Source organism: Falsiroseomonas sp. E2-1-a20 (assembly GCF_051433195.1).
Taxonomy (GTDB): domain Bacteria; phylum Pseudomonadota; class Alphaproteobacteria; order Acetobacterales; family Acetobacteraceae; genus Falsiroseomonas.
The window spans coordinates 1-53,866 of record NZ_JBHMFT010000014.1 but is presented as its reverse complement, the minus strand read 5'-3'; the positions used below and the strand labels follow the sequence as shown (position 1 = coordinate 53,866).

Annotated in this window: 57 protein-coding genes (1 of these 57 cut by a window edge); 28 read left to right on the top strand and 29 right to left on the bottom strand. The window is 70.5% G+C overall.

Translation table 11 applies throughout. From position 1 onward, the window contains the following. The 4 genes in view from ACFHPP_RS17590 to ACFHPP_RS17575 are tightly spaced (each overlapping or abutting the next) and all read right to left on the bottom strand, a layout consistent with a single transcriptional unit that may run on beyond the window. Positions 1–854, bottom strand: the 5' portion of a protein-coding gene (locus ACFHPP_RS17590; RefSeq protein WP_437164544.1) for a dihydrodipicolinate synthase family protein. Its footprint begins 70 nt before the window's first position; 854 of the gene's 924 nt are visible here — the first part of the coding sequence; it begins with the start codon at positions 852–854; its stop codon lies beyond the left edge, outside the window. Then, positions 851–1,954, bottom strand: a complete 1,104-nt coding sequence (locus ACFHPP_RS17585; RefSeq protein ID WP_437164543.1) for an NAD(P)/FAD-dependent oxidoreductase — start codon at positions 1,952–1,954, stop codon at positions 851–853. Before ACFHPP_RS17585 ends, ACFHPP_RS17590 begins: the two co-directional genes overlap by 4 nt. Further along, positions 1,954–3,369 (bottom strand): NAD(P)/FAD-dependent oxidoreductase, encoded by a 1,416-nt coding sequence (locus ACFHPP_RS17580; RefSeq protein WP_437164542.1) that lies wholly within the window; start codon positions 3,367–3,369, stop codon positions 1,954–1,956. Before ACFHPP_RS17580 ends, ACFHPP_RS17585 begins: the two co-directional genes overlap by 1 nt. After that, complete coding sequence (locus ACFHPP_RS17575; RefSeq protein ID WP_437164541.1) at positions 3,366–3,644, bottom strand: (2Fe-2S)-binding protein; 279 nt, start codon at positions 3,642–3,644, stop codon at positions 3,366–3,368. The genes ACFHPP_RS17580 and ACFHPP_RS17575 overlap by 4 nt, the downstream gene beginning before the upstream one ends. Before the next feature lie 111 nt (positions 3,645–3,755). Here ACFHPP_RS17575 and ACFHPP_RS17570 point away from each other — a divergent pair, with 111 nt between their 5' ends. The 10 genes from ACFHPP_RS17570 (at position 3,756) to ACFHPP_RS17525 (ending at position 11,553) form a co-directional block, all read left to right on the top strand. Next, positions 3,756–4,496, top strand: a complete 741-nt coding sequence (locus ACFHPP_RS17570; protein ID WP_437164540.1) for an amino acid ABC transporter ATP-binding protein — start codon at positions 3,756–3,758, stop codon at positions 4,494–4,496. Positions 4,497–4,506: 10 nt separating this feature from the next. Beyond that, positions 4,507–5,331, top strand: coding sequence for a transporter substrate-binding domain-containing protein (locus ACFHPP_RS17565; protein ID WP_437164539.1), 825 nt, complete (start codon positions 4,507–4,509; stop codon positions 5,329–5,331). Positions 5,332–5,463: 132 nt separating this feature from the next. Continuing rightward, a complete protein-coding gene (locus ACFHPP_RS17560) occupies positions 5,464–6,138 on the top strand; it encodes an amino acid ABC transporter permease (protein WP_430669160.1) in 675 nt (224 codons plus the stop codon). A gap of 3 nt (positions 6,139–6,141) precedes the next feature. After that, positions 6,142–6,822 (top strand): amino acid ABC transporter permease, encoded by a 681-nt coding sequence (locus tag ACFHPP_RS17555; RefSeq protein WP_437164538.1) that lies wholly within the window; start codon positions 6,142–6,144, stop codon positions 6,820–6,822. A 12-nt stretch (positions 6,823–6,834) separates the two neighbouring features. Beyond that, positions 6,835–7,743 carry a DUF6282 family protein gene (locus tag ACFHPP_RS17550; protein WP_437164537.1) on the top strand — a complete coding sequence of 303 codons (909 nt, stop codon included), beginning with the start codon at positions 6,835–6,837 and terminating at the stop codon, positions 7,741–7,743. An 8-nt stretch (positions 7,744–7,751) separates the two neighbouring features. Then, positions 7,752–8,129: an oxalurate catabolism protein HpxZ gene (gene hpxZ, locus ACFHPP_RS17545; protein WP_437164536.1), complete on the top strand. Its 378-nt coding sequence runs from the start codon at positions 7,752–7,754 to the stop codon at positions 8,127–8,129. A 127-nt stretch (positions 8,130–8,256) separates the two neighbouring features. Beyond that, on the top strand, positions 8,257–9,819 hold the full coding sequence (locus ACFHPP_RS17540) for a sensor histidine kinase (RefSeq protein WP_437164535.1): 1,563 nt from the start codon (positions 8,257–8,259) through the stop codon (positions 9,817–9,819). Beyond that, the gene (locus ACFHPP_RS17535) at positions 9,819–10,190 is read left to right on the top strand and encodes a response regulator (RefSeq protein ID WP_437164534.1); all 372 of its coding nucleotides are present in this window, start codon (positions 9,819–9,821) and stop codon (positions 10,188–10,190) included. The genes ACFHPP_RS17540 and ACFHPP_RS17535 overlap by 1 nt, the downstream gene beginning before the upstream one ends. Positions 10,191–10,195: 5 nt before the next feature. Continuing rightward, positions 10,196–11,200, top strand: a complete 1,005-nt coding sequence (locus tag ACFHPP_RS17530; protein WP_437164533.1) for a phosphotransferase family protein — start codon at positions 10,196–10,198, stop codon at positions 11,198–11,200. Next, positions 11,200–11,553 carry a DUF6285 domain-containing protein gene (locus ACFHPP_RS17525; RefSeq protein ID WP_437164532.1) on the top strand — a complete coding sequence of 118 codons (354 nt, stop codon included), beginning with the start codon at positions 11,200–11,202 and terminating at the stop codon, positions 11,551–11,553. The genes ACFHPP_RS17530 and ACFHPP_RS17525 overlap by 1 nt, the downstream gene beginning before the upstream one ends. On the opposite strand, the gene ACFHPP_RS17520 is transcribed toward ACFHPP_RS17525, so the two are convergent. From ACFHPP_RS17520 to hmgA, 4 genes are read right to left on the bottom strand one after another with little or no spacing between them, the layout of a single operon-like run. Further along, a complete protein-coding gene (locus ACFHPP_RS17520; protein WP_437164531.1) occupies positions 11,528–12,667 on the bottom strand; it encodes a CaiB/BaiF CoA transferase family protein in 1,140 nt (379 codons plus the stop codon). The genes ACFHPP_RS17525 and ACFHPP_RS17520 overlap by 26 nt on opposite strands. Further along, complete coding sequence (locus ACFHPP_RS17515) at positions 12,664–13,635, bottom strand: hydroxymethylglutaryl-CoA lyase (RefSeq protein WP_437164530.1); 972 nt, start codon at positions 13,633–13,635, stop codon at positions 12,664–12,666. Before ACFHPP_RS17515 ends, ACFHPP_RS17520 begins: the two co-directional genes overlap by 4 nt. Positions 13,636–13,649: 14 nt before the next feature. Beyond that, complete coding sequence (gene fahA, locus ACFHPP_RS17510; RefSeq protein ID WP_437164529.1) at positions 13,650–14,921, bottom strand: fumarylacetoacetase; 1,272 nt, start codon at positions 14,919–14,921, stop codon at positions 13,650–13,652. A 2-nt stretch (positions 14,922–14,923) separates the two neighbouring features. Then, complete coding sequence (hmgA, locus tag ACFHPP_RS17505; RefSeq protein WP_437164528.1) at positions 14,924–16,267, bottom strand: homogentisate 1,2-dioxygenase; 1,344 nt, start codon at positions 16,265–16,267, stop codon at positions 14,924–14,926. A 113-nt stretch (positions 16,268–16,380) separates the two neighbouring features. Here hmgA and ACFHPP_RS17500 point away from each other — a divergent pair, with 113 nt between their 5' ends. The 3 genes from ACFHPP_RS17500 (at position 16,381) to ACFHPP_RS17490 (ending at position 20,067) form a co-directional block, all read left to right on the top strand. Next, the gene (locus tag ACFHPP_RS17500; RefSeq protein ID WP_437164527.1) at positions 16,381–17,553 is read left to right on the top strand and encodes a thiolase domain-containing protein; all 1,173 of its coding nucleotides are present in this window, start codon (positions 16,381–16,383) and stop codon (positions 17,551–17,553) included. Between the two features lie 5 nt (positions 17,554–17,558). Beyond that, the gene (locus ACFHPP_RS17495) at positions 17,559–17,957 is read left to right on the top strand and encodes a Zn-ribbon domain-containing OB-fold protein (RefSeq protein WP_437164526.1); all 399 of its coding nucleotides are present in this window, start codon (positions 17,559–17,561) and stop codon (positions 17,955–17,957) included. Positions 17,958–18,243: 286 nt separating this feature from the next. Continuing rightward, positions 18,244–20,067 (top strand): ATP-binding protein, encoded by a 1,824-nt coding sequence (locus ACFHPP_RS17490; RefSeq protein WP_437164638.1) that lies wholly within the window; start codon positions 18,244–18,246, stop codon positions 20,065–20,067. Between the two features lie 30 nt (positions 20,068–20,097). Here ACFHPP_RS17490 and ACFHPP_RS17485 read toward each other — a convergent pair whose 3' ends face one another. The 7 genes from ACFHPP_RS17485 to rfaD all read right to left on the bottom strand — a co-directional run bounded on the left by ACFHPP_RS17485 (position 20,098) and on the right by rfaD (position 26,117). Next, complete coding sequence (locus tag ACFHPP_RS17485) at positions 20,098–20,400, bottom strand: hypothetical protein (RefSeq protein ID WP_437164525.1); 303 nt, start codon at positions 20,398–20,400, stop codon at positions 20,098–20,100. Between the two features lie 98 nt (positions 20,401–20,498). Continuing rightward, complete coding sequence (locus ACFHPP_RS17480) at positions 20,499–21,431, bottom strand: ribose-phosphate pyrophosphokinase (protein WP_430669144.1); 933 nt, start codon at positions 21,429–21,431, stop codon at positions 20,499–20,501. A 131-nt stretch (positions 21,432–21,562) separates the two neighbouring features. Further along, positions 21,563–22,480 (bottom strand): hypothetical protein, encoded by a 918-nt coding sequence (locus ACFHPP_RS17475; protein ID WP_437164524.1) that lies wholly within the window; start codon positions 22,478–22,480, stop codon positions 21,563–21,565. 59 nt (positions 22,481–22,539) lie between these two features. Next, positions 22,540–23,316, bottom strand: coding sequence for a peptidoglycan editing factor PgeF (gene pgeF / locus ACFHPP_RS17470; protein ID WP_437164523.1), 777 nt, complete (start codon positions 23,314–23,316; stop codon positions 22,540–22,542). Further along, positions 23,313–24,317, bottom strand: a complete 1,005-nt coding sequence (locus ACFHPP_RS17465) for a class I SAM-dependent methyltransferase (protein WP_437164522.1) — start codon at positions 24,315–24,317, stop codon at positions 23,313–23,315. The genes pgeF and ACFHPP_RS17465 overlap by 4 nt, the downstream gene beginning before the upstream one ends. 18 nt (positions 24,318–24,335) lie before the next feature. Beyond that, positions 24,336–25,127 (bottom strand): prolipoprotein diacylglyceryl transferase, encoded by a 792-nt coding sequence (gene lgt / locus ACFHPP_RS17460; protein ID WP_437164521.1) that lies wholly within the window; start codon positions 25,125–25,127, stop codon positions 24,336–24,338. 9 nt (positions 25,128–25,136) lie between these two features. Next, entirely contained in the window at positions 25,137–26,117 is a 981-nt protein-coding gene (gene rfaD, locus ACFHPP_RS17455; RefSeq protein WP_437164520.1) for an ADP-glyceromanno-heptose 6-epimerase, read from the bottom strand. 124 nt (positions 26,118–26,241) lie between these two features. Between rfaD and ACFHPP_RS17450 the strand changes: the two genes are divergently transcribed. The 5 genes from ACFHPP_RS17450 to ACFHPP_RS17430 all read left to right on the top strand — a co-directional run bounded on the left by ACFHPP_RS17450 (position 26,242) and on the right by ACFHPP_RS17430 (position 29,342). Further along, the gene (locus ACFHPP_RS17450; protein ID WP_437164519.1) at positions 26,242–26,637 is read left to right on the top strand and encodes an accessory factor UbiK family protein; all 396 of its coding nucleotides are present in this window, start codon (positions 26,242–26,244) and stop codon (positions 26,635–26,637) included. Positions 26,638–26,801: 164 nt separating this feature from the next. Continuing rightward, the gene (locus ACFHPP_RS17445) at positions 26,802–27,308 is read left to right on the top strand and encodes a YbjN domain-containing protein (protein WP_430669137.1); all 507 of its coding nucleotides are present in this window, start codon (positions 26,802–26,804) and stop codon (positions 27,306–27,308) included. A 43-nt stretch (positions 27,309–27,351) separates the two neighbouring features. Then, positions 27,352–28,152: a pyrroline-5-carboxylate reductase gene (proC, locus tag ACFHPP_RS17440; protein WP_437164518.1), complete on the top strand. Its 801-nt coding sequence runs from the start codon at positions 27,352–27,354 to the stop codon at positions 28,150–28,152. Positions 28,153–28,196: 44 nt separating this feature from the next. After that, on the top strand, positions 28,197–28,793 hold the full coding sequence (locus ACFHPP_RS17435) for a TetR family transcriptional regulator (protein ID WP_437164517.1): 597 nt from the start codon (positions 28,197–28,199) through the stop codon (positions 28,791–28,793). Between the two features lie 117 nt (positions 28,794–28,910). Then, positions 28,911–29,342 (top strand): phasin family protein, encoded by a 432-nt coding sequence (locus ACFHPP_RS17430; RefSeq protein WP_430669134.1) that lies wholly within the window; start codon positions 28,911–28,913, stop codon positions 29,340–29,342. 16 nt (positions 29,343–29,358) lie between these two features. On the opposite strand, the gene ACFHPP_RS17425 is transcribed toward ACFHPP_RS17430, so the two are convergent. From ACFHPP_RS17425 to ACFHPP_RS17415, 3 genes are read right to left on the bottom strand one after another with little or no spacing between them, the layout of a single operon-like run. Then, positions 29,359–30,708 (bottom strand): ATP-binding protein, encoded by a 1,350-nt coding sequence (locus ACFHPP_RS17425; protein ID WP_437164516.1) that lies wholly within the window; start codon positions 30,706–30,708, stop codon positions 29,359–29,361. A 22-nt stretch (positions 30,709–30,730) separates the two neighbouring features. After that, positions 30,731–31,438, bottom strand: a complete 708-nt coding sequence (locus ACFHPP_RS17420; RefSeq protein ID WP_437164515.1) for a response regulator — start codon at positions 31,436–31,438, stop codon at positions 30,731–30,733. Beyond that, complete coding sequence (locus tag ACFHPP_RS17415) at positions 31,435–31,989, bottom strand: MarR family winged helix-turn-helix transcriptional regulator (protein ID WP_437164514.1); 555 nt, start codon at positions 31,987–31,989, stop codon at positions 31,435–31,437. The genes ACFHPP_RS17420 and ACFHPP_RS17415 overlap by 4 nt, the downstream gene beginning before the upstream one ends. 180 nt (positions 31,990–32,169) lie before the next feature. On the opposite strand from ACFHPP_RS17415, the gene ACFHPP_RS17410 reads away from it, so the two are divergent. The 3 genes from ACFHPP_RS17410 to ACFHPP_RS17400 all read left to right on the top strand — a co-directional run bounded on the left by ACFHPP_RS17410 (position 32,170) and on the right by ACFHPP_RS17400 (position 34,010). Next, on the top strand, positions 32,170–33,069 hold the full coding sequence (locus ACFHPP_RS17410) for a branched-chain amino acid aminotransferase (protein ID WP_437164513.1): 900 nt from the start codon (positions 32,170–32,172) through the stop codon (positions 33,067–33,069). After that, positions 33,069–33,593, top strand: coding sequence for an N-acetyltransferase family protein (locus ACFHPP_RS17405; RefSeq protein WP_437164512.1), 525 nt, complete (start codon positions 33,069–33,071; stop codon positions 33,591–33,593). The genes ACFHPP_RS17410 and ACFHPP_RS17405 overlap by 1 nt, the downstream gene beginning before the upstream one ends. A gap of 63 nt (positions 33,594–33,656) precedes the next feature. Continuing rightward, positions 33,657–34,010, top strand: coding sequence for a SnoaL-like domain-containing protein (locus tag ACFHPP_RS17400; RefSeq protein WP_437164511.1), 354 nt, complete (start codon positions 33,657–33,659; stop codon positions 34,008–34,010). Between the two features lie 4 nt (positions 34,011–34,014). On the opposite strand, the gene ACFHPP_RS17395 is transcribed toward ACFHPP_RS17400, so the two are convergent. From ACFHPP_RS17395 to ACFHPP_RS17355, 9 genes are all read right to left on the bottom strand, one after another. Further along, positions 34,015–35,394, bottom strand: a complete 1,380-nt coding sequence (locus tag ACFHPP_RS17395) for a hypothetical protein (RefSeq protein WP_437164510.1) — start codon at positions 35,392–35,394, stop codon at positions 34,015–34,017. A gap of 57 nt (positions 35,395–35,451) precedes the next feature. Beyond that, positions 35,452–36,786: a hypothetical protein gene (locus ACFHPP_RS17390; protein WP_437164509.1), complete on the bottom strand. Its 1,335-nt coding sequence runs from the start codon at positions 36,784–36,786 to the stop codon at positions 35,452–35,454. Further along, positions 36,783–37,238: a molybdenum cofactor biosynthesis protein MoaE gene (locus tag ACFHPP_RS17385; protein WP_437164508.1), complete on the bottom strand. Its 456-nt coding sequence runs from the start codon at positions 37,236–37,238 to the stop codon at positions 36,783–36,785. The genes ACFHPP_RS17390 and ACFHPP_RS17385 overlap by 4 nt, the downstream gene beginning before the upstream one ends. 2 nt (positions 37,239–37,240) lie before the next feature. After that, a complete protein-coding gene (moaD, locus tag ACFHPP_RS17380) occupies positions 37,241–37,492 on the bottom strand; it encodes a molybdopterin converting factor subunit 1 (RefSeq protein ID WP_437164507.1) in 252 nt (83 codons plus the stop codon). Positions 37,493–37,508: 16 nt separating this feature from the next. Further along, positions 37,509–38,165, bottom strand: coding sequence for a hypothetical protein (locus tag ACFHPP_RS17375; RefSeq protein ID WP_437164506.1), 657 nt, complete (start codon positions 38,163–38,165; stop codon positions 37,509–37,511). Positions 38,166–38,221: 56 nt separating this feature from the next. Continuing rightward, on the bottom strand, positions 38,222–38,845 hold the full coding sequence (gene pgsA, locus ACFHPP_RS17370) for a CDP-diacylglycerol--glycerol-3-phosphate 3-phosphatidyltransferase (RefSeq protein WP_437164505.1): 624 nt from the start codon (positions 38,843–38,845) through the stop codon (positions 38,222–38,224). A gap of 25 nt (positions 38,846–38,870) precedes the next feature. Further along, positions 38,871–40,808 carry an excinuclease ABC subunit UvrC gene (uvrC, locus tag ACFHPP_RS17365; protein WP_437164504.1) on the bottom strand — a complete coding sequence of 646 codons (1,938 nt, stop codon included), beginning with the start codon at positions 40,806–40,808 and terminating at the stop codon, positions 38,871–38,873. Between the two features lie 314 nt (positions 40,809–41,122). Next, a complete protein-coding gene (gene folB / locus ACFHPP_RS17360) occupies positions 41,123–41,533 on the bottom strand; it encodes a dihydroneopterin aldolase (RefSeq protein ID WP_437164503.1) in 411 nt (136 codons plus the stop codon). Further along, a complete protein-coding gene (locus tag ACFHPP_RS17355; RefSeq protein WP_437164502.1) occupies positions 41,530–42,306 on the bottom strand; it encodes an SDR family oxidoreductase in 777 nt (258 codons plus the stop codon). The genes folB and ACFHPP_RS17355 overlap by 4 nt, the downstream gene beginning before the upstream one ends. 87 nt (positions 42,307–42,393) lie before the next feature. Between ACFHPP_RS17355 and ACFHPP_RS17350 the strand changes: the two genes are divergently transcribed. Continuing rightward, positions 42,394–42,744 (top strand): hypothetical protein, encoded by a 351-nt coding sequence (locus ACFHPP_RS17350; protein ID WP_437164501.1) that lies wholly within the window; start codon positions 42,394–42,396, stop codon positions 42,742–42,744. 4 nt (positions 42,745–42,748) lie between these two features. Here the strand turns inward: ACFHPP_RS17350 and uvrB are convergent, their stop codons facing one another. After that, positions 42,749–44,941 (bottom strand): excinuclease ABC subunit UvrB, encoded by a 2,193-nt coding sequence (uvrB, locus tag ACFHPP_RS17345; protein ID WP_437164500.1) that lies wholly within the window; start codon positions 44,939–44,941, stop codon positions 42,749–42,751. Positions 44,942–45,005: 64 nt separating this feature from the next. Between uvrB and ACFHPP_RS17340 the strand changes: the two genes are divergently transcribed. The 6 genes from ACFHPP_RS17340 (at position 45,006) to mdoH (ending at position 53,333) form a co-directional block, all read left to right on the top strand. Beyond that, positions 45,006–45,467: a CYTH domain-containing protein gene (locus ACFHPP_RS17340; RefSeq protein ID WP_437164499.1), complete on the top strand. Its 462-nt coding sequence runs from the start codon at positions 45,006–45,008 to the stop codon at positions 45,465–45,467. 196 nt (positions 45,468–45,663) lie between these two features. After that, positions 45,664–46,566, top strand: coding sequence for a hypothetical protein (locus ACFHPP_RS17335; RefSeq protein WP_437164498.1), 903 nt, complete (start codon positions 45,664–45,666; stop codon positions 46,564–46,566). 25 nt (positions 46,567–46,591) lie between these two features. Next, entirely contained in the window at positions 46,592–47,350 is a 759-nt protein-coding gene (locus tag ACFHPP_RS17330; protein ID WP_437164497.1) for a hypothetical protein, read from the top strand. A 175-nt stretch (positions 47,351–47,525) separates the two neighbouring features. Beyond that, positions 47,526–49,559, top strand: a complete 2,034-nt coding sequence (locus ACFHPP_RS17325; protein WP_437164496.1) for a sensor histidine kinase — start codon at positions 47,526–47,528, stop codon at positions 49,557–49,559. Between the two features lie 115 nt (positions 49,560–49,674). Then, positions 49,675–51,180, top strand: coding sequence for a glucan biosynthesis protein (locus ACFHPP_RS17320; RefSeq protein ID WP_437164495.1), 1,506 nt, complete (start codon positions 49,675–49,677; stop codon positions 51,178–51,180). After that, the gene (gene mdoH, locus ACFHPP_RS17315; RefSeq protein WP_437164494.1) at positions 51,168–53,333 is read left to right on the top strand and encodes a glucans biosynthesis glucosyltransferase MdoH; all 2,166 of its coding nucleotides are present in this window, start codon (positions 51,168–51,170) and stop codon (positions 53,331–53,333) included. The genes ACFHPP_RS17320 and mdoH overlap by 13 nt, the downstream gene beginning before the upstream one ends. Positions 53,334–53,391: 58 nt before the next feature. On the opposite strand, the gene ACFHPP_RS17310 is transcribed toward mdoH, so the two are convergent. Beyond that, a complete protein-coding gene (locus tag ACFHPP_RS17310; RefSeq protein WP_437164493.1) occupies positions 53,392–53,559 on the bottom strand; it encodes a hypothetical protein in 168 nt (55 codons plus the stop codon). Positions 53,560–53,866: the final 307 nt, after the last annotated feature.

Genomic DNA, 53,866 nt, shown 5'->3' with positions numbered 1-53,866 from the left:
GGGCGCACCGCGGGGCAGGGGATGACGCCCATCTCCGCCAGGCAGAATTTCAGCCGGGCCGTCGCGCGCCCGGCCGGTGGCGCGCCGTAGATCGCATCCGCCAGCGGCTCCAGCCGTTCGTGCAATGCGCGGGAAGCGGGCAGGTCGTTGGCACGCACCGCCGCGTCCAGCGCCACGATCTCATCCGGCAGGATGTCGGCGAGCGAGACCAGGCTGCCGTCGGAGCCATGCACGTAGCAGGCCAGCAGATGCTCGTCCCCGCTGGCACACACTGCCACATCCGGCCGTTTCGCCCGCACCTGGCGGCGCAGCGCGTCGTAGCCATTCACCTCCCAGCCGCCTTCCTTGATGCCGACGACCTCCGGAATGTCCAGCAGCGTGTCCAGGGTTTCCGCCGTGAAGCCCATGCGGCCGGCGGCGTGGTGCGCCCGGAACAGCCACATCGGCAGGCCCGGCACCGCATCGGCGATGATGCGATGGTGCAGAACGGACTGCGCGGTGGAATGCGCGAGGGCGAAGCTGTTCGGCAGGAACACCATGATGGCATCCGCGCCCGCCTCCCGCGCCTCCCGCGCCTCCTCCGCCGCCTCCAGGCTGCTCTCGGCGTTGATGCCCGCAACGACGATTCGTGTGGCGCCGACGGTCGCGACGGTGACCTCCACCGCGCGCCGCTTCTCCTGCCGCGACATGACGAAGTTCTCGCCGGCATGGCCGTTCATCAGCACGCCGGCGATCCCCTCCCGCAGCACGCAATGCGTCGTGTGCCGCGCGTAGCTTTCCCAATCCGGCGCGAAGTCGGGAAACATCGGCAGCACGGTGGAGGGGTAGATGCCGTGGAAGGAGGCTGGTTTCACGCGGCTTTCTCCTGCGCCAGCAGACGGTCGATGGGAAACAGCGGCAGCTCGGTGGCTTGCCCGCAGATCGCCTGCGCCAGCAGCTTCCCGAGATAGGGCCCGCTGGTGTAGCCGGAATGCACGCTGCCGATGATCCAGGCGTCGCCGATGCCCGGCATCGGTCCGATCGCCGGCAGCGCATCCGCCGTCTCCGCCTCCAGCCCCAGCCAGGCGCGCACCACCCGCGCATCGCGCAGCGCCGGCACGGTATGCGCGGCCAGTCGCACATTGCCGAGGAAGCTCTCGGGCTTCACGGCCAGGCCGCCGCGCGCCCGGTCGCCGATGCCCTGCCAGCCGCCGCCGATCAGCACCGTGCCGTTCGCATACTGCTTCAGCGACAGCAGGCCGGAGGCGACGCCGAGCACCGTCCGCATCACCGGCGCCATGCGTTCGGTGACCACCAACTGGTTGACCAGCACCTTGATCGGCAGCGTCACGCCGAGCCAGCCCGCCATGTCCTGCAGCCAGACCCCGCCCGCCAGCACGATGCGCTTCGCGCGCAGCGGCCCGGCCGCCGTGTCCAGCTCGAAGCCGGGCATCACGCCGCGCACTGCGCAATTCTCGCGCAGATCAACCCCCGCGTTGAGCAGCGCCGGCCGGAAGGCGCGACCCGTGAGATAGGCGCTGGTGAAGCCATCGATCGGGCAATGCCCGGCGGCGATGACGCGCTCCGAAAGCCCCGGCTCGATCTCCCGCGCCCGCGCCGGGCTCACCAGCTCGATCGGTGCGCCGGCCTGGCGGCGGAAATGCGCGCGCTCCTCCAGCATCGCCGCCTCATGCTCCGTGAAGGCGACCGACAGGCCGGGGCAGCCGGTCGCCAGCACATGGCCGCCGTCGCACCACTCCGGCATGCGCAGCCACATCTCATGCGCGCGCAGCGCGTAGGGGATCAGCGCGGCGCGGGTCATCTGCATGGTCAGCGTGCCGGCATTCACGCCGGAGGCTTCGCGGCAGATGGCGCCACGATCCAGCAGCGCCACCTTCATCCCCGCACGCGCCAGGAACAGCGCGGTTGAGCAGCCCATCACGCCCGCGCCGATCACCGCGACATCGAAGCGCATCAGATCGGCGCCGCGGCCGGCACGGGAATATCGGCGTAGTCGAATTCGCCGAGCAGCGCGTCCATCGCCACCGGCCGCAACGGCAGCCGGCCGGTCGCGAAGCCCACCTTCTCGCGCCCACCTCCCCGCATCGCGACCAATTCCGCCGCCGCCTCGCCGCACAGGCGCCCCTGGCAGGGGCCCATGCCGCAGCGGGTGAACTGCTTGAGCTGGTTCATGTCCGTCGCGCCATCGGTGCAGGCGGCCTCGATCTCGGCGCGCGTGACGCCTTCGCAGCGGCAGACCACCGTCTCCGGTGGTATCGCCGCAACCAGGGCCGGGCGCATCGCCATCATGCGCGCCATCGCGGCACCCGCGCGCGCCGCGCGCGCATGCGCCCGAGCCGGGATGGCACGCGCGGCCGCATGCGACGGAGCATCCAGCAGCCTGAGGTCGTGCAGTGCCGCGAGGGCTGCGAGCCGCCCCGCGGCCGGCGCCGCCGCGGCACCGCGGACCCCCGCGCCATCGCCCGCCGCATACAGGAAGGGCACGGAACAACGGCCATCCCGATCCAGCACCGGTACCCAGCCGCCATCCTCCGCGGCGTAGCGATGCGTGGCGCGGAAGGTCCGCGTTGCCTCCGTCGCCGGCACCAGCCCATGGCCGATGCACAGCGCGTCGCAGTCGAAGATGCGCTCCGACACCCGCACCCGTTCCAGAACCGCGCCGCCTTCCGCCGCCGCGATGCGCGCCCCGGACAGCACCGGCACACCCCGCGCCCGCAGCCCCGCCCGCCAGGCCATTCCGCGCGCCAGTAGGTCCGGCCGCGCCGCCAGTGCCGGCATCGCGCGCGCCCATTCGCCGGTGGTCGCGAGGTCCACCACCGCCGCAACCTCCGCCCCGGCCTTCACCAGCTTCCACGCCACCGCGAACAGCAGCGGTCCGGCGCCAGCCACCACCACGCGGCGCCCCGGCAATACGCCCTGCGCCTTCGTCAGGATGGTCGCCGCCGCCAGGCCCATCACGCCGGGCAGGGTCCAGCCGGGGAAGGGGATGATGCGCTCATGGGTGCCGGCGCACACCACCAGCGCGCGCGACTCGACATGGAAGCTGCGGCCATCCGGGGCCAGCGCATCCAGCCGGAACGGCGCCGGCGCCACGCCGGCCGCCACCAGCACGCCGCCGCCCACACCCCAGACGCGGCAACCTGTCCGCACCTCCGCGCCACTGGCGGCCAGGGCGGCGCGCAGCGCGTTGCCGGCACGTGCATCCGAATCGGGCCTGATGACGAAACCCCGCGGCGGTGCACGATACACCTGGCCGCCCGGCGCCGGACTTTCCTCCAGCAGCACCACGCGTGCACCGCGCTGCGCCGCTTCCGTCGCCGCCGCCATGCCGGCCGGCCCGCCACCCAGCACCGCGACATCGAAGCTCATGCGCGTGTCACCGCAATCCCTTCCTGCACCGGCGTGATGCAGGCCTGCACCAGGCGGCCATCGACGCGCACCAGGCATTGCTGGCAGACGCCCATCAGGCACAGCGCGACGCGTGGCCGCGCCGAATCCAGGCCTTCGCCAAGCCGCCGTATACCGCTGGCCAGCAACGCAACGGCCAGCGCCTCGCCCGCCGGCGCCATCAGCGCCTGGCCGTCGAAGGTGAAGGACACCCGGGCGGGGCGCTGAATGCCTGCGATGCGGAGATCATCTGCCACATCTTTCATCCTATCGCACCACGGCGCCGCGTCCATGACCTCTATTGCCGCTTGACGAGTCCACCTTTCCGCAAAGACACTTTCGGGAATGGAAAGGAAGGAGAACCGGGCTTGGCCTTCCTCGCGCTGAACGGGTTGACCGCGAGCTATGGCGGCAAGGCGGACGTGCTGAACGACGTCACGCTGAACTTCGCCAAGGGCGAGGTGGTGGGGCTGATCGGGCCATCGGGCTCCGGCAAATCCTCGCTGCTGCGCGCCCTTGTCGGCCTGCTGAAGCCGCATGCCGGCAGCGTCGCGCTGGGCGGCAAACCCATCGACTACACCAATGCGGCCTCGCTGCGCGCCGCCCGCGACCGCTTCGCCATCGTCTTCCAGCAGTACAACCTGTTCCAGAACATGACGGCGCTGCGCAACGTCGCCATCGCGCCGACGCTGGTGAAGAAGCGTCCGGCGAAGGAGGTGGAGGCGGAGGCGCGTGCCTTGCTCGCCAAGGTCGGCCTCGGCGAGAAGTTTGACGCCTATCCGGACGAATTGTCCGGAGGCCAGCAGCAGCGCGTCGCCATCGCCCGCGCCTTGGCCCTGCATCCCGACATCCTGCTGCTGGACGAGGTGACCAGCGCGCTCGACCCCGAACTGGTGGGGGAGGTGCTGGACACCATCCGCGCCCTGCACGCCGATGGCATGACCATGCTCATCGTCAGCCACGAGATGTCCTTCATCCGCGAAGTCGCAACCACCGTCGTCTTCATGGACCAGGGCCGCGTGGTGGAGGTCGGCCCCCCCGCGCAGATCTTCGACACGCCCCAAAGCGCCCGCCTGCGCGACTTCACCGCCCGAATCCTGCGTCATTGAGGAGAGACACATGACCGACCGTCGCAAGCTGTTCGTCGGTGGCGCGGCCGCGGCCGCCGCCGGCGCCGCGCTGCTCACGCCCAACCAGGCCTCCGCCCGCCCGCTGGAGGACGTGCTGCGCGCCGGAGAACTCCGCGTCGGCGTGAACCCGACCCTGCCGCCGCGCGCCCTGTTCAACGACCGCAACGTGATCGATGGCTTCGAGCCGGAGGTCGCCGCCGCCATCGCCGCCAAGCTCGGCGTGCGCCTGGCGTTGCAGGCGGTGGGCTCGCCGGACCGCATCCCGATGGTCGCTTCCGGCCGCATCGACTTCGTCATGGGTGCGATGAGCCGCACCAGCGAACGGGCCAAGGTCATCGACTACACGGTGCCCGTGCATTCCGAAAACTACGGCATCGTCGCCATCGCCGGCCGCGGCCACACGACGCTGGAGGCGCTGAACAAGCCGGACGTTACCCTGGCCCAGGTGCGCGGCACCACCGCCATCCCCTACATCGCCCGCGCGATTCCCAACGCGCAGGTCCTGCTGCTGGACAACTACCCGGACCGCAACCGGGCCATCGCGCAGGGCCGCGCCCAGGCGAGCTTCGACGGCGTCGATTCCGTGCGCTTCGCGCTGCGCCCCTTCCGCCAGGTGGAGTGGGAAGTAACGGGCGTGCCGTCCTTCGGCGTCACTTATTCCGGCCTCGGCGTCGCCAAGAACAACCACTCGCTGCGCAACTGGCTGAACATTGCGCTGTACGAGTTGCATGTGGACGGCACGATCGAGCGCGCCTGGGAGAAGTGGTTCGACGGGCCGATGTTCACCAAGGTACCGCACAGCCCGTTCTTCTGAGGCGCGCGGCAATGCGTACCTCTCAACCTGGGGCCTGCAACTACTGCAGGCCGAGCGGCCGAATGGCCGCCGCCGCAAGTGCGGCGAAGCCAAGCCGGCGAATGCCGGCGCCCGGCGCCTGAGGGCTGATATTTGTCCTACACGCTCATCTACTCGCAGGTCACCGGCCACATTCCCTATCTGCTGGCCGGGGCCTGGCTGACGCTGCAACTCGCCTGCATCTCCTTCTTCATCGGCTGGGGCATCGGGCTGGTGAATGCGACGGTGCTCAGCTACGGGCCGCGCCCCGCGCGGCTCGCGGTGCAGGCCTACGTCACCTTCTTCATCAATACGCCGCTGCTGGTGCAGATCTTCTTCATCTTCTTCGTGTTGCCGGACATGGGCATCCTGCTGTCGCCCTATGCTGCGGTGGCCATCGGCATGTCGCTGAACGCCGGCGCCTACCTCACCGAAATCCAGCGCGCCGGCTTCGCCAGCCTGCGACGGACGGAGCTGGATGCGGCCTCCGTCATGGGCTTCTCGCTGTTCCAGACGGTCTGGTACGTGATCCTGCCGCACATCGCCAAGGTGCTGTACCCGCCGCTGGCGAACCAGTTCATCATCCAGGTGATGACCACCTCCATCGCCGCCATCTTCGCGGTCGAGGAGCTCACCGGCCGCGCCTACAACGTCAATTCGCTGACCTTCCGGGCGCTGGAGGTCTTCTCGATCACGGCGGTGATCTACATCGTGCTGACGCTGGTCTGTTCGCTGGCGCTCGCGCTGCTCGGGCGCTGGCTGTTCCGCGTCGACGCCAAGGTGTTCTGAGCGATGTGGGCACAGGTCATCGAGGAATCACCCCGCTTCTTCGGCTACTGGAACCTGATGTTCATCGGGGAGGCGCTGGTCAACACGCTGCTGCTTTCGTGGCTCGGCGCCTGTGTCGGCTTCGGCTTCGGCTTCCTGTTCGCCATCTGCCGCCACCCGCGCCTGTTCGGCATCTGGCCGCTGCGCCTGGCCGCCACGCTGTATGTCGAGGTCTTCCGTCGCATCCCCTTCCTCGTGAAGCTGATGTGCGTGTTCTTCGCCTTCCAGTTCTCCGGCACCGAGGCCAGCCTGTTCACCATCGCGCTGGTCACCGTCATCCTCTCCGCCGCCGCCTTCGCCGCGGAAATTGCCCGGGCCGGCATCGAGGCGATTCCCGGCCCGCAATGGGATGCGGCGGAGGCGATGAATTTCGGCCGCTGGCGCACCCTGTTCCGCATCGTCGCGCCGCAGAGTTTTCGGGTCGTTCTGCCGCCACTGTTCGGCTACACCGTCGGCTTCATCAAGAGCACGTCCATCGCCAGCCAGATCGGCGTGATGGAGCTGACCTACGCCGCCAAGATCCTGAACACCCGCGGCTTTTCAGCCTTGCTCTGCTTCGGCACCATCCTGGTGCTTTACTTCCTGATCTGCTGGCCCACGAAACATTTCGGCGAACGGCTCGAAGCCCGTCTCGCGCGACGCTGAGGAGAATCAGGAATGGCCTACACGATGCCCGGCATGAACCTGCTGCGGGGCGCCATCGACTGCCACGTGCACTGCGCCCCGCACCTCAACGGCCGTTCCGTGAACGTGTTCGAGGCGGTGCGCCAGGCCGCCGCCGCGGGCATGAAGGCCATCGGCATCATGTGCAACTTCCAGAACACCTCGGGCTTCGCCGCCCTGGCCAATGACGAACTCGGCCATCTCGGCTGCCACGCCTTCGGCGGTGTCATCATGCAGCCAACCGCGGGCGGCGTGACGCTGGAGGTGGCCAAGGCCGCGATCGGCTATGGCTATGGGCCCGGCACGGGAGCACGCTTCGTGTCGCTGCCGACCCACCACACCCGCTACATCGCGGAGCGCGAGGGCCGCGGCCCCGCCTTCCTGGAAACCACCTTCCAGGTTCCCGAATCCGGCCAGGTGCCGGACGTCGTCTGCGCCATCATGGACCTGTGTGCCGAAAAGGACGTGGTCTTCGACTGCGGCCACGTCTCGGGGCGGGAGGCCGTGGCCCTGGCCGAGGAGTGCCGGCGCCGTGGCGTCACCCGCATCCGCACCCACGGCTCGCGCTACACCATCGACCAGATCCAGGCGATCACCGCACTCGGCGGCTATGTGGAACTGTCCTTCTTCATCCTGACCCATGCGACCCAGGTCGGCCTGACGCATGTGGATGAGGAAAAGCACAAGATATCCTCGGCCAGCACCATCCAGGATTTCACCCCGCGCATCCGCGCCGCCGGCGACCGCTGCATCCTGTCCTCCGATGGCGGGGTCTTCCTGCTGCCGCCGCCCGTCGAGTGCTTCCGGGAATACCTGCTGCTGGTACAGTCGGAGGGCTTCACCGAGGCGGAGATCCGCCGCATGACCTCGACCAACCCCGCCGCCCTGTTCGGCCTGGACTGAGAGACCCGATGCAGACCGACCTCCCCGAGATCCTCGCCGAAGTCACCGCGGCCTTCAAGCGATACGAGCAGGCCCTGGTTGCCAACGACGTGGCGGTGCTGGACGAGTTGTTCTGGAACGATCCGCGCACCATCCGCTATGGCGCCGGGGAAAACCTGCATGGCTATGCCGAGATCATGGCGTTCCGCGCCGCCCGGCCGTCGGTCGGTCTCGAGCGGGAATTGCTGCACACGGTCATCACGACCCATGGCCAGGACTTCGCGACCGCGAACACGACCTTCGCCCGCAACGGCCGCATTGGCCGGCAGAGCCAGACCTGGGTGCGGCGGCCGGAAGGTTGGCGCGTCGTGGCAGCCCATGTCAGCCTGATGCCGCCCGCACCGTGAGGCCAGGCCCCAGGACCAGTTCAAGGAACCGTGATTGGGCGGCGAGAGGCTCGGTGCGCCGCAGCGCCCGGGCGCGTACACTGCTATGGTCAAAATCTAAATGTATTAAGTCCCACATATAATCCTGATGCCGTTCGATCTACCTTCTCTGCAAGGACCTCAGCTGCGGTCCACGGGACTCTGCACGCTGACCGACCCTGATCTGGTCTGGCTGCATATAATATCCGATATCGCAACCGGGCTTGCCTACTTCTCGATCCCAATCGTTCTGGTCGTCTTCGTGCTGCGGCGGCGCGACCTGGCCTATCCGTGGGTCTTCGGGCTCTTCGCCCTGTTCATCATCGCCTGCGGCACAACCCACCTGATGCATGCCTGGACGATGTTCTACCCGGACGATGTGACGGAGGGCCTGATCAAGGCGATCACCGCCGCCATCTCCGTCGCCACCGCCATCGTGCTGTGGCCGCTGCTGCCCCGCCTGCTCGCCCTGCCGAGCCATGAAGCGCTGGCGCGGGAGGTGGAGGAGCGCCGGCTGGCCGAAGCCCGTGCCGTGGCCAGCGAAGCACGGATCGCCGCCTTCATCGAGAACCTGGCGGAGGCGCTGTTCGTGGTCCGCGTGGAGGCGGGCGGCTTCGTCCTGGAGACCGTGAACCCGGCCTTCGAGCGCCTGTTCGGGCTGCGCGCCACGAACATCCTCGGATACCCGGTCGCGGAGGTGATCCCCTCCGCCATGCTCGCCGCCGCCCTGCCGCACTGGCACAAGGCGGCCTCATCCCGGCAACCGGTCGACTACGTTGTCGAAGCGGAAACCCCGCTGGGGCTCCGTGTCTGGCAGACGGTGCTGGTGCCGATGATGGACCAGGATGGCCGTACGGATCGCCTGCTCGGTTCGGCGCGCGACATCACCATGACCCGCCGCCTGCAGGCGGACCTGTTGCAGAGCGCGCGGCTCGCGACCGTGGGCACCATGTGCGCCGGCCTGGCGCATGAGACCAGCCAGCCGCTGAACGCTGCGATGCTGTGGCTGCGCAGCGCGCGCGCCGCGACCGCCGGGCTTGAACCACCGCGGCAGACGGAAAAGCTTCACAACGCGCTGGGCGTCGTGGAGGGTCAGCTTCGGCGCGCCGGGGATCTGGTCGCCCGCATCCGCGCCCTGCCGGGCGAGGAGGCGGGCGTCACGCAGGTGTTCGACGCCGCGCGCGCCGCCGCAGCGGCTGTCCGTACAGCATCCGGTCAGTACGCCGCGGAGGGTATCACGGTCCGCCTGCACCAGCAGGCCGCGCTCCTGCCTGTCCGCGGTGCGTCGGCGCGCCTCGAACAGGCGCTGATGCAGCTTCTGGCCAATGCACGTGACGCGGTTCTGGACAAGCGCCGGGTTGATCCGGGTTCCGACGCCTCGATCCTCGTCACGCTCCGCGCGGAGGCGGGCGAGGCGGTGATCGAGGTGCAGGATGCCGGTCCCGGCTTCCCGGACAGCCTTCGCGATGCGATCTTCGACCCGTTCTTCACCACCCGCGATCCGGGCCACGGCAGCGGCCTCGGCCTGCCGCTCGCAGCCGCCGTCGCGCGTGGCATGGGCGGTCGGATCGAGGCCCGCAACCTGCCTGATGGCGGCGCGCTGTTCACCATGCGCATGGCATTGGCACCCGAATCCTGCCTGCAATCCGCAACGGAGGCGGCACCCACCTGATGGCATGGACGATTCTGGTTGCGGAGGATGAGGGCCTCGCCGCCATGGCGATCGAGGACGAATTGCTGCGGGAGGGCTATGAGGTCGTGCTGGCCCCCGACGGCCAGGCCGCCCTCGAAGCCGCGGAGTTGCACCCGCCAGACCTGCTGCTGACCGACCTGCGGATGCCGCGGCTGGATGGCTCGGCGCTGATCCGCGCCCTCCGGGCCGGGCGACCCGACCTGCCGGTGGTGGTGATGACGGGCTATGCGCCGTCCGGCGGTGCCGCATCCTTTGGCCGTGACGGCGAAGCGCCGGTGAGCCTTTTCCCCAAGCCGCTCGACATGGATGCGGTGCTGGCGGAACTTCGCAAGCTGCTGCCCGGACGCTAGGTCTGATGGACGAAGCCGAACTGCGCTACTGGCTGGTGCGGACCACCGGCGACCCCGGGCTCCAGATCACCGGGCTGAAGCGCCTGTCAGGCGGGGCTATCCAGCAGAACTGGTCGCTCGACGTCCTGCTGCGTGGCGAGCCCCAGGCCTGGGTGCTGCGCACGGATGCCCCGGCGGTGCTGGCGGTCAGCCATTCCCGCGCCCAGGAATTCGCCCTGCTGCGGGCCGCACGCGCGGCCGGGGTCACGGCGCCAAAGCCGATCTATCTCTGCAACGACATCGCCGTCATCGGTCGCCCCTTCTTCATCATGGCGCGGGTCGAGGGACTGGCCGCGCCACATCGCATCGTGCGGGAGTTTGCCGACAGGGCCGGACGCGACATGCTGGTGGCGGCACTGGGGCGCGAGCTTGCGCGCATCCACACCATCCGCCCGCCATGCCCTGGCCTGGAGTTCCTCGGCGCGCCGCCGGCAGACCCGGCGCTCGCGGCCATTGCGGCGATGCGCGAAAGGCTGGACGCCGCCGGCACCCCGCGACCGGTGCTGGAATGGGGACTTCGCGCGCTGGAGCGCAATGCGCCGCCGCCGCTGCCCGCCGTGCTGTGCCACCATGATTTCCGCACCGGCAACGTCATGCTGACGGAGTCCGGCGTCGCCGCCGTGCTGGATTGGGAATTTGCCGGCTGGGGCGATCCACATGCCGATCTCGGGTGGTTCTGCGCGAAGTGCTGGCGCTTCGGCAATGTGGCGCAGGAGGCGGGTGGCATCGGCCCTCGCACCGCGTTCGAGGCCGCCTATGAGGCCAAATCCGGCCGGAGCATCGACAGGTCGCGGCTGCCCTGGTGGGAGTTGCTGGCCACCATCCGCTGGGCCGTCATCGCCGCGGACCAGGCGGCACGGCATCTCTCCGGCCAGGAACGCAGCCTGGAACTGGCCCTGACCGGGCATATCGTGCCGGAGTTGGAGTGGGATATCCTGGCCCAGGTGGACCGGATGCCAGGGAGGCTCTGATGCTGGAGAAACCCGATGCCGCCAACCTGCTGGCCACCGCCCGAAGCCTGCTGATGGAGGAGATCCTGCCGGCCCTGCCGCCGGACAAGGTGATCGCCGCCCGCATGGTCGCCGCCGCCATCGGCCTGGCGCTGCGCGAGGCGACGGCCGGCCAGGAATGGCAGGAAGCCCTTCAACATCGCCTCCGCGCCCTGGTCGCCGCGCCTGATTCGCGGCTGCTGCAACGCCTGTCGGAGGAAATCCGGGATGGCCTGCACGACCCGGGCGCGGCCAGCCACGCGGATATCGCGCACTGGCTGCACGACTACGCCCGGCTGCGGGCGACCGTCAGCGCGCCGAAGGCGTTGCTCTGAACCGGGCGTCCCGGTGCTGGTCCAGCCGCGGCGCGCCGGAGGCCGGGGCAGGGCGGGTGCCGTCGAAGCTGATTGGCAGGGCGACGACCCGGAAGTCCTCGCCCGGCGGCGTCGCCAGCATGGCCATCGCCGCCGCCTGTGGCTCGGCCAGCATCTCGGGGATGGTATTGATCGGCGCGCAGGGCACGCCCGCCTCGACCAGCAGGCCGAGCCATTCCACCCGCCGCCGGGTAGGCAGGATATCGCGGATCATCGGCAGCAGCGCCTCCTTGTGCGCCAGCCGGTCCCGGTTCGTTGCGAAGCGCGCGTCGGATAGCCACTCGACGTGCCCCAGCACGCGGGCGAATTTCGCGAACAGCCGGTCATTGCCGCAGCAGACCAGCAGCGGCGCATCGGCGGCGTCGAACGCCTCATAGGGCACGAAGCCGGGATGGCCGGAGGCATGGCGCACCGGCTGCTCCCCCTGGTTCACATAGGCGGAGACCTTCTGGTTCGCCCAGGTGAAGGCGGTCTCGAACAGGGATGTGTTGATGACGCAGCCGCGCCCGGTCCGCGCCCGCTGCTGCAGGGCCGCCAGCGCGCCGATCACCGTCCACATGCCGGTGCCCTGGTCCACCACGCTGGCGCCCATCCGCACCGGCGGACCATCCGGCTCCCCGGTGATGGAGGACAGCCCACCAAAGGCCTGCAGCAGCGGCTCGTAGCCCGGCTGGTCGCGCATCGGTCCGAGATGCCCGAAGGCGCCCATCTCGCAATAGATCAGCCGCGGGTGCCGCGCCGTGGTCTCCGCCGCCCCGAGACCCAGCGCTTCCGGCACCCCCGGCCGCATGTTGTGCACCAGGATATCCGCCTGCCCGAGCAGCCCATGCAGCGCCGCCACGCCCTCCGGCGCCTTCAGGTCGAGTGCGATGCTGCGCTTGCCGCGGTTGAATTCGTGGAAGACCAGCGCGTCGCCGTGCCGGAAGGCACGCCCCATCTGGCGAGCATCATCGCCGCCCTCCGGCTTCTCCACCTTGATCACGTCGGCGCCGAGGTCGGCCAGGATCGCACCGGCGAAGGGACCGGCGAAGACCTGGCCGATCTCGACGACCCTGATGCCCTCCAGCGGCCTCACGCCGCCAGCCCCTGCTTCGCACGATACTTCGCCAGCGACCCGGCATGCATCACCCGGCCGTTGAGCCGGCGGCCGATGAGGCGCTCCGCCAAGCGGGCGCATTCCACCAGCGCCTCCAGGTCGATGCCGGTCTCGATGCCCAATTCGTGGCACAGGAAGACCAGGTCCTCGGTGCACACATTCCCTGCCGCGCCGGCATCGCCATGGGCGGCGAAGGGGCAGCCGCCGAGGCCGGCGACGCTGCTGTCGAACAGATCGACCCCCATCTCCAGCGCCGCCATGACATTGGCGGCGCCGAGCCCGCGCGTGTCGTGCAGGTGCAGGCCGAGCCGCACCTCCGGCAGCGCCTCCCGCACCAGGCCGACCAGCCGGCGGGTCTGCTCCGGATTGCCCCAGCCCATCGTGTCGGCGAGGAAAATCTTCGGCAGCTTCTCGCCACGCTCGGCACAGATGTCGCGGGCGTAGCGGGCCAGGGCGACCACGCGCTCGGGCGGGATATCGCCCTCGTAGTTGCAGCCGAAGGCAGCCATGATGATGGCGAAGTCCGGCTTCAGCCCGGCCTCGGCGTAAAATTCCAGCCAGCGCTTCTGCCGCTCCGCCATCTCCTCCGCCGAGCAGCCATTGTTCTTCCGGGCGAAGGCGTCCGAGGCATACAGGGATATCTTGCCGGCCAGATCCACGCCCGGCGTCGCGAGCGCGCGGCGAAAACCCTGCTCGTTCAGCCACAGCCCGGCGTAGTGCACCCCTGGCCTGCGGCGGATCGCGGCGAAGAAGGCCTCGCTGTCGGCCATCTGCGGCACGTGCTTCGGGCTGACGAAGCTGGCCACCTGGATGTGGTGCAAGCCGGTCTCGGCCAGCGCCTCCACCAGCTTCACGCGATCGGCCAGCGGGAAGATGGTCTTCTCGATCTGGAAGCCCTCGCGCGGGCCTTCCTCGCGAAACTCCACCCGTTTTGGCAGGTCTGGCATGCGGTAGTCCCCTCTCAGGTCATTGCCAGGATGGTGCCGGTGCAGTCGCCGAAGCCGATGCCGGCGAAGCCCTCGCGCCGCGCCCGCGCCCGCAGCGTGATGGTGTCGCCATCCTCCAGGAAACGCCGCGTGGCGCCGGATGGCAACGCCAGCGGCTTCCGCCCGCCCTGCGTGATCTCCAGCAGCGATCCGTAGCCGGTGGCGGTGGAGATGGTACCGGTGCCGAACAGGTCGCCCGGCTGCAGGTTGCAGCCGCCGCAGGCGTGGTGCGCCACCATCTGCGCCGGCGTCCAGTACAGCCCCTGCGCATCGCCCTGCGACAGGCGGAACGGCTCCGCGCCCGGCACGGTCAGCCAGACTTCCAGTTCCAGACCGAGCGCCCCGCCGGCCTGATCCGCCTCGTCCCACAGATAGTCCATCGGCTTCGGATCACCCTCCGGCCGCGCCGGCTGTGCCACCCGGAAGGGCGCCATCGCTTCCGGCGTGATCACCCAGGGGCTGAGGGTCGAGCCGAAATTCTTCGCCAGGAACGGCCCGAGCGGCTGGTACTCCCAGCCCTGGATGTCGCGCGCCGACCAGTCGTTCAGCAGCCCGTAGCCGGCGATGTGGCCGGCCGCCTGCCCAATCGGGATTGGCTCACCCAGGGCATTGCCCGGGCCGATCCAGATGCCGAGCTCCAGCTCGTAGTCCAGGTTCCGGCTCGGCCCGAAGCTCGGCTCCGCCTCCGCCGCCGGCTTGCGCTGCCCGTTCGGCCGGCGCAGCGCGGTGCCGGAGGGCACGATGGAGCTGGCGCGGCCGTGATAGCCGATCGGCACGTGCTTGTAGTTCGGCAGCAGCGGATTGTCCGGCCGGAACAGCGCGCCGACATTCGTGGCGTGCTGGATGCCGGCAAAGAAATCCGTGTAGTCGCCGATCCGCGCCGGCAGATGCAGCGTGCAGTTTCCCGAGTTGTGCAGCAGCGGGGCCTGGGCGTCCGCACCCTCCGCCAGCAGATCCGCAACCTGCGCCCGCAGCGCCTGTCGCGGCGCGGCGCCGAGCGCGAACAGCCCGTTCAGCGTGCCGTCCCCGGTCGCCGCCACCGCCTCCGCCGCCACGCCGCTCAGCAGCCCGGCCTCCAGCGCCGCGGCCAGGTCCAGGATCATGTCGCCGATCGCGACCCCGGCCCGACGCGCCCCGCCGGCGGCCGAAAAGATGCCCAGCGGCAGGTTCTGGATCGGGAAGTCGGCATGCCCGGTGGCCGAGGCGACGAAGCTGCGCCGCCCCGCATCATGGGTCCGGTCGATCACGCTCAGCCCCGCCTGGTCGGATCGAAGGTCTTCACCAGGCCGGACCAGCAGGCCTCGTAATCCTGCTGCCGCTGCGGCAGGCCGGCGGCATAGGCGGTGACGCGCTGCGGCAACCGGGTCTCCAGCATGAAGGCCATGGTATTGGTCAGCTTGTGTGGCGCCAGCTCCACGGTGCTGGCCTTCTGGAAGGCTTCCGCATCCGGCCCGTGCGGCAGCATGCAGTTGTGCAGGCTGAACCCGCCGGGCACGAAGCCCTGCGGCTTGGCGTCGTACTGCCCCAGGATCAGCCCCATGAACTCGCTCATCAGGTTCATGTGGTACCAGGGCGGCCGGAAGGTGTTCTCGGCCACCATCCAGCGCTCCGGGAACAGCACGAAGTCGATATTGGCCGTGCCCGGCGTCTCGGAAGGTGCCGTCAGCGTGGTGAAGATCGACGGGTCCGCATGGTCGAACAGCAGCGGCCCGACCGGGGAGAACCGGGAAAGGTCGTATTTGTACGGCGCGTAGTTGCCATGCCAGGCGACCACATCGAGCGGCGAATGCCCGATCTCCGCCTGCCAGAGCTGGCCGCCCCACTTCACCACGACAAGCTGCGGCCGCTCGACATCCTCATAGGCGGCGATGGGGGACAGGAAGTCGCGCTGGTTCGCCAGGCAGTTGGCGCCGATCGGGCCGCGTTCCGGCAGGGTGAAGGCGCCGCCGTAATTCTCGCAGACATAGGCGCGGGCCGGCTCCTCCTCGAACAGCTCGACCCGGAACTTCACCCCGCGCGGCATCACGGCGATCTCGCCGGGCGCCACGTCGACCACGCCGAACTCGGTCCGAAACCGCAGGCGGCCCTGCTGCGGCACCACCATCATCTCGGCGTCGGAATTCCAGAAGGTCTCGTCCACCATGCTGCGCGTCACCAGCGCGATGCTGGCCGCCATGCCGGTCTGAGCCGAGACGTCGCCGCAGGTGGTGATGGTGCGCATGCCGATCAGGAAGGTCTCGCCCGAATCGGGGATCGGCAGCGGGTCCCAGCGTAGCGGCTGGATCGGCAGGCCGCTTTCCTCCGCGCAGGGCGCGCTGCGCCATAGGCCGGGATCGCGCGGCGCGAAGCGGCCGATATGGGAGACGGTCGGGCGGATGCGATACAGCCAGGACCGCGCGTTGCTGGCCCGCGGCGCCGTGAAGGGGCTGCCGGACAGTTGCTCGGCATACAGGCCATAGGCGCAGCGCTGCGGCGAATTGCGGCCGACGGGCAGGGCACCCGGAAGCGCCTCCGTCTCGAAGCCGTTGCCGAAGCCGGACATGTAGCCGGCATTCGCCGCCGTCACGAAGCTCTGTTGCGGGGTGATGTCCATGGAACGCCTCCTCGATCCGCCCAGCATAGCGCATCCGTGCAGAAGGGGGATGCTGGACGCGCGCCGCCCATGGCGGCACCCTCCGCCCCGAACCTGCCGGGACACATCCAGATATGAGCCTACGCGGCCGCGCCTGCATCGTTGGAGCCTTCGAGCATCCGACCCGCAAGGCGGAAGACAAGTCGGTGGCCCAGCTTCATGCCGAGGTCGCCTACGGCGCATTGCAGGATGCCGGCCTGACGAAGGACGACGTCGACGGCTATTTCTGCGCCGGCGACGCGCCGGGCATGGGCCCCCTGGCCATGGCCGACTATCTGGGCCTGGACCGGCTGAGCCATGTCGACTCGACCGACATCGGCGGGTCCTCCTACCTGGCCCACGTCGCCCATGCCGCGGCGGCCATCGCGCTCGGCCGCTGCAACGTGGCGCTGATCACCCTGGCCGGACGCCCGCGCAGCGAGGGCATGGCAACCGGCACCGCCGCCCGCGCCCAGAATGCCAGCGTGCCGGACGACCCCTTCGAGATCCCGATGGGCCGCACCGTCGCCGGCAGCTACGCGCTGTGCGCCATGCGCCACATGCATGAATTCGGCACCACCAGCGAGGATCTCGCCTGGATCAAGGTCGCCGCCAGCCAGCACGCCCAGCACAACCCGCACGCCATGCTGAAGAAGCCCGTGACGGTCGAGGAGGTGGTGAACTCGCCGATGGTGGCGGACCCGCTGCACCGCCTCGATTGCTGCGTCATCAGCGATGGCGGCGGCGCCCTGGTGGTCGCGCGGCCCGAGATCGCCCGCAGCCTGAAGCGCCCGGTGGTCACCATCCGCGGCACGGGCGAGGCGGTGAAAGGCCAGTTCGGCGGCTATCCCGACCTGACCTTCTCCGGCGCCCGCTTCTCCGGCGCCCGCGCCTTCGGGGAAGCCGGCCTGAAGCCCGCCGACATGCGCTACGCCAGCATCTATGACAGCTTCACCATCACGGTCCTCATCCAGCTCGAAGATTTGGGGTTCTGCGCCAAGGGAGACGGAGGAAAGTTCGTGCGCGACGGCAACCTGATCTCGGGCGTCGGCCGCCTGCCCTTCAACACCGATGGCGGCGGCCTCTGCAACAACCACCCGGCCAATCGCGGCGGCATGACCAAGGTGATCGAGGCGGTGCGCCAGTTGCGCGGCGAGGCCCACCCGGCGGTGCAGGTCGCTGATTGCAGCCTGGCGCTCGCGCATGGGACCGGCGGCCTGCTGGGCCACCGCCACGGCAGCGCCACCCTCATCCTGGAACGGGAGTGACCCCGATGTCCGAGCGCATCATCGCCGCCCCCGTCATCGACTCCTCCACCAAGGCCGTGTGGGACGCTGCCGCCGAAGGCCGGCTGCTGGTCGGCCTGTGCCGCGACACCGGCCGGCATTTCTGGTACCCGCGCGGCGCCTCGCCCTTCACCCTGTCGCCCAACGTCGATCTGGTCCAGGCAACGGGTCGCGGCACGATCTACAGCTACACCGTGATGCGCGTGGCGCAGCCCTATGCCTGCGCCTATGTCGAGCTGGAGGAAGGCCCGCGCATCTTCACCAACATCGTCGACTGCGACTTCGCCGAACTCCGCATCGGCCTGAAGGTCCGCCTCGCCTTCAAGCCGAGCCAGGCGGCCGATGGCACGCCGGGCGCCCCGGTGCCGATGTTCGCACCGGCCTGACGGAGCCGGCACGGCTGGTCAGGCGGGCTGTCAGGAATGGGCGTCGCGGCATGACAGAAATGGCCTATGCGAAAGGATTCGTCGGGCGGGTCTGACAAATCGGCTTTGCTGTTAAGCGGGCGTTCATGGCTGGGCGTGCAGGCTTGGGACGATTGCTGGTGTCGGGGCGTCCTTCTGCGGCGGGTCCGGGGCATCGCCCTGGCGTCGCGGATGATCTCGGTCCCTGGCGGCCGACCTGTCGCGCCGGCGGTTCAACACTGCCGGCCCAACCCCGCATGGCTGACGCCTGATCTGGGAGCCTGGCCTGATCTGGACTCTCGCCTTGGCCGATTTCTTCATCGGCCTGTCCTGCGCGACCATCCCCGTTGCGCTGGCGGTCTTCGCCCGGCAGCGGCCGGACCTGGCCCATCGCCCGGTGGTCTGGCTGTTCGCCACCTTCATCCTGCTGTGCGGCATCGGCCATTGGTTGAACGTCCTGTCGCTGTGGGTGCCGGTGGACGGCATCCAGGCCTGGGTGACGGTCGCCGCCGCACTGGTTTCCGCCACGACCGCGGTGGCGCTGTGGTGGCTGCTGCCGCACCTGCTCGCCCTGCCATCGCCCGCACGGCTGCGCGCCGCGGACCAGGCCCTGGCCGAATCGCGGCGCCGCGCCAGCTTCGAACATTCCCCGGTGCCGCTGTTCACCCAGACCTTCGACGGCACGCTGACGGATGTCTCCAACTCCTGGCTGGCGCTGCTGGGCTATGCGCATGCGGAGGTGGTGGGGCGCCCGCTGGCCGACCTCCAGCCGCCCTGCGTCCCGCCCTGGACCCTGCCGCAGCGCGCCCTGCTTGAGGCGGGCGAGGCCTGCGAATCGGAACAGCAATTCCTGCACGCCGATGGCCGCGTCATCGACGCCCTGGTCACCGCCCGGCTGGAACATCGCGGCGCCGATGCGAACCTGTCCTGCGTGCTGGTCGACATCACGGCCCGCAAGCACGCCGAGGCGGCGCTGCGCACCAGCGAGGAGAAGCTGCGCCAGTCGCAGAAGATGGAGGCGATCGGGCGCCTCGCCGCCGGCGTCGCGCATGACTTCAACAACATCCTGCAGAGCGTGGTCGGCGCGCTGGAAATGGTGCTGGACGAACAGCCGGCCGGAAGCCGCGGCCATGAATATGCCGGCGTGGCGCTGGATGCGGCGGAGCGGGGCTCCTCGCTGACCCACCACATGCTGTCCTATGCGCGCAAGCAGATCCTGCGGCCGCGGCACATCGCGCTGGAGCCCTTCCTGGCCGACATGCAGAAGCTGCTGGTCCGCACCCTCGGCCCGCATATCACCGTGACGGTCAGGACTGCGAAGGCGCCCTGTACCCTGGCGGATCCGGGCCAGTTGCAGACGGCGCTGCTGAACCTGGCGATCAACGCCGCCCACGCCATGCCGCATGGCGGCACCCTGGCGATCGAGGCGCAGCGCCGATCCGCCGGCGGGCAGGGCTGGGCCTGTGTCACCGTTGCCGATACCGGTACCGGCATGGATGCCGCGACGCTGGCGCAGGCCGTCGATCCCTTCTTCACCACCAAGGGCCTGGACGGCACCGGCCTCGGCCTGTCCATGGTGCAGGGCTTCGCCGAGCAATCCGGCGGCCGCCTGCACCTGCACAGCCTGCTCGGCCAGGGCACGACAGCGGAGTTGTGGCTGCCGATCGTTGCCGCGGCGCCTCCACCCAGGCCGGCGGAGGCGCTGGCGCAGCGGATCCACGGCCGTGTCCTGCTGGTGGATGATTCGGCCGATGTGCTGCTGACCACCGGCAGCTTCCTGGAACGCGCGGGCTTCGAGGTGATGCGGGCCGAAAGCGGCGACCGCGCCCTGGCCCTGCTGAACCAAGGCGCTGCCTTCGACGTGCTGATCACCGACTACGCCATGGCCGGCCTGAACGGCGCCGACCTGATCGCGGAGGCGCGCCTGCTGCTGCCCGGCATGCGGGCGTTGCTCATCACCGGCTTCGCCGACCTGCGCTACACCGACCACCTTCCGGCCGGCACGCTTGTCCTGCACAAGCCGTTCCAGCGCCAGGACCTGACGGACGCGCTGCAACGCATCCTGCAGTCCGACCAGAAGCCCGTGACCTGAGGCCGGCCCCCTCGAAGGGGCGGCACATCCTCAGTTGCAGATTTCGCGGGTCACCATGCGATAGCGGGTACGGCCGAAGCGGTCGCGATAGGCAACGCGGCGCTGGACCAGGCGGCAGCGCCGACGGCGGCGACCGCGACCACGGCCGGGCGGCGGACCCCACTGCGCCGGCACCAGCAGGTCATCCTCCGCCGGGTCATCCGCACTCTGCGCCGAGGCCTGGGGCAGGCGAGCAACGGCGGCGCCGACGCCACTGGCGGATGCGGCCGCCGGCACCAGTGCCGCGCCGATGGAGGCCGCGAAACCGGCGAACAGAAAACCACGACGATCCATCTGGCTGTCCTCCTGAACAGGGCGACAGATGAACCGGAAAAGGTGTCCAAAACCCGGCGAATTCGCGCCCGCCGGGAAACGTGAAGCCGTGTGTTGTGTCAGTTGAAGAGCGAGCTTACCGAGGATTCCTCGCTGATCCGCTTCATCGCCTCCGCCAGCAACTGCGCGATCGTCAGTTGCTTGATGTTGTGGGAAACGCGCACGGCTTCCGTCGCCAGGATGCTGTCGGTCACCACCATGTGCTCGATCTTGGCGGCACCGACACGGGCCACCGCGCCGCCGGAGAACACGCCATGGGTGACATAGACGCTGGCGGATTTCGCGCCGTTCTTCAGCAGCGCCTCGGCCGCATTCACCAGCGTGCCGCCGGAGTCGACGATGTCGTCCACCAGGATGCAGTCGCGCCCTTCGACCTCGCCGATCACGTTCATCACCTCGGACACGCCGGCGCGCGGCCGTCGCTTGTCGATGATGGCGAGGTCGGTGTTCAGCCGCGCCGCGATCGCCCGCGCGCGCACCACGCCGCCGACATCCGGCGACACCACCATCAGGTCGCGGCCTGCGAAGCGCTGCTGGATGTCGCGGGCGAAGAGCGGCGCGGCGAACAGGTTGTCCACCGGCACGTCGAAGAAGCCCTGGATCTGCCCGGCGTGGAGATCCATCGTCAACACGCGGTGCGCGCCGGCCTCGACGATCAGGTTGGCGACCAGCTTGGCCGAGATCGGCGTGCGGCTGCCGGATTTCCGGTCCTGCCGCGCATAGCCGAAATACGGGATCACCGCCGTGATGCGTCGTGCGCTGGCGCGCCGCAGCGCGTCCAGCATGATCAGCAGCTCCATCAGGTTGTCATTGGCCGGGTAGCTCGTGGACTGCACCACGAAGACATCCTGGCCGCGGACGTTCTCATGGATCTCGCAGAAGATCTCCATGTCGGCGAAGCGGCGCACGGAGGCCTGGGTCAACGCGATGCCGAGCGCCGCGGCCACCGCCTCGGCCAGCGGGCGGTTGCTGTTGCAGGCGATGATCTTCATGGGCAGCGGAACCCCGGGGGGAGGAGCAGGAAGCCGGCGGGCGCCGCCGCGGAGGAAACCCGCGCCGACGGGCGGCTTGGTAGCAACGTGACGGTATGGTGTCCATCACGCGCCGATGATGGGCAGCCATGTCAGGCCGGCGGCCGTGCCGCCTCGGCCGGCGCAGGAAATCCGCCCGCATTGAATACGACATCGCGAACGCCTCCGGAGGCCTCCTGCGCCACCACATAGGCGACATCGCCCCAGAGGCCCCGCAGCGTCCCGGTCGGCACCTCGTTCAATTGCAGCACGCGGCCCAGATCCTCCCCGTCGCGGCGGGAGACGATCCAGACGATCTCGACGCGTTGTTGCCCCGGCCGGGATGGCACCACCGAAACCTCGCCCTGCACCGCGAACTGCGCGCCCTGGGCTTCCTCCTGCACCTGGAAGCCCAGGGTGGCGAGCCTTTCGCGCATGCGCGCCGTCAGGCTGCGGTTGCCATCGCCGGGCGCACCGCGCACCGGCAGCAGGCGCAGCACCGGCGGGCCGGCGCCCACCGCGCGTTCGTCCCCGGTGCGGCGCTGCGCGTCGATCCGGCCCACCAGCGTCGCCAGCCGCGGCACGGTTTCCGCCGCCAGGCGCGCATGCAGCGGGGCGCCGCCCTCCACCCATTCCCGCGCCGGTACCGGCTGGCCGATCAGCATGCCGAGCGCCTGCCCATCGGCATCGCGCAGCGCATAGCGCGGCACCACCTGGTCCGCCTGGCGTTCCGCCGCCGCCACCAACTGCCAGTCGAGCGGCAGGCCAGGCCCGGCGACGGCCGGCACCTCGCTGGCCACCAGCGCCTGGGCGAAGGCGCGCGACAGGCTGGCGCTGTCCTCATCCGTCAACAGCAGCATGGAGGAGGAAGGGACCGCGATGCGGTAGCCCGGCGGCTGGCGCAACCGCCGCGCAAGCTCGCCGGGCCGCCCCCGGAAAGGCTGCGGCAGGGCGGTACAGCCGGCCAGAGCCAGGGGCGCCAGGGCGCCCAGCCGCAGCAGAAGGCGGCGGGACGGGTCAGATAAGGACACAGGAAGCCAGCAGGGTGAACACCATCAGGACCATGAACATGACGACGTAGGGCATTGGCTCATCCGGGGATAGCGATGGCGGAAAGCTGGTGCCCGATCGGCCCGGCGGCACCCCCCCTGGCCGCCAGCGTCCGCCGCCGGTGGCTGAAGAATCGCTGGTCCTCCACCAGCGTGTCCTGCCACAGGGCCGCGGCCCGGCCGGCGCCGGCCGCCTCCAGCCGGGCCAGGCAGTAGCCGGCCAGGTCGAACTGCCAGCGATCCTCCCGCTGGCCCGCCGCGAAGAAGCGCGCATCGGCGTCGCGCTGCGCCAGCACCGCGTCCCGCAAATCCGGCCCGACCTCGTAGCTGGCCTGCCCGATGCAGGGGCCGACGACGGCGGAGATGTCCGCCCGCCGCGCGCCGAGCCGTTCCATCGCGTCCAGCGTCGCCTCCAGCACGCCCGCGACCGCACCGCGCCAGCCGGCATGGGCGGCACCGACCACGCCGGCCCGTGCATCCGCGAACAACACCGGCGCGCAATCCGCCGTCAGCACGCCGATTGCCTGGCCCGGCCGGTCCGTCACCAGCGCATCCGCGGCCGGGCGCGCCGCCTCGGGCCAGGGCGTGCGGGCATCCGCCACCGCCACGCCATGCACCTGCACCAGCCCCAGCAGCGCATCCGGCGCGACGCCCAGCGCCCCGGCGCAGGCAGCGCGGTTGCGGCGCACCGCATCCGGGGCGTCCTGGCCCGTCAGCGAACAGTTCAGCGCGGCATAGGGGCCGGTGGAGACGCCACCCTCGCGGGTGAAGAAGCCATGCGGCACGGCCAGGCCCGCCGTCAGAAAACCGGGGGTCATGCGGGTTCGAATCCAGGCAGGGTGGGCAGGGCAGGGTCGCAGACGGCCAGCGCCTTGAACAGCCGGCCCATGCCCTCCGCCGCCACCAGGCGCTCGACGCCGGACAGGATCTCGCCGGCGAGCCGGGGGCGCGCCTGGGCGAGGGCGGCGGCGCGGCTCATCAGGCCCAGGCGTTGCAGGAACAGCCCCTGCGGCAGCGGTCCGCCCACCGCCGCGCCCTGGTTCACCGCCACACGCGCCAGGGCTGCGAAATCGACATGCGCGGTCAGGTCCGCGCTGCCCAGATCGGCCAGCGGATCGAGCCCCGTCGCCTGCCCGCGCACCGCCTGCAGGCTTTCGCCGAAGGCCGAGGCGGCGGGGCCGTAGTCCAGCATCAGCGCCGCGCCACCCTGCGCCGCGATCCGCCGCGCCAGGGAAGCGGCCCAGCCCTGGGCGGCTTCCCCCACCTCCTGCACCGCGCCTTCGGGTGCGGTGGGCGGCAACGGGGGAGGGGAGTCCGCCGCCCGTTCGACAAAGGCACCGTCCGCGACATGCCGCTCGAGCCAAACTTCGCCGCGCCGGATGAACTGCCGGATCGGCAGGGCATCCAGGAATTCGTTGGCGAGCAGCAGCATGGGTCCAGCCGGCACGGTGGAGAGGTCGTCGTGCCACCCGGCCACCGAATCGCCGAGCATCCGCTGTTGCGCGGCCCGCAGGCTTGGCGATGTTTCCACCAGATGCACCCGCGCCGCCTGCCGGAAGGGTGCCGCCACCTCGCCCACCGCGCGCAGCGCATCCGCCATCAGGGTGCCGCGCCCCGGGCCGCATTCCACCAGCAGCACGGGGTCCGGCCGGCCCATCTGGTCCCAGACGATGGCGGCCCACAGGCCGAGCACCTCGCCGAAGGCCTGGGAGATTTCCGGCGCCGTGGTGAAATCCCCGGCCCGGCCGAAGGGCGTCGCCGCCCGCGCGTAGTAGGCCGCGACGGCGCGGCCCATGAAATGGTCCAGACGTTCCGTCATGGGGCCATCATCGTGCCATCACGCCGCGCGGCGCGCCCGGACCATCAGCCAACCACCCACCAGGATCATCGGCACCGACAGCAACTGCCCCATGGTGGCACCGGCGAACAGGAAGCCGAGATGCGCGTCCGGCTGCCGGAAGAACTCGCCCACCAGCCGCGCCAGGCCGTAGCCGGCCAGGAAGGCGCCGGTGACGAATCCCTCCCGCGCCCGCAGCCCCGGGATGCGCACCAGGATGTTGAGCAGGACGAACAGCAGCACGCCCTCCATCGCCGCCTGGTACAACTGGCTCGGATGCCGCGGGTCCGGGCCGCCGGTCGGGAACACCATGGCCCAGGGCACGTCGGTGACCCGCCCCCACAACTCGCCATTCACGAAGTTGGCGATGCGCCCCAGCCCGAGCCCGATCGGCACCACCGGCGCGACGCGGTCGCCGAAGCGCAGCGCCGCAAGGCTCTGGCGCCGGCAGAACCACAGCGCCGCCACCACCACGCCAAGCATGCCGCCATGGAAGGACATGCCGCCCTGCCAGACATACAGCGCCTCCCACGGCGCCGTGACGTAGTAGTCCGGCCGGTAGAACAGCACGTAGCCCAGCCGCCCGCCCAGGATGATGCCGAGCGTCGCCCAGGTGACGAAGTCATCGACCTGCTCCCGGCTGGCCGCCACCGGCGCCAGCGCGACCAGCCGTCGCGCCAGCATCCAGCCGAGCACGATGCCGCCGATATAGGCCAGCGCGTACCAGCGCAGCGCGAAGGGGCCGATCTCGATCAGCACCGGGTCGATGACGGGGAAGGCGATCACGAACATCTTGCCGGGTCACCGATGCGGGTCAGGGTTCAACAGGAAGTCCCGCACGTAGCGGCCGACGCCATCTTCCAGCGTCGTCGCGGGCCGCGCATAGCCCGCGTCCCGCAACTTCCGCATCGGCGCCTCGGTGAAGTACTGGTACTTGCCCCGCAGGTCCGGCGGCATGTCGATGAATGCGATGCGGTCGTTCTGGCCGAGCCCGGCGAACATCGCCCGCACCAGGTCCAGGAAGCTGCGCGCCTGGCCGGAGCCGATGTTGAACAGCCCGCTGACGCCGGGGTTGTCCAGCAGCCACAGCATGGCGGCCACGCAGTCGTCGACATGTACGAAGTCGCGCATCTGCGCGCCATCGGCCACGCCAGGGCGGTCGGAGCGGAACAGCCGGGCCGGTTCGCCCCGCGCCGCCTCGTGGAATTTGTGGAACACCACGCTGGCCATGCGGCCCTTGTGGGACTCGTTCGGGCCATAGACGTTGAAGAAGCGCAGCCCGGCCCATTGCGGCGGCGCCGGATGGCCCCGCGCCAGCATGTCCGCCACCCGCCGGTCAAAGGCCAGCTTGGACCAGCCATACAGGTTCAGCGGCCGCAGCGCGGCCAGCGCCGCCGGGTCCGCGTCATCCGCGAAGCCGAGCGCGCCATCGCCATAGGTCGCGGCCGAGGAGGCGTAGAGGAAGGGCACGCCGCGGCGCGCGCATTCCCCCCACAGCTCCAGCGGCAGGGACAGGTTGGTGGCGGCCACCAGGTCGGCATCCGTGGCGGTGGTGGCGCTGATCGCGCCCATGTGCAGCACCGCCTCGACCCGCGGGTTGCCGGCCCAGAAATCCGGCAAGCCCTCCGGCGGCAGGATGCCGGCGATGCCGTGCTTCGCCAGGTTCCGCCATTTCGGCCCGTCCCGCAGCCGGTCCACCACCAGGACCTCGGCCCCGCGGTCACAGAGTGCGGCAACCAGGTTCGACCCGATGAAACCGGCGCCCCCAGTTACGACATACATCGTCGGTTGATCCCCAAGCGGTGCCCATCCAGCCGCGGGCGGGGTATAGGCCGCGGCCCCGCAGCCGGACAAGGCGCGGGCCGGCGTGCGGCCAGGGTTAGAGTTTATGTGGCAGGAGGTCTTGATGAGCAGCGAAACCGGCACCGGCGGCAGCAACCCGGGCGGCACCAGCGGGGCCGGCACCAGCGGGTCGGGTATGGGCGGGTCGGGCATGGGCGGCGGTCCCGGCGGCCGCAAGTCGATCTTCGACGACCTGGCCGGCATGGCCGGCGGCGCCTTCTCCGTCCTGGCCGGCGCCCGCGCCGAGGCCGAGGCGATGGGCCGTGCCCAGGTGGAGGCCATGGTCCAGCGCCTGGACCTGGTGCGGCGCGAGGACCTGGATGCCGCGCTCGAGGTCGCCCGCCGTGCCCGCGAACAGGCGGAGGCGCTGGAGATCCGCGTCGCCGCGCTGGAAGCGAAGCTGGCCGAGCCGAAGCCGGCACCCGAGGCCGATCCGGGCCTTTCCGCCGACGCCGGCTGAAGACGCTGTTGCCGGGTCACTCGCCAAGCCGTTGACCTGCGTTACAGAAGCGATGCTTGCGGCCGCGTTTTGCACCTGCGTAGTCTAGCCCTTGTGGCGATTCGGCCGGCCCCTCCCCAACCCAGGGGGGTTGGAGCCCCCGAACGGGCGAAGGAGGTGCCGCGATGTCCGCATATGTCGGATACGAGGAACGCGACCGGTCCGCGAACCCCCTCGACGTGCTGGAACAGATCGTGACGGCCAACGAATGGGCCTTCGACCGCCGCTCGGACAGCGAGATGGCGGCCGAGGCGCCTGGCAAGTGGTGCGACTACGGCCTGTACTTCTCCTGGTCGCACGAAATCAGCGCCATGCACTTCTCCTGCACCTTCGACCTGAAGGTGCCGCCCGGGAAGCGGGACCGGCTTTTCGAACTGCTGGCCCTGGCCAACGAGAAGCTGTGGATCGGCCATTTCGGCCTGGACAGCGACGATGGCGTGCCGGTGTTCCGCCATGCCGTGCTGCTGCGCGGGGCGCCTGGCGCCTCGGCCGAAAGCCTCGAGGACATGGTGGATATCGCCATCACCGAATGCGAGCGCTTCTTCCCCGCCTTCCAGTTCGTGCTGTGGGGCGGCAAGCCGCCGGCCGAGGCGTTGCAGGCGGCGATGCTGGACTGCGTCGGCGAAGCCTGAGCCACGCTTGCCAAGCCGCGCCATGGCGGCAAGTCTCGCCGGCATGACCGACACGCTTCCCCCCCTGCTTCTCATCGGCTGCGGCAAGATGGGCGGCGCCATGCTGGCCGGCTGGCGCGAACGCGGCCTCGGCGAGACCCTCGTGGTGGACCCCTTCGCCGCCGCGCCGATCCCGGGCGCCACCCTGCTGCGCGACCCGGCCGAAATCCCCGCCGGCTTCGCGCCCGCCGCCATTATCCTCGCCACCAAGCCGCAGGAGGCGCCGGCCAGCCTGCCCGCCACTGCGCGCTTCGCCGGCAGTGGCGTGTTCGTCTCCATCATGGCCGGCAAGACGGTGGCCTTCATGCAGGGCCTGCTCGGCGCCGGCAGCGCGGTGGTCCGCGCCATGCCCAATACGCCGGCCGCCGTACGGCAAGGCTTCACCGTCGCCTTCGCCGGCCCCGGCGTCTCCGCCGCGCAGCGCGACCTGGCCGATACGCTGCTGGCCGCGACCGGGGAGGTCGCCTGGGTCGAGGAGGAAGGGCTGCTGGACCCGGTCACCGCCGTCTCCGGCGGTGGCCCCGCCTATGTCTTCCTGCTGGCCGAACTGCTGGAGGCTGCGGCGGTGGAACAGGGCATCCCGCCCGAGCTCGCCCGCCGCATGGCACGCGCCACCGTCGCCGGCTCCGGCGCCCTGCTGGCCGCCAGCGCCGAGGACTCGGCGCAGCTTCGGAAGAACGTCACCAGCCCCAAGGGTACCACCGAACGCGCGCTGGCCGTGCTGATGGACCAGGCCGCCTGGCCCGACCACGTCTCCCGCGCCATCGCCGCCGCCACGGCGCGCTCCCGCGAGTTGGCGGGATGAGCGCCCCATTGGCGACGGGCGGGTCCGACCCCAAGCTAATGGTCATGGACAATACCGATTCCCCGCTGCTCGACGCGCTGTTCAACGTGATCGCGCAGCATGGCTGGCGCGGCGTCACCGTCGGCCGGCTTTCCGCCGCCGCCGGCATCCCGGCCGGGGAGCTGGTGCGCCGCTTCCCCTCCCGCCTCGACCTGTTGCGCCTGCACGCCGACAGCGTCGCCGACCAGGTGGCTGCCGGCACGGTGCCCGGCCAGGGCGGCACGCCGCGGGACCGGGTGTTCGACGTGCTGATGCGCGGCATCGACGCGCTGCTGCCGCACCGCGCCGGCATGCTGCGGCTCGCCTCCGACATGTGGCGCGACCCGGTCCTCGCCGGGGCCCTGGCGCCCATCCTCCAGCGCAGCATGGAGCGCATGCTGGATGCGGCGGAACTCGAATCCTCCGGCTTGCAGGGCAAGCTGCGGGCGGCCGGCCTCGTGGGTGTCTGGATCATGACGGTGCGGGCCTGGGAGAAGGACGAGACGGCGGATCTGGGTTCCACCATGGCGGCCCTGGACCGGGCGCTCGACCGGGCGGAGCAGACGGCGCGCAGCCTGCGGCTCGACCCCGGCGACCGGGCGGTGCCTGTCTCGGAGGACTGACGGCACCCATCACGAAAAAATGGTGCGGTGCAGCATGAAACCACTTCTGTGGACATCACCACTTCGCTATAGGGTCGCGACGCCAACCCCAAGCAGCCTCCAAAGGAACACCCGAAGATGTCCGACCGTTTTGGCATGAAGCCCGACGAAATGATGCGCATGCTGTCCGAGTTCCGCATGCCCGCGATGCCGGACATGAGCGGCCTGGCCGATGCGCAGCGCCGCAACCTCGAAGCCCTGTCCAACGCCAACCGCGTGGCGCTGGAAGGCGCGCAGGCCGTCGGCCGCCGGCACATGGAGATCCTGCAGGCCTCGATGACGGAGATGAGCGACGCCATCCGCATGATGTCCGGCACGGAAAGCCCGCAGGCCCGTGCCGCCAAGCAGGCCGAGCTGCTGAAGTCCGCCTATGAGCGCGCCGTCGCCAACATGAAGGAGGTCGCCGACCTCATCCAGAACTCCAACTCCGAGGCCCTGTCGGTGCTGAACAAGCGCTTCACGGAAGCCATGGACGAGGTGAAGACCCTGGTCGCCAAGCAGCAGGGCTGAACCGGCCGGCGCGTCCCTAAACCGGTAGCCGGACCCGGGCCCGCAACCCCCCGAGCGGGCTCTCCTCCAGCACGATGTCGCCGCCATGCGCCCGGGCAATGTCCCGGGCGATGGCAAGCCCCAGGCCGGTGCCGCCGGCCGTCAGCGTGGCGAAGGGCCGGAAGGCCTCCTCCCGCTGCGCGGAGGGGATTCCCGGCCCGTCATCATCCACCGTCACCTGCGCCCAGGCCCCCGCGGTCTCGCCGCGCGGAATCTCGACGACGGCCACGGCGATCCGCCGCGCATGCTTGCGGGCATTGTCCAGCAGGTTCGCCAGGCAGCGCCGCAGCGCGTCCGGCCGCAGCGGCAGCATCAGCGCCTCCGGCGCCTCCACCGCCACTTCCGCGCCATCCCTCCGCGCCCGCTGCGCCACGTCCCGCACGATGCCGCTGAGGTCGGTCGGCTGGGTCTGCTCCTGCGCCTCGCCGCGGGCGAAGGCGAGGTAGGAGGCGACCATGCGCTCCATCTCCTCGACATCCTCGACCAGCGCCGCGATGTCCTCCTCCGCCTCCGGTGCCCGCGGCAGCATGGCGAGCGCGAGGCGCATCCGGGTCAGCGGCGTGCGCAAATCGTGGCTGATACCCGCCAGCATGTCCGTGCGCTGGCCGACGAAGCGGCGGATGCGGTCCTGCATCCGGTTGAAGGCGCTGGCCGCCTGGCGCACCTCGGCGGCGCCTTCCGGCTTCATCAGCCCGATGTCGCGGCCCAGGCCGAAGGCCTCCGCCGCGCCCGCCAGGCGGCGGATGGCGCGCACCTGGTTCTTCATGAACAGCGCCGCCACGCCGAACAGCAGCAGGGACGACCCCACCAGCCAGATGAAGAACAGATACAGCGTGCCGGTGAACAGCCGCTTGCGCGGTGCCTCCACATGCAGGACGCCATCCGGCAGCTGCACGCGGATGATCACGCTGCGGCGGTCGGATTGCCAATCCGCGTCGAACGGCCGCCGCACCCGTTCCCCCATCGCATGCGCCAGGTCACCCTCCAGCGGCAGCAGGGGCAGGGAGGCGGCGCGGTCCGGCGTCTCGCCCAGGTTGGCGCCCGCCTCGAAGGCCAGCGCCAGGTCCAGCCGCCAGGCGCTTTCGCGGAACAGCCAGGCGCGGTCCGCCGGGTCCGGCATGCGCTGCATCACCTCGATCACCATGCCGATCTCGCCGGCGACGCCGCCGGCGAGGCGGCGCGAGATCACGTCCAGATGGCCGCCATAGAACAATTGCAGCGCGATCCCCTGCAGGATCAGCAGCGGCAGCAGGATGATCAGCAGCGACCGCCCGAGCAGGCCGCGTGGGACCAGTGCCCGAAAGTGGTGCGCGAAATGCCCGATCATGGGCGGTAGGCCCTGGGCTGGATCATGGCCCGGGCCTCAGCACGTAGCCGCGGTGGCGCACCGTCTGCACGAAGCGCGGCTCCCGCGGGTCCGGCTCCACCTTGCGGCGCAGCCGTGTGACCTGCACGTCGATGGCGCGTTCCCCGGCCTCCGGCGTGCCAAGGGCGACGCCGATATCCTCGCGGCTCAGCACCTCGTTCGGCCGCTGCGCCAGGGCCATCAGCAGGGCCTGCTCGCCGCCGGTCAGTCGCACCACCCCCTCCGGCCCGCGCAGCTCGGCCCGCTGCGGGTCGAACCAGCGGATGCCGAGCTGCACCGGGCCGGTGGCGGGCTCCAGCACCGGCGGCGGCGCGGCGCGGCGCAGGATGGTGCGGATGCGGAGCGCCAATTCGCGCGGGTCGAAGGGCTTCGCGAGGTAATCGTCCACGCCGTGCTCGAATCCGGTGACGCGGTCATCCGGCGCGCCACGCGCGGTCAGCATCAGGATCGGCACGTCCAGACCCTCCCGCCGCAGGCTCTCGGTCAGCTCCAGGCCGCTCTCGCCCGGCATCATCACGTCCAGCACCATCAGGTCGAAGCTGACGGAGGCCAGCGCGTGCCGGGCCGCGGCGGCATCGGCGGCGGCGGTGATCCGGAAACCCTGCTCGGCCAGGAAGCGCTGCAGCAGCGCGCGCAGCCGGGCATCGTCATCGACCACCAGCAGATGCGGCGCATCGGCGCTCAGCGTCATCGGGGCGGCTCCGGCGAGCCCGCCTCCAGCCGATCCAGCGCCGCCCGCGCCTCCGGCCCCATCAGCCCGCGCATCACGCGCCGGAATCCCTCGACGGCCTGCGGGCCGGCCTCCCGGTAGGCGCGCATCACGGTGTCGCGCTGCCGTTCGAACAGGCTGCGCTCCAGCGCGGCACCCTTCTCCGTCAGGGTCAGCAGGCGCTGGCGACGGTCGCTGCGGCCGGGGCTCTGCGTAACGAAGCCGTCCTCGACCAGCGGGGTCAGCACGCGGCCGAGGGATTGCTTGGTGATGCCGAGGATCCCGAGCAGGTCGCCCACCGTGATGCCCGGCCGGCGGCCGACGAAATGCAGCACGCGGTGATGCGCGCGGCCCATGTCCAGCCCGGCCAGGATGGCATCGGCGCCGGCGGTGAAGTCGCGGTAGCCGAAGAACAGCAGGTCCTGCGCGAGCCGCAGTTCCTCCTCCCGCAGGAACAGCAGGTTGCGGCCGGCGGCCGGGCTGCCGCGATCCTCCGCCTGCGGGCGCGTCGCCAGGTCAGGCTTCAGGGGCATGCCGGCTCCGTCCTTCGATGGGTCGAGGCAGCTCGCCCATATGGGTCAGCTTCATTGACATTTCTTCCCGACCATCGCAACCTTGTCCCTGTCGCGCACGGCGCCCCCTGCCGATATAGGGCACCGGCGCGGAAACGAGTAGCGAACCAGCGGCGACCCAGTGCCGGGAGGAAAAACAACATGGCTCTCGTCCCCTTCGACGATCGTGATGGCTGGATCTGGATGGATGGCGCCTTCGTGCCCTGGCGCGACGCCCAACTGCATGTGCTGAGCCACGGCCTGCACTATGCCTCCGGCGTCTTCGAGGGCGAGCGCGCCTATGCCGGCCACATCTTCAAGCTGCGCGCCCATACCGAGCGCCTGATCGAATCAGGCCGCATCCTAGGCTTCGAGATCCCCTGGACGGCGGAGGAGATCGACGCCGCCTGCCGCGAGACCCTGGCCCGCAACGGCCTGACCGATGCCTATGTCCGCCCGCTCGCCTGGCGCGGCGCCGAGCAGTTGTCCGTCTCCGCGCAGCAGACGAAGATCCACCTGGCCATCGCCACCTGGGCCTGGCCGAACCTGTTCGGCGCCGACCGCATGAAGGGCGTGCGCCTGGCCTGGGCGAAGTGGAAGCGGCCGCATCCCGAAACGGCGCCCACCGCCTCCAAGGCCGCGGGCCTGTACATGATCGGCACGCTGTCGAAGCACCATGCGGAGGCGGAAGGCTTCGACGACGCGCTGATGCTCGACTGGAAGGGCGACATCAGCGAGGCGACCGGCGCCAACGTCTTCCTGGTGATCGACGGCGAATTGCATACCCCGACGCCGGTGAACTTCCTGGACGGCATCACCCGCCGCACCGTGATGGCGCTGGCCCGCACCCGGCAGATCAAGGTGGTGGAGCGCACCATCCCGCAGGCCGACCTCGCCAAGGCGAGCGAGGTGTTCCTCGTCGGGACCGCCGCCGAGGTGACGCCGGTGCGCCAGGTGGGCGACCTGCACTTCACCCCGGCCGGGATCACGGAGACGCTGCTGCGCGACTACGAGGCGCTGGTGCGCATGCCGCCCGAGGATGTCGCGGTACGGGCGGCCTGATGCCGCTCTCGCTGCGATCCGCCCGCGCCGCCGATGCCGGCGGCATCTGCGCGCTGCACGCCATGTCCTGCCGCAGTGCCTATGTCGGCATGCTCGACCGCGACTTCCTCGAGAACGAGCTGGAGGATGCGCTGGCCGCGCATTGGCAGGACCTGCTGCGCGGCCGACGGCGGCCGGGCCAGGTGGTGATGGCGGTGACGGGCCACCAGGTGAACGGCTTCGCCGCCGCGACGCTGGAGGGCACGTCCTGCCAGGTGGGCAGCCTGCATGTGCGGCCGGAAATGCGCGGCGGCGGCATCGGCCGCCAGCTCCTCGGCACCCTGGCGCACCGGCTGCGCCAGCAGGGCGCGCGGAGCGCGGAGCTTTGGGTTTTCACCGCCAATGAGGGCGCGATTCGCTTCTACCGCCGCCTCGGCGGCCAACTCGGCCCGCCGGTGATGCGGGAGGCCTTCGGGCAGCCGGTGTCCGAGCGGCGGATGCACTGGCCGGACCTCGCGGCGCTGGTCGGCGCCTGCGCGCGATAAGGCGCTTGCGATCGGGCCCGATCCTGTCCTAGCCTCCGGCCGGGAACAAAAGGGATACGTGCCATGACCATCGCCGAGGTCGCCAAGGCCTTCGCCGAGCTCTGCAAATCCGGCGATCACGAAGCCGCCGGGGCCCGGTTCTGGGCCGAGGATGTGGTGAGCCGGGAGGCGATGGACGGGCCGATGGCGGAGGTGCGTGGCAAGGCGGCGGTCAAGGCCAAGGGCGACTGGTGGTACGACAACCACGAGGTCCATTCGGTCGAGACCGAGGGCCCCTTCATCCATGGCGACCAGTTCGCCCTGCGCTTCGCGATGGACGTGACCGCGAAGCAGACCGGCCAGCGCATCCAGATGGCCGAGATCGGCCTCTATACCGTGGCCGATGGCAAGGTCGTGGAGGAACGCTTCTTCTACTGATGCTTCATCGGGGCCGCACCACTTCGGGCCGCCGCGGCAGCGCCGCCAGGGCAACCGCCAGGGGCAGCAGCCAGACGATGCGCGCCTGGTAGCGGTGGTGCGGCTTGGACAGCGCGCCGGCCGCCGCCGCGTTGACCAGCAGCGCACACAGGGCGAGCGACAGCAGCGCCAGCCTGGGCCCATCGCGTGCCTTGGCGGCGCGCCACGCCATCCACGGCGCCGCCAGCAGCGCCAGCAGCACCACCGGCACATGCGACAGAAGCCAGGGCTCGGCCCGCCGGGGCAGTTCGCCCTGCATCTGCGCGCCGGCATCGAACTGCGCCAGCTCCTCCGCAGGGAAGAACTCCGCGATGGCCCGGCGCGCGGACAGGGCCAGATGGTCCGGCACCAGCGTATCGCCGACCAGGAACTTCGCGGATTGCGCCAGCGCGTTGCCGATGCCGGCGATGGCGACGCGCAGCGGGTAGGCGGCGATCGTCTCGCCGATGATCACCCGCGCCTCGGCCGCGCCGCGCATCGCGCCCATCCGGCGCAGCGTGCCATCCGCCTCCCGGTTCAACGGGCTGGTCTCGTCCCAGAGGAAGGCATCGCTGTCCATCGGCAGCTGGTCGGCGAAGGCACAGAGGTGCCAGCCGGCCCCGGGGGGGAAATGCGGGCAGCGGTCCCGCAGCAGCGCCACCGCCGGCCCATCATCCTGCAGCCGCGCCAGCAGGAAGGCGGCGCCGTGCGGGGAGGGGGTGAAGCGGTCGAAGGCCAGCAGATTGGCCAGGCACAGCAGCAGCACCGCCAGCGCCACGGGCAGCCCGGCGCGCAGCACCGGCGCCAGCCGCCAGGCCAGCAGCAGGACCAGCGCAATCAGCGCCAGTGCCACCGGCAGGTGCGAGAGATGGGAGGCGACCGCGAGCACTGTCAGCCCACCCACCCACAGCGCCTGCCCGGTGGTGAGCGCGCCGAAGGCCAGCAGGAAGATGCACAGCGGAACCAACCCGGTGAGCGCATCCGGCATCAGCGTCGCCAGGAACCAGGGCGCCGAGGTCAGCAGCGCGAGGCCGGCGCAGACCGCCAGATGCCAGCCGATGCCGGCCCGTCCCCGCACCGCCGCCTGCGTCAGCCAGATCAGGTGGGAGGCAATCAGCCCCTGCACCAGCATCGGCGCCCAGAGCGAGCGCTGCCAGTGGAAGGCGTGCAGGAAGGGGCCATAGGCCTGGGTCTTGTCCCAGGGCACCTCCGGCACCGTGGTGTGCAGCAGGTAGGAGACGGTGTCGATGAAGACCAGCGGGTAGCCGTTCAGCCAGGCCGGCCAGACCAGCAGCGGCGCGCCCAGGACACTGGCCAGGAAGCCGAGCAGCTTCCGGACGGAAGGACGTTGCGACTCCGAGGGCATTGGCCCTGACTATCCAGGGTTGCGCGGCGTCCGTCACATGACGCCTGCGCGAGAGCCTCAGGATTGCGTCGGGCGGGACCGCGGCAGCAGCGCCAGGCCGGCGATGACCGGCATCAGCCACAGGATGCGTGCCTCGTAGCGCAGATGCGGCTTGGACAAGCCGCCTGTGGCAAGTGCATTGGCGGAAACACCGACCAGCACGCCCACCACCAGCCCGATGCGCCGCGCATCCCCGCGCAGCCGCCACCAGGCGAACAGCGCCAGCACCGCGCCGGCCAGCAGTACCGGTGCGTGCGGCCACAGGAACGGCGCGGCGGCGGCCGGCAGCAGGCCGCGCGGTTGCAACGCGCCGTCGTAGGCCGCCAGTTCGCGGGCCGGGAAAGCCTCCGCGATGCGGGGGCGGACGGCGGCGGCCAGGTGTGTGTCCACCAGCGTATCACCGACCGTGGCCAGCACCACCTGCCGCAGCGCGTTCAGCGCGGTGGTCCGGGCCACCTCCAGCGGATAGGCGCGCAGCGTCTCCGCCACGATCACCCGCGCTTCCTGCGACAGCAGCGCGCCGCCGAGGAAGCGCGCGGCACCATCAGGCGCCCGGTTGACCGGGCTGTCCGGCTCCCACAGGAAGGCGTCGCTGTCCATCGGCAGCCGGTCGGCGAAGGCACACAGGTACCAGCCGGCCTCCGGGCAGCGCGCCCGGATCAGCGCCGCCGCCGGCCCATCCGCCTGCAACCGGGCCAGCGCGAAGGTGGCGCCATGTGGCGAGAGCGTCGCCCTGCCATGTCCCCACAGATTGGTACCAAGCAGCAGCAGCACGGCCAGGACCATCGGCGCCGCCGCCCGCAGCACCGGGCCGATTCGCCGAGCCACCAGCAGCACGAACACCACCATCGCCAGCGCGAGCGGCAGGTGCGACAGATGCGCGGCGATGCCCACCGCAGCCAGCAGCACCAGCCAGGCGGTCTCCGGCCGGGATAGGGGTACGAAGCCCAGCAGCAGCAGCGCCAGGAGCACGATCGGCGCGAAGACGTCCGGCATCAGCAGGGCGATCGTGAACGGCGCCGTGGTCAGCAGCGCCGCCGCGGCACAGGCCAGAAGGTGCGCGCCCGGCGTCGCCAAGCCCCGCAGGCCGCGCTGCGCCAGCCACAGCAGATGCGACAGCGCCAGCCCCTGCGCCAGCATCGGCCCCCACAGCGAGACGCGCCAGTGGAACAGGTGCAGCAGCGGGCCGTAGATATGCGGCTTGTCCCAGATCACCAACGGGCCGCCCGGAGGCGGCGCGGTCTGGTGCAGGAAGGCGCCGGTGTCGCTGAACAGCAGCGGGTAGCCGTTCAGGAAGGCCGGCCAGACCAGCAGCAGCGCGCCCGCCAGCCCCGCCGCCAGCCGGAGGATCAAGCGCGATCAGTCCAGCGGGACGCCGCAACATCGTCACTCGCCTTGGCTTCGACCCAGCGTGTCGCACCTTCGGCGAATTCTTCCCGCTTCCAGAACGGCGCGCCGGTCTTCAGCCAGTCGATCAGGAAGGCGCAGGATTCCAGGGCGGCTGCCCGGTGCGGGGAGGCGGTCAGCACCAGCACGATCGGATCGCCCGGCAGCAGCCGCCCGACGCGATGAATGATGGTGCAGCCCGTCAGGCTCCAGCGCGACCAGGCCTGCTCCGCAATTTTCGCCAGGGCGCGTTCCGTCATGCCCGGATAATGCTCCAGCACCAGCGCCGAGAGCCCGTCATCCGCCCGGCACAGCCCGACGAAGCTAGCGAGACCGCCGACATCGGTGCGGCCCGCGGTCAGCAGGGCCGATTCGGCGGCCAGGTCGAAGGGCGCGTCCTGCACCAGGATGCGGGGCATGCTCAGCCGCCCGTCACCGGCGGGAAGAAGGCGACCTCGTCGTCCGCCGCCACCTTCTGGTCCGGCGTCGCGAAATCCTGGTTCACGGCGGCGCGGATCTGCTTCGGATCGGCGAAGGCCGATGCGTGCCCGGGCCCGCGCGTGGCGAGCCAGGCGATCAATCCAGCCACGTTTCCCACGTCCGCAGGTGGCGAGACGCTTTCCTCCGCCACGCCCACTTTCTGCCGGACCCAGGCGAAATACAGGATCTTCACGGGGCCGGGGGCTCCCTCAGTTCGGCACCACGCGCGTGCTGGGCTGCCCGTTCGGGCCGATCCAGGTCTCAACATTGCCATCGCGGATCACGGCGCCGCCGCCACCTGGCCCGGTGTAGCCCTGCACCCGCGGCGTGCCGCCGGTGCCGGTGACGCTCTGGCCCGAAGGCGTCGTGAGGGCCCGGCCTTCAAGCCGGGGCGAGGCGGGTGCCGAGCGCGGCGCCGGCGTCGGCCCCGGCGTGGTCAGAAAGGCGTCGGGCGGCCCGAGATTGCCGGGCGGGGTGGAGGAGCCGCGCCGCAGCGGCCGGTCCCCCGGCGTCGCCACCGGTGAGGACGCGGCCGGTGCGCCATCGATCAGGGAGGGCCGGTAGGAGGGGATGTTTCGCATCGCCTCGTCCGGGTTGCTGAGATCGCCCCGCGGCGCTTCCTGCGCCGGCCACACGTCGCCGGCCTCCGGCACCAGCGGCTCCACCGGCGGATTGGTGCCGCGCACGCGCTGCACCGTCAGGCTATCCGCATCGACGACGCTGGTCGGGCCCATGAAGGGCGACCAGGGGCTGGCGCCGAGCCCGCCGCCGGTACACCCGGCCAGCAGGAGGGCGACGCCCAGCACCGGCAGGCGCATGCGCACCGGCAGGCGAAGCGGGCTGGGGTAGGATCGGTCGGCGGCCATGTCGGCTCCCGTCATCGGATGGGTCGGGCAGAAGATGCGACGCAGGATGGCATGTCTCAAGGCCGAAGCGGAGTCTGCACCGGTGGGTCCTGCGCCGGCGGCGGAGATGCGGCGCGGCGGACATGACGAAGGCCGGCCTGCAGGTAGTCCCACCCCGTCACCAGGGTCAGAATGGCGGCGGCCAGCAGCATCACCTCTCCGATCAGGGAGACCGGCAGGAAGTCCAGGTACAGAATGGCAGCCCCGCTGTCGCCGGCCAGCAGCGTGCCGAGCGCGCCCATCTGGAAGCCGGTCTTCCACTTGGCCAGTTTGGTCACCGGCAGCCCGACCTTCAGGCCCGCCAGGTATTCGCGCAAGCCGGAAACCAGGATCTCCCGCAGCAGGATCACGATGGCGGGATACAGGCCGAAATCGCTCAGTCGGCCGGTGCCGGCCACCAGCATCAGTGCCGCGCCGACCAGCAGCTTGTCCGCGATCGGGTCCAGCATCCGCCCGAAATCGCTGATCTGCTTTCGCGAGCGCGCCAGTTTGCCGTCGAAATAGTCCGTGATCGCGGCGGCGGAGAATACGGCGCAGGCCGCCAGGTCGCTCCAGGGCTCGCGCAGCGAGGCCAGGACCACCAGCAGCGGGATCGCGGCGATGCGCGAAAGCGTCAGGATATTGGGCAGGTCTGTCGGCACAATGGCATCCGGCGGTTCATCGGGCTCAGCCCTCCCCCACTCTACCCGTCCCGGCGCCAGGGTGGAAATGCCCATGGATGCGGCGCGCCACCGTGGGGCCGATGCCGGGCGCATTTTCCAGGTCCGTGAGCGCCGCGTTGCGCACGCCGCGGGCGGAGCCGAAGTGATTGAGAAGTTTTCGTTTCAACGCCGCGCCCACGCCCGGCACGTCATCCAGCTCCGACCGCACCATCGATTTGGACCGGCCGGTGCGATGGGTGGCGATGGCGAAGCGGTGCGCCTCGTCCCGCAGCCGCTGCAAATAATACAGCACGGCATCCCGCTGCGGCAGCTGGATCGGGTCGCGGCCGACCTGGTGGAACCACTCGCGCCCGGCGTCGCGGTCCGGCCCCTTGGACATGGCGACCAGCGGGATGTCGTCCACGCCGAGTTCCGCCAGGATCTCCCGCGCCGCGGTCAGCTGGCCCTGGCCGCCATCGATCAGCACCAGGTCGGGCCAGGCCTCGCCTTCGCGGCCCGGGTCTTCCTTCAGGGCACGGCCGAAGCGGCGCTCGAACACCTCCCGCATCATGGCGAAATCGTCTCCGCCGCGCGGCGCCGGTCCGCCCGGGGCGGCCTTGATGCCGTATTTCCGGTAGGCGTTCTTCAGGAAGCCGGCGGGACCGGCGGCGATCATCACGCCATAGGCGTTGGTGCCCATGATGTGGCTGTTGTCATAGACCTCCACCCGTTCCGGTGCAGCGGGCAGGTCGAAGATGCGGGCGACGCCGGCCAGCAGTTCCGTCTGCGCCGCACCCTCGGCCATGCGGCGCTCGATGGCCTCCCGCGCATTGGTGGCGGCGTGTTCCACGGCGCCGCGCTTCTCGCCCCGCTGCGGCCGGTGGATTTCCACGCGCCGCCCGGCCTTGAGGCTCAAGGCTTCGGCCAACAGCGGCGAGTCCTGAGGGTCGTGGCTGACCAGCACCAGCGGCGGCGGCGGCAGGTCGTCGTAGAGCTGGGCCAGGAAGGCGCCCAGCACCTCCTCCGGCGACTGTTCCGACTTGGCGTGGCTCAGGAAGAACGGCCGGTTGCCGTTGTTGCGGCCGCCGCGGAAGAAGAAGACCTGGACGCAGGACTGGCCCGCCATCTGGTGCAGCGCCACCACGTCGGCGTCGTTCACCCCTTCCAGGTTGATGCGGTCGCTGCCCTGCACATGCGTCAGGCCGCGGATGCGGTCGCGCAGGCTGGCGGCGCGCTCGAACTCCAGCCGGGCCGAGGCTTCCTCCATCTCCGCCGCCAGCTTCTTCTGGAGCGAAGGGATGCCGCCGCCGAGGAAGTCCTTCGCCTCCCGCACGAGCGCGGAATAATCGTCCTTCGAAATCCGTTCGACGCAGGGCGCGGAGCAGCGCTTGATCTGGTGCAGCAGGCAGGGACGGGAGCGGGTATCGAACACGGTGTCCCGGCAGGTGCGCAGCAGGAACACCCGCTGGAGGGCCGTCAGCGTCTGGTTCACCGCCCAGGCGGAGGCGAAGGGGCCCCAGTAGCTGGCGCCCTTGCGGCGCTCTCCCCGATGCTTGGTGATCTGCGGCCAGGGGTGGTCCTCGGTCAGCACCAGCCAGGGATAGGATTTGTCGTCGCGCAGGACGATGTTGAAGCGCGGCCGCAGCTTCTTGATCAGGTTGGCTTCCAGCAGCAGCGCTTCGGCCTCGCTGCCGGTCGTCACCACCTCCAGGCTGCGGGTCTCGAACACCATGCGGCGCAGGCGTTCCGGCAGGCGGGCCACCTGGGTGTAGGCGTGCACGCGCTTCTTCAGGCTGCGCGCCTTGCCGACATACAGCGCGTCCCCCTTCGCATCGAGCATGCGGTAGACGCCCGGCGCCAGCGGCAGGGTCGCCAGCGCCGTCTCGATCACGGCGAGGCCGATCGGGCCGACGGCATCGGGTGTGGTGCCGGGAGGCAGGGGTTCGGGCGTATCAGCGGTCATCGCTTGCTGCCTGGACGAATTGGGAGGCTGCCTTGGGCAAATCCAGGGCCCTGCGGTTTTTCCACCGAAGCTGGGGATAAGTCTGTGGGGCAACTGTGGTGGAAGCGCCGGAAATGGCCGTCATCCGCCAGTCACACATCATTGCGCGATTTCTAGGCAGTTTCGGCAAGTATTTGAAATCATTGTGAATTGCGTTTTTGACCCCTGCTGCGTTGGCGTCAAGTGTAACTTCTAGGTTGACAAGCGATCTTTGGACGCCTTCCGCGAAACCCGGTGGAAAACTGCCCATCGCGTGAGCCGGAATGCGCATCGTTTCAGCCGGATGCGCGCGTCCGCTCCACCACGACGCCGACCGTCGCGACGTCCGGGAAGGCGTCCGGCTTTTCGACCGTGACCCGGGCCCGTTCCACCCGCGCATCGGCCAGGGCGGCGAGTGCCACCTTCTCCGCCAGGGTTTCCACCAGCAGCACATGGCCTTCGGCGACGGTGGCGCGGGCGATATCTACCAAGCGTTCGTAATCCACCACCCGGCGAAAATCATCCGGCCCGACCGATGCGGGGGCCGCTTCATCCCGCACCACCAGCTCGACGCTCAGCACGATGCGTTGCGGGCCGGCCTTCTCATGCGCGTGGATGCCGAGCCGGGCCATGAGTTCCAAACCGCGCAGGAACACCACCCGGTAGCCACGCTCGGCATCCGGGGCATAGAGGGGGGCATGGATCATTCGGCGACCTCCGCGGCCCCGGCGGCCGGGGCCCATTGCAGGTGCTGCCCGCCATCGAGGGCGATCATCTGCCCGGTCATGGCCGGCAGGGACAGGATGGCCAGCAGCGCCCGCGCCACCTCGTCCGGCCCGGTGCCATGCCGCAACGGGACGGAGGCGCATTGCCGGTCGAACTGGGCCTGGCTCTGGCGCGGGGAGGGCAGGGCAGGGCCCGGGCCGATGCCGTTCACCCGGATGCGCGGCGCCAGTGCCAGCGCCAGGGTCTGCGTCAGCGTCCACAACGCCGCCTTGGAGACGGTGTAGGACATGAAGTGCGGCGTCAGCGACCAGACCCGCTGGTCCAGCAGGTTGACGATGACCCCCTCCGCCCCCTCCGGCAGTCCCCTTGCCAGGGCCTGCGACAGCACGAAGGGCGCGCGGAGGTTCGCTTCCATGTGCATGTCCCAGCTTTCCCGGCTGGCATCGTCCCACTCGTCGCGTTCGAAGGTGGAGGCGTTGTTCACCAGCACGCCGATCGGGCCGAGCGCGTCGCTCGCCAGGCCGACCAGCGGCGCCACCTGTGATTCCTGCGCCAGGTTGGCCTGCAGGGCGATGGCACGGCGGCCGGTCCGCTCGATCTCGGCTACCGTCGCGGCGGCTTCGGCGGAGCTGGTGCCGTAGTGGATCGCGACGTCGAAGCCGGCCTCGGCCAGGGCCAGCGCCATGGCCCGGCCCAGACGCTTGCCGCCGCCGGTCACCAGGGCGGTGCGGGGGATGCTGGTGGGGATGTTCATGCGGCGCGGGCCATAGCCTGCACATGGCGCCTGCGCCAAGGGTTGACCATCACTGCCGGTGCGCCTTCCCTGGGTTGAACGGGTGGGATGACGGACATGCGCGCGGCGTTGGGGGTGCTGGCTTTGCTGGCGACCGGTCCGGCAATCGGCCAGGGGTTGGGCCAGGGCGTGCCCGGTCTCGGCCGCAGCCTGCCGGCGATCCCCGGCCTCACCGCGCAGCCCGAGACGCCGCAGCAGAAGCGGGAGTTCTGCCAGCGTGTGGCCGGCGCCGCCGGGCGCTGCGCCATGTCCGGCGGCCTGTCGACGGTGGCACTGACGAGCTGCCTGGTGCAGGGGCTGCCGGCGCAGGATTCCCTGCGCGTCGCCCAGGTCGCGCAATCCGCACGCGGCAGCGCCGCTTCGCTGCTTTCGGAGTGCGGCATCGGCCTGGGGCGGTGACGCCTCAGCGCCGTCGTCCACGACCCTTCGGCTTGTTCGGGTCGTAGCCGCCGCCGCCAGGCCCCAGCGGCTTCGGCTTCCAGTCCTGCTTCGCCCTTCCCTGTGCAGGCGCGCTGTCCCGCAGCGAACGCCCCGCCACATTCGGCTCCAGCCCCAGCTCCAGCGCCTCCAGCCGCTTGATCTCGTCGCGCAGCCGCCCGGCCTCCTCGAACTCCAGGTCGGCGGCGGCGGCGCGCATGCGCTTCTCCAGCTCCGCGATGCTGGCGCCGAGATCCTTGCCGATGAACTGCGCGGTGCTGTCGCCCTCCACCGCCTCCACCGTCACGTAGTCCTGCTCGTAGACGGATTGCAGCACGTCGGAGATGTCGCGGCGGATGCTGGTGGGCGTGATGCCGTGCGCGGCGTTCCACTCCTGCTGCCGGGTGCGCCGGCGCGCGGTCTCGCCGAGCGCCCGCTTCAGGCTCTCGGTCATCACGTCCGCATACAGCACCACCCGGCCTTCCACGTTGCGCGCGGCGCGGCCGATGGTCTGGATCAGCGCGGTGGTGGAGCGGAGAAAACCCTCCTTGTCGGCGTCCAGGATCGCCACCAGCGAGCATTCGGGAATATCCAGCCCCTCGCGCAGCAGGTTGATGCCGATCAGCACGTCGAAGACGCCGCGGCGCAGGTCGCGGATGATCTCGATGCGCTCCAGCGTATCCACGTCCGAATGCAGGTAGCGGCAGCGGATGCCGGTTTCCGTCATGTATTCGGTGAGGTCTTCCGCCATCCGCTTGGTCAGCGTGGTGACCAGCACGCGGCCGCCTTCCCCCGCCACCTTGCGGCATTCCGCCAGCAGGTCGTCCACCTGGCCTTCGACGGGCCGGATCTCGGTCACCGGATCGACCAGCCCGGTCGGCCGGATCACCTGCTCGGCGAAGGTGCCGCCGGTGCGCTCCATCTCCCACGGCCCGGGCGTCGCGCTGACGAACAGCGTGGTCGGCCGATAGGCGTCCCACTCCTCGAACTTCAGCGGGCGGTTGTCCTTGCAGGAGGGCAGGCGGAAGCCGAATTCGTCGAGCACGGATTTGCGCGCGAAGTCGCCCCGGTACATGCCGCCGATCTGCGGCACCGTGACATGGCTTTCATCCACGATCAGCAGCGCATTCTCCGGCAGGTATTCGAACAGCGTCGGCGGCGGCTCGCCCGGCTTCCGGCCGGTGAGGTAGCGGGAGTAGTTCTCGATGCCCTTGCAGACGCCGGTGGTCTCCAGCATCTCGATATCGAAGGTCGTGCGCTGGTCCAGGCGCTGCGCTTCCAGCAGCCGTCCCTGCGCCGTCAGCTCGGCCAGGCGCTCCTTCAGCTCCGCCTTGATGGACAGGATGGCCTGCTGCATCGTCGGCCGCGGCGTGACGTAGTGGCTGTTGGCGTAGATCGAGACGCGGTCGAGGTCGCCCGTCACCTCCCCGGTCAGCGGATCGAATTCCCGCAGCCCGTCGATCTCGTCGCCGAACAGGCTGACCCGCCAGGCGCGGTCCTCCAACTGCGACGGCCAGATATCCACGGTCTCTCCGCGAATCCGGAAGGTGCCGCGCTGGAAGGCGGTGTCGTTGCGGCGGTACTGCTGTTCGACCAGCCCCTTGATCAGCACGTCGCGGTCGATCTTCCCGCCGCGCTCCAGCTTCACCACCATGCGCGAATAGGTCTCGACCGACCCGATGCCGTAGATGCAGGACACCGAGGCCACGATCACCACGTCGGACCGTTCCAGCAGCGACTGCGTGGCGGAATGCCGCATGCGGTCGATCTGCTCGTTGATCTGCGCGTCCTTCTCGATATAGGTGTCGGTGCGCGGGACGTAGGCTTCGGGCTGGTAGTAGTCGTAGTAGCTGACGAAGTATTCCACCGCGTTGTCGGGGAAGAAGCTCTTCATCTCCCCGTAGAGCTGCGCCGCCAGCGTCTTGTTCGGGGCCAGGATCAGCGTCGGCCGCTGCACCGCCTCGATCACCTTGGCCATGGTGAAGGTCTTGCCGGACCCGGTGACGCCGAGCAGCACCTGGTCGCGCTCGTCCTTCGCCAGCCCCTCCAGCAGCGTCGCGATCGCCGTCGGCTGGTCGCCGTTCGGCTCGTAGGGCGACACCACGCGCAGCGGCGGCCCGCCTTCGGGCGGCGGGCGCTTCTGCGGGTAGAACTGCACGACGGGGGTGACGATGTTCATGGCCCGCGCAATGTGGGCACTCCCGCGCCGCCGCGGTAGCCTTCTTCTGCAGCGGAGTGACCCCATGGGCATCGAGATCGAGCGGAAGTTCCTGGTCGCCGGCGATGGCTGGCGGCAGGCCGCCACTGGCCCCGGCGTGCCGATCCGGCAGGGCTACCTCTCGACCAGTGCCGCCGCCGTGGTGCGCGTGCGCCGCGCCGGCCCGCGCGCCTTCCTCACCATCAAGGGGCCGGGCGGCCTGGTCCGGGCGGAGTTCGAATACGAGATCCCGCCGCAGGACGTGGAGGAGATGCTGGTGCTGTGCCCGGAGCCGCCCCTGGCGAAGACCCGCTGGCCGGTGCCGCATGGCGGATATCTCTGGACCGTCGATGTCTTCGAACAGCCCGCCCGACTTGCCGGGCTGGTCCTGGCGGAGGTGGAACTGCCGCATGCCGGGGCGGCGCCGGCCCTGCCGGATTGGCTGGGCCGCGAAGTCACCGGCGATCCGCGCTATGCGAATGCGGCGCTGGCCAAGGCCAATCCCTGAAGGGCGATCCAGCTTCGTGGTGAGGCGGAGGCGACGTCGCTGCCGTTCAGTGACATGACGGCGGCTCGCTGTAGCCGCACATCCTCGCGCCGCTGTGCGCCACCGTTTCGGTCACGAGACGAACAGAATCGGTGCTTCCACGTTCTGGGTTCGCAGGGGTGCTGCGCACCCGGACGGACAACGGAGGAACACCATCATGCGATCTCGGCACATGGCGCTGGCTGGCGCTGTTGCGGCGACCCTGGGACTTTCCGGGGTCGGATTGGCACAGAGCGTCTCGCCCGGCTCCAACGCGCCCAACCTGGATGCCACCGGCCGCCCGGTGACGGAAGCGCCGGCGCGCGCTGGGGCGCAGGCCGTGAACCCGAGCCCGATGACCCCAGGCAGCCGCGCCAACGAGGCGCCCGGCATGGGCGCCGGCACGGCCGGACAGCAGGCGCAGTCGCGCGAAAACCCGACGCCGATGGCGCCTGGCACCCGTGCCGGGGAAGCGCCCGGCATGGGCGGTGCGGCATCCCAGCGAGGCCCGGCGCAGGCGCAGGGCACCGGTGCGCCTGATACGCAGGTGAGCCCCGGCACGGCACCGGCCACCGCGCCGCCCGGCCAGGCGTCCGGTCCCCTGCCCGGCTCGACGCAGCCACCCGGCGCCACGCAGTCGGCAGACCCGGGCGCCGCGCGCCCCGGCACGACGGCCCAGCGTCCGATGCCGAACGGCACGGCGACCACTGCCCCGCGCGGCGATGCCGCGACCACCCCGCGCGGCGATGCCGCGACCACCCCGCGCGGCGATGCCGCGACCACCCCGCGCGGCGATGCCGCGACCACCCCGCGCGGCGATGCCGCCACTGGCGCCCTCACTCCCGCCGCCCCTGCCGAAAGTGGCGGTGCCCGCACGACGCCAAGGGCAGGCGCGCCGCTGGAGGGCGCCAATTCCTTCACCGAGGGCCAGGCCCGTTCGCGCATCTCCGATGCCGGCTTCGGCGACGTCCAGGACCTGCGCCTCGACGATCGCGGCGTCTGGCGTGGCCGCGGCATGCGCAACGGCCAGCAGGTCGGCGTCGCCATGGACTACCAGGGCAACGTCGTCGCCGACCGGTAAACCTCACAGCAACAGGAACATTTTCATGACCAATCGCACCATCGCCCGGCTTTTCGAGAACTCCGCGACGGCCCATGCCGCCGTGCGCAGCCTGGAGGGCGCCGGCTTCCGGCACGACGACATCACCTACATGGGCAGCGCCACCGAAGGTGAGGCCGGCCATACCGGCACCCATGCCACCACCCAGACCGAAACCGGCGCTGCCACCGGCGCGTCGCTCGGCACCGTGGTGGGCGGCGGCGCAGGCCTGCTCGCCGGCATCGGCGCGCTGGCGATTCCCGGCGTCGGCCCCCTGGTCGCGGCCGGCTGGTTGATCGCGACGCTCACCGGGGCCGGAGTCGGCGCCGCGGCCGGCGGGTTGCTCGGCGCGCTGACCTCGGCCGGCGTCAGCGAGGAGCATGCCGAGACCTACTCCGAGGGCGTGCGCCGGGGCGGCCACCTCGTCGCGGTCCGGACCGACGAGGCCCGTGCGGCGGAGGCTGAGCGCATCCTGGAAAGCCATGGCCCGATCAACATGGACGAGCGCCAGCAGGAATGGCGCAGCGGCGGCTGGCAGCCGGCGCACGAGCCCATGCGCAACCCGGACCCGGCCAATCGCGGCATCGGCACGCCGCATGCCGCGATGCCCGGCGCGGGCGCGGCAGGGGCCGGCATGCCACTTGCCGGTGCGCCACTCGCCGGTGCGCCACTCGCCGGTGCGCCACTCGCCGGGACGCCTGCGGCCGGGACTCCGGTGGCGGGCGCCAACGACCCGACGCGTCGCCGGCCCGGCGACGTCGCCTGAGGCGCGCAAGCCTCATGCTGCATGCCCCCCGGACCGGTTGGCCCGGGGGGTAGTTTTGTTGTGTGATGGTTCGGTTGCCTTGACCTGACGTTTCCATGCAGGCCCGCTCTGCGATAACATGAGCCCGAACCGGCGGCCCGAAGCGGGTCGTCGCCAAGGGAGCGACCTGCCCCGCATGCGGCTATCGACGCGTATCACGTTGCTCTGCGCTGCCGCCGTGCTGCCGTCGCTCGGTATCCAGGCCTGGCATGAAGTGAGGCTTCGCCAGGCAAAGCTCGAGGATGTCCGGGCCGAGGCCCGACGCTTCGCCCTGCAATCCGCATCCGAGGTCAACCGGATGATCGAGGGTGCCCGCAACATGCTGGCCGCGGTGGGGGAGGCGCATCTGCGTGGCGGGACCTTTCCCGGATGCGGGGAAGGATTGGCGGCCCTGACCGCGCGAATGCCGCGCTACGCCTCCATCGGCGTCAGCAACGCGGAGGGGCAGGTGGTCTGCAGTTCCGCCGGCGGCGCCGGGCCGGGCTCGATCGCCGCCCGGCCCTATTTTCAGGCAGCCCGCGCCAGCCTGGCCTTCGAGGTCGGCGCGCCGATGGCGATCCCGGCGGCCAACGGCAACGCTGCGCGGCGCATCCTGCCGGTGGCGCTGCCGTTCCAGTCAGGCGGCCGCTTCGCCGGCGTCGCCATCACCAGCTTCGACACGGACTGGCTTTCCGCCAACCTGGTCGCCTCCGGCGCGCTGCCGGAAGGTGGGTCCGTGACGGTGGCCGATCGGCACGGCACCATCGTCGCCCGCTTCCCGCAGCCGGAAAGCTTCGTCGGTACCCGTATCCCGGAGGCCTATGCCGACCTGATGCGCGCGGGCCCGCCGGGCGTGCTGGACGTGGTCAGCCAGGATGGCACGGCGCGGGTGCTTGGCTACGTCCCCATCGGCGCCGCATCCAGTGGCCTCTACGTCAGTGCCGGCTTCGCGACGGCCCCGGCCCTGGCGGCGGCCGACGAGGCAACCCGGCGCGCGGTGCTGCTGGTGCTGGTCGGCCTGCTGTCCGCGCTCGCCGCCGCCTGGCTCTTCGGGCGGCTATCGCTGCGCGACCCGGTGGACCGGCTGCTCGATGTCATGCGCCGCTGGGCGGCCGGGGATCATGGCACGCGCAGCGACATCACGGATCGCTGGGAGATCGGCCGCCTTGCCGCCGGCTTCAACGCCATGGCCGACGCCGTCGCGGTGCGCGAGCAGCACCTGCGCGAAGGCGAGGCGCGGCTGCGCGACGTGCTGGGACAGATGCCGGTGGCGGTGGTGCTGGCCGAAATTCCCTCCGGTCGCGTGGTGTTCCGCAATGCGCGCGCCGTGGCGCTGCTGCCGGATGGCGAAGCCGGCCGCGATGCCACGGACCCGCTGGCGGAGCCGCTGCGCCGGGCCATCGCCGAAGGCCGGTCGACGGAGGACCTGGAACTGCCGCTGCGCCGCGCCGACGGCACCGAGACGATCCTGTCCGTCAGCGCCGCGCCGGTGCGCGCCGCGGGTGGCGAGCGGCTGGCGGTGGCCGCCTTCCTGGATGTGGGCGCGCGGCGCCACGCCGAACGCCAGCGCGAATTGCTGACCGCGGAGTTGCGCCACCGGGTCAAGAACGCCCTGGCCGTGGTGCAATCCATGGTGGCGCAGACCCTGGCGCAGAGTACCAGCCTGGACGAATTCCGCCGCAGCTTCACCGCACGCCTCAGCCTGCTTGCCAAGGCGCAGGACGCGCTGTTCGCCTCCGAGGATGGCTGCGTGCAGCTGGAGGCGCTGGTGGGCATCACCCTGGCGCCGTTCGGCGCGGCGGCGCGGGCGGAGGGCCCGGCGGTGGCGCTGCCGGCAAAGCACACCCTGTCGCTCGCCATGGTGCTGCACGAGATGGCGACCAATGCCGCCAAGCACGGCGCGCTGCGGCCGGATTCGGGCGGCCACATCGCCGTCACCTGGGCGGTGCGCCAGGACCCGGGCTCGGGGGCGGAACAGGTGGAGCTGGTCTGGGCCGAATGCTCCGGCACCCCGGTGACCGAGACGGGGCGGCGTGGCTTCGGCGGCCGGCTGATCGAGCGCTGCGTGCAGCACGACCTGCGCGGCCGCGCCGAGTCCCACTTCGAACCATCCGGGATCAGCTGGCACCTGAGCTTCCCGAAGCCGCATCCGGCCCGCACCCAGATGCTGGAATTCGCGCTTCCCGGCTGAGGTGGCACCACATTAGTTGCGTCCCTGCGAGGAACCCTGGGCTGGGCACGTCGTTACGTCGGCGCCCAGGCCGGCATCCCCCGGCCGGCCTTCCTCGTGCTGATCGGGTCCCGCCTTGCAACGCAGAACTGCCCTCGCCGCCTTCGCCGCCCTCTCCGCCAGCGCGACGGGCGTGGGCTTCGCGCAGCAGCGCCCGGCGGCGCGCCCCTTCACCGAAGGCACCGTGCGCGACCTGGCCCGGGAGTTGGCAAAGGCCCCCTACCGCGCCCCCGAATCGCGCCTGCCGCGCGGCTTCAGCGACCTTGGGTACGATGATTATCGCACGTTGCGCTTCGATCCGCAGCGCGCGCTGTGGCGTGGCGAGAACCTGGGCTTCCAGGTGCAGCTGTTCCACCGCGGCTTCCTCTACGCGCCCAGGGTCGAGCTGTACGAGGTGGTGGACCGCGAGGCGCGGCCGGTGCCCTATGATCCCGCCGCCTATACGCTGGGCGATCGGGCGCCGCCGCCGGCCGATTTCGGACATGCCGGCTTCCGCATCCATTTCCCGCTGAACACCCAGGGCGTGCTGGACGAGGTGGCGAGCTTCCTCGGCGCGTCCTACTTCCGCGCGGTCGGCAAGGGGCTGAATTACGGCCTGTCCGCGCGCGGCCTCGCCATCAAGACGGCCGATGCGGCGGGGGAGGAGTTTCCCCTGTTCCGCGCCTTCTGGCTGGAGCGTCCGCATGCCGGCGCGAACTCGGTCGTCGTGCACGCCCTGCTGGACAGCCCGAGCGCCACGGCCTCCTTCCGCTTCACGATCCGCCCCGGCGAGAACACCATCTTCGACGTGCAGGCCACCATCTACCCGCGGGTCGAGGTGGCGGCGGCCGGCATCGCGCCGCTGACCAGCATGTACTACTTCGCGCCGAACGACCGCGCCGGCATCGACGACCATCGCGGCGCGGTCCACGATTCCGATGGCCTGATGCTGGCGACCTCCCGCGGCGAGCAGATCTGGCGGCCCCTGCAAAATCCCCGCGACCTCCAGGTCAGCCAGTTCGCGGAGGTGAACCCGCGCGGCTTCGGCCTCATGCAGCGCCGCCGGGCGCCGGGCGACTACAACGATCTGGAAGCCGCCTATGAGCGGCGGCCCAGCCTGTGGGTGGAACCGATCGCGGATTGGGGGTCAGGCACCGTCCAGCTGATCGAGATCCCCACCAACGACGAGATCCACGACAACATCGTGGCCTTCTGGCGTCCGCAGCAACCCATGCGCCCGGGCGAGGAGTACAACTTCGTCTACCGCCTGCACTGGCTGCCGGTGGTGCAGGGCAACCCCGTGCTGGCGCAGTTCGTGGATACCCGCAGCGGTGCCGCGCCCGGCAATGCGCGCCTGTTCGTCCTGGACGTGGTCGGCGGCAAGCCGGATGAGGTGCCCGACGGCACGCTGCCCGTGCTCGACCTCTCGGCCCATGCCGGTGAGATCCGTCACCCGGTGGTGCAGCGCAACCCGCAGACCGGTGGCTGGCGTGTGCATTTCCAGCTGGTGCCGGGTTCGGCGCGTCTGGTGGAACTGCGCGCGGTGCTGAAGCTCGGCGAGCGGCCGATCAGCGAAACCTGGCTCTACCGATGGACGGCCTGACCAACCAGGCCGGCCGCAGCGGCTGGCAGGCCCTGCCGGCTCCGGCCCCGCTCGACATGCCGGTGCAGTCGCTGCGGCAAGCACCGCCGCCGGGCCCCGCCACGCGCCCCTCGGCGCCGCGCGGCATGGCCTGGCGGCGGATCCTGGTACTTGGTGGCGCGACGCTGCTGACCGTCTTCGCCACGCATGAGATGGGCCTGGCACTGGATATCGCGCGGCCGACCGGCCTGCAGGTCATCCTGCTGGTCCTGTTCGTCGCGCTGTTCGCCTGGATCGCGCTGTCCTTCGTCAGCGCACTCTGCGGATTCGCCAGCCTGCTGGCCGGCGGCGGCAGGCGGCTCGGCATCGATCCGGCGGCGCCGCTGCCGGTGCTGCAAAGCCGCACCGCGCTGCTGATGCCGGTCTACAACGAGCCGCCCGAGCGGGTGATGGCCGGCCTGCAGGCGATCCACGAAAGCCTCGCCGCCACCGGGCAGGCGGCGCATTTCGACATCTTCATCCTGAGCGACACGACCGACCCGGATGCCTGGGTCGCGGAGGAGGCCGCGTTCCTGGCCCTGCGCGAACGCACCGGCGACCACCAGCACATCTTCTACCGCCGTCGCCCCAAGAACATCGAGCGCAAGGCCGGCAACATCGCCGAATGGGTGCAGCGCTTCGGCGCCTCCTACCCGCAGATGCTGGTGCTGGACGCCGACAGCGTGATGGAGGGCGATGCGCTGGTGCGCCTGGCCGCGGCGATGGAGGCCCACCCCGACGTCGGCCTGATCCAGACCCTGCCGGTGATCGTCAACGGCAATTCCTTCTTCGCGCGGATGCAGCAATTCGCCGGCCGGGTGTATGGCCCGATGATCGCGGCCGGCATCGCCTGGTGGCACGGGGCGGAGGGCAACTACTGGGGCCACAACGCCATCATCCGCACCCGCGCCTTCGCCGAGCACGCCGGATTGCCGACGCTCGGCGGCCCGAAGCCGTTCGGCGGCCATATCCTCAGCCATGATTTCGTCGAGGCCGCGCTGCTGCGCCGGGCCGGCTGGGCCATCCACATGGTCCCCGCGCTGCGCGGCAGCTACGAGGAAAGCCCCCCGGCGCTGACGGAACTGGCGATCCGCGACCGGCGCTGGTGCCAGGGCAACCTGCAGCACGCCGCGGTGCTGGGCGCGCGCGGGCTGCATCCCATCAGCCGGCTGCACCTGCTGACCGGCATCGGCTCCTACATCACGGCGCCGCTCTGGCTGCTGTTCCTGGTGGTCGGCATCTTCGGTGCGCTGGAGGTGCGCTTCATCCGGCCGAACTACTTCCCCTCCGGCCCGTCGCTGTTTCCGGACTGGCCGGTGGTGGACCCGGTGCGGGCCATGTGGCTGTTCATCGGCACCATGTCGCTGCTGCTGGTGCCCAAGGTCCTGGCCTGGATCCTGCTGCTGCTGAAGCCGGAGGACCGGCGCGGCATCGGCGGTCCGGTGCGGTCCTTCCTCAGCATGCTGCTGGAGACGGTGGTGGCAGGCCTTCTGGCGCCGGTGACGATGCTGACGCAGAGCGTCGACGTGGTCTCGATCCTGCTCGGTCGCGACTCGGGCTGGCAGCCGCAACAGCGCGACGATGGGCGGCTGGCATGGCGGGCGGTGGTGCGGCTGTACTGGCGCCACACCCTGGCCGGGCTGCTGTTCGGCATCGCCTCCTGGCTGGTCTCACCGAGCCTGGCGCTGTGGATGTTGCCGGTGACGCTGGGTTTGGCGCTGGCGGTGCCGCTGGCATCCTGGACCGCAGGCTCCGCGGCCGGTCTGCGCCGCCTGGGCCTGCTGGCAATCCCGGAGGAAGCCACGCCGCCGCCGGTTCTGGCCCGCGCCAATACGCTTCGCGCGGCGTTGCGCCCCGTGGAGCAGGAGGCGGTGGCGCGGCTGGCCGCGGAACCGACGCTGCTGGAGGCCCATACCAGCATGCTGCCGGCGCCACGCCGGCCGAGGCTGGACCCGGTGGATGTGCCGCTGGCGGTCGGGATGGTGAAGGTAAACGAGTCGCGTGACCTGGGGGAGGCCTTGGCCGGTCTCGCGCGGGCCGAGAAGGCGGCCCTGCTGGCGGATTCGGCCGGTCTCAGCCGGCTGATGGAATTGGCGAGACCACTTCAGGCACGGGTATCAGAACCCGTCGGCTGATCCCGCTGCACCGGTCCGCTGGCCCACCAGGAACCACATTCGTGGCTCCTGGACCCGATTAGCCGAACAGGCTCTGCGCCACGAGGCCGAGACCGACCCACAGGAGAACGCTGGCGCCCACGATGACGAGGAGCGCGGTGCGGACGCTGAGGCGTTCCGGCATCGCGGCAGCCTTGGCCATTGTCGCGGTGCTCGATGCGGTGGTCGGGGCGGTTGTCGTGGACATTCTGGGTCCTGCCGTATTGCTCGCATCAATGTGATGCAGGTTGACCGGTCAAACAACTGTCAAGAATGAGACGCGACGTCCTGATTATTACGCTTGGTGCAAACCAACCGCCGCAACGTTCCTCATAGCCGATGATTTACCCGACTTTCGTACCGAAAGCTACATGAAGTGCGAGCTTGATTGACTCAGGGGGTGCAAAATCGCGATTCAGCGCAATCCTGCGCAGCGCGATCAAGCCGGGTGCAAACCGTCAAAATGCTGGAGCATTCGGGAAATGCCGGGTGAGGGGATCGAACCCCCGACCTTC

Bases quoted from the DNA above. Each gene is read 5' to 3' on its own strand.
- ACFHPP_RS17585 (WP_437164543.1), bottom strand. From the start codon at position 1,954: ATGCGCTTCGATGTCGCGGTGATCGGCGCGGGCGTGATGGGCTGCTCA.
- ACFHPP_RS17580 (WP_437164542.1), bottom strand. From the start codon at position 3,369: ATGAGCTTCGATGTCGCGGTGCTGGGTGGCGGGCCGGCCGGCATGGCG.
- ACFHPP_RS17565 (WP_437164539.1), top strand. From the start codon at position 4,507: ATGACCGACCGTCGCAAGCTGTTCGTCGGTGGCGCGGCCGCGGCCGCC.
- ACFHPP_RS17555 (WP_437164538.1), top strand. From the start codon at position 6,142: ATGTGGGCACAGGTCATCGAGGAATCACCCCGCTTCTTCGGCTACTGG.
- ACFHPP_RS17550 (WP_437164537.1), top strand. From the start codon at position 6,835: ATGGCCTACACGATGCCCGGCATGAACCTGCTGCGGGGCGCCATCGAC.
- hpxZ (WP_437164536.1), top strand. From the start codon at position 7,752: ATGCAGACCGACCTCCCCGAGATCCTCGCCGAAGTCACCGCGGCCTTC.
- ACFHPP_RS17540 (WP_437164535.1), top strand. From the start codon at position 8,257: ATGCCGTTCGATCTACCTTCTCTGCAAGGACCTCAGCTGCGGTCCACG.
- ACFHPP_RS17535 (WP_437164534.1), top strand. From the start codon at position 9,819: ATGGCATGGACGATTCTGGTTGCGGAGGATGAGGGCCTCGCCGCCATG.
- ACFHPP_RS17530 (WP_437164533.1), top strand. From the start codon at position 10,196: ATGGACGAAGCCGAACTGCGCTACTGGCTGGTGCGGACCACCGGCGAC.
- ACFHPP_RS17525 (WP_437164532.1), top strand. From the start codon at position 11,200: ATGCTGGAGAAACCCGATGCCGCCAACCTGCTGGCCACCGCCCGAAGC.
- ACFHPP_RS17515 (WP_437164530.1), bottom strand. From the start codon at position 13,635: ATGCCAGACCTGCCAAAACGGGTGGAGTTTCGCGAGGAAGGCCCGCGC.
- hmgA (WP_437164528.1), bottom strand. From the start codon at position 16,267: ATGGACATCACCCCGCAACAGAGCTTCGTGACGGCGGCGAATGCCGGC.
- ACFHPP_RS17500 (WP_437164527.1), top strand. From the start codon at position 16,381: ATGAGCCTACGCGGCCGCGCCTGCATCGTTGGAGCCTTCGAGCATCCG.
- ACFHPP_RS17495 (WP_437164526.1), top strand. From the start codon at position 17,559: ATGTCCGAGCGCATCATCGCCGCCCCCGTCATCGACTCCTCCACCAAG.
- ACFHPP_RS17485 (WP_437164525.1), bottom strand. From the start codon at position 20,400: ATGGATCGTCGTGGTTTTCTGTTCGCCGGTTTCGCGGCCTCCATCGGC.
- ACFHPP_RS17480 (WP_430669144.1), bottom strand. From the start codon at position 21,431: ATGAAGATCATCGCCTGCAACAGCAACCGCCCGCTGGCCGAGGCGGTG.
- pgeF (WP_437164523.1), bottom strand. From the start codon at position 23,316: ATGACCCCCGGTTTTCTGACGGCGGGCCTGGCCGTGCCGCATGGCTTC.
- ACFHPP_RS17465 (WP_437164522.1), bottom strand. From the start codon at position 24,317: ATGACGGAACGTCTGGACCATTTCATGGGCCGCGCCGTCGCGGCCTAC.
- lgt (WP_437164521.1), bottom strand. From the start codon at position 25,127: ATGTTCGTGATCGCCTTCCCCGTCATCGACCCGGTGCTGATCGAGATC.
- rfaD (WP_437164520.1), bottom strand. From the start codon at position 26,117: ATGTATGTCGTAACTGGGGGCGCCGGTTTCATCGGGTCGAACCTGGTT.
- ACFHPP_RS17450 (WP_437164519.1), top strand. From the start codon at position 26,242: ATGAGCAGCGAAACCGGCACCGGCGGCAGCAACCCGGGCGGCACCAGC.
- ACFHPP_RS17445 (WP_430669137.1), top strand. From the start codon at position 26,802: ATGTCCGCATATGTCGGATACGAGGAACGCGACCGGTCCGCGAACCCC.
- proC (WP_437164518.1), top strand. From the start codon at position 27,352: ATGACCGACACGCTTCCCCCCCTGCTTCTCATCGGCTGCGGCAAGATG.
- ACFHPP_RS17435 (WP_437164517.1), top strand. From the start codon at position 28,197: ATGGACAATACCGATTCCCCGCTGCTCGACGCGCTGTTCAACGTGATC.
- ACFHPP_RS17430 (WP_430669134.1), top strand. From the start codon at position 28,911: ATGTCCGACCGTTTTGGCATGAAGCCCGACGAAATGATGCGCATGCTG.
- ACFHPP_RS17425 (WP_437164516.1), bottom strand. From the start codon at position 30,708: ATGATCGGGCATTTCGCGCACCACTTTCGGGCACTGGTCCCACGCGGC.
- ACFHPP_RS17420 (WP_437164515.1), bottom strand. From the start codon at position 31,438: ATGACGCTGAGCGCCGATGCGCCGCATCTGCTGGTGGTCGATGACGAT.
- ACFHPP_RS17415 (WP_437164514.1), bottom strand. From the start codon at position 31,989: ATGCCCCTGAAGCCTGACCTGGCGACGCGCCCGCAGGCGGAGGATCGC.
- ACFHPP_RS17410 (WP_437164513.1), top strand. From the start codon at position 32,170: ATGGCTCTCGTCCCCTTCGACGATCGTGATGGCTGGATCTGGATGGAT.
- ACFHPP_RS17405 (WP_437164512.1), top strand. From the start codon at position 33,069: ATGCCGCTCTCGCTGCGATCCGCCCGCGCCGCCGATGCCGGCGGCATC.
- ACFHPP_RS17400 (WP_437164511.1), top strand. From the start codon at position 33,657: ATGACCATCGCCGAGGTCGCCAAGGCCTTCGCCGAGCTCTGCAAATCC.
- ACFHPP_RS17395 (WP_437164510.1), bottom strand. From the start codon at position 35,394: ATGCCCTCGGAGTCGCAACGTCCTTCCGTCCGGAAGCTGCTCGGCTTC.
- ACFHPP_RS17385 (WP_437164508.1), bottom strand. From the start codon at position 37,238: ATGCCCCGCATCCTGGTGCAGGACGCGCCCTTCGACCTGGCCGCCGAA.
- ACFHPP_RS17375 (WP_437164506.1), bottom strand. From the start codon at position 38,165: ATGGCCGCCGACCGATCCTACCCCAGCCCGCTTCGCCTGCCGGTGCGC.
- uvrC (WP_437164504.1), bottom strand. From the start codon at position 40,808: ATGACCGCTGATACGCCCGAACCCCTGCCTCCCGGCACCACACCCGAT.
- folB (WP_437164503.1), bottom strand. From the start codon at position 41,533: ATGATCCATGCCCCCCTCTATGCCCCGGATGCCGAGCGTGGCTACCGG.
- ACFHPP_RS17355 (WP_437164502.1), bottom strand. From the start codon at position 42,306: ATGAACATCCCCACCAGCATCCCCCGCACCGCCCTGGTGACCGGCGGC.
- ACFHPP_RS17350 (WP_437164501.1), top strand. From the start codon at position 42,394: ATGACGGACATGCGCGCGGCGTTGGGGGTGCTGGCTTTGCTGGCGACC.
- uvrB (WP_437164500.1), bottom strand. From the start codon at position 44,941: ATGAACATCGTCACCCCCGTCGTGCAGTTCTACCCGCAGAAGCGCCCG.
- ACFHPP_RS17340 (WP_437164499.1), top strand. From the start codon at position 45,006: ATGGGCATCGAGATCGAGCGGAAGTTCCTGGTCGCCGGCGATGGCTGG.
- ACFHPP_RS17335 (WP_437164498.1), top strand. From the start codon at position 45,664: ATGCGATCTCGGCACATGGCGCTGGCTGGCGCTGTTGCGGCGACCCTG.
- ACFHPP_RS17330 (WP_437164497.1), top strand. From the start codon at position 46,592: ATGACCAATCGCACCATCGCCCGGCTTTTCGAGAACTCCGCGACGGCC.
- ACFHPP_RS17325 (WP_437164496.1), top strand. From the start codon at position 47,526: ATGCGGCTATCGACGCGTATCACGTTGCTCTGCGCTGCCGCCGTGCTG.
- mdoH (WP_437164494.1), top strand. From the start codon at position 51,168: ATGGACGGCCTGACCAACCAGGCCGGCCGCAGCGGCTGGCAGGCCCTG.
- ACFHPP_RS17310 (WP_437164493.1), bottom strand. From the start codon at position 53,559: ATGTCCACGACAACCGCCCCGACCACCGCATCGAGCACCGCGACAATG.